A 57671-nucleotide genomic window follows, 5' to 3' on the forward strand; every position below is an offset into this window, starting at 1 on the left:
GCTGAGCAGGTCGAGGGGGGTGGTGGGGTGGTGGGGGGTGTGGGGGGTGGTGGTGAGGTGGTGGCGCCAGAGGGTTTCGGCGGCGTCGGGGTCGTGGTGGGTGAGGTGGGTGAGGAGCTGGTGGTGGGTGGTGTGTTGGTGGCGGAGGGTGGTGAGGTCGGGGGTGGGGGTGTCGGGGGTGGTGGCGTCGAGGATGTGGCGGATCATGCTGGTGAGCATGGTGAGGGTGTGGTTGGTGGGGGTGGGGGTGGTGAGTAGGAGGGTGTGGAAGTGGAGATGCTGGGTGTGGATGTCGTGGGGGTTGGGGGTGGGTTGGTTGAGGGTGTGGTCGGTGGTGGTGAGGTGGTGGGTGAGGGTGGTGAGGTGGGTGTCGGTGATGGTGGTGGCGAGCAGGCGGATGGTGGTGGTTTCGAGGTGGGTGTGGGCGGTGTGGATGTCGGCGAGGGTGGTGTGTTGGTGTTCGAGGATGAGGGCGGTGTAGCGGGCGGCGACGTCGCCGTTGGGGGTGTGGACGCGGGCGCCGCCGTGGGCGCCGCGGCGGACGCTGATGAGGGCTTCGGATTCGAGGACGCGGAAGGCTTCGCGCAGGGTGGGGCGGGAGACGCCGAACTGTTCCATGAGGACGGCTTCGGGGGGGAGGGCGTCGCCTTCGTGGAGTTCGCCGCGGACGATCTGGCGGCGCAGGTGGGCGGCGACGAGCTCCGCCGTCTTCGGCACGCGGACGTGCTGCCCGACGCGGTTCGCCGCGAGCAGCGCACCCGACAGGGCGCGGCCCGGGGTTCCCGGCGTCGCCGTGCCGTCCGGGCCCGCGGCCCGGGTGAGGCGCACCGGGTGCGGCGAGATCCGGGTGGTCGAGGTGCCGGCCGGTTGCGTTAACGTCATGATCTTGATCCCCCTGGAGGTGTGGCTGTCCGTCCCGGTTCACCCCAGGTTCCGGACCGCGACGGTGGATGTACGGCTCGTTGCCACTGCGACGAGTTGGCTACCAACCGTGCTTACAAAGTCGCATTGTGGCAGCGTGCCGGAACCCCCCAGGGGCGGGGGCGGTCGAGTACCACGCTGTAATACTCGATTTGTTACGTAGAGTAAATACGAATGCCCGGCATGCTAACCGCGTACCGAGCTGGTCGCTTCGCCGGAGACGGGTCGCGCCGACCTGGTGGGCGCCCGCTCGCGGCCGGGCTGACCAGGTACGACACGTCGTCGGTCAGCGCAGCGTGGTACGCGAGACCAGGAAGCGGGCCAGGACGCCCGGCCGGGCTCCGACGGCCCCGATCTCAGCGTCGACTACAGCCAGTAGACCTCCCACCGGCGGCGTGCGGGGTGACCGCCGCCGGTGGGCCGGACGCCAGGTCAGCCGGACGCCAGGTCAGCCGGTGGCGGGGGACGGGGTCGCGCCGCCGGTCGTCTCGACCGCCTCGAGGGTGACGGCGACCGCGTGCACGACGGACGCCACCCGGATCGCGTCCTGGATCACCTCGCGGGCCACGCCGCGGCCGCGCAGCTCGCGTTCGTGCGCGGTCAGGCAGCGGCCGCAGCCGTTGACCGCCGAGACGGCCAGCGACCACAGCTCGAAGTCGACCTTGTCGACGCCCGGGTTGGCGATCGCGTTCATCCGCAGGCCGGCACGCAACTTCGCGTACTCGTCGTCCTCCAGCAGGTGCAGCGTGCGGTAGTAGACGTTGTTCATCGCCATCAGCGCGGCGGCGGTGCGGGCGGCGTCGGCGGCGGTCGGGGTCAGGTGCTCGAGCGCCTCGGCCTCGAGTTCGACCAGGGTGGTGCGGCCGCGGCTGGCGATCGCCGACGCGAGCACCACGCCCCATAGCTGCTGCTCGGACAGCTGCGACTGGCTGGTCACCGAGCCGAGGTTCAGCCGCAGGTCCTTCGCGTGGTCGGGGAGAAGTTCGCGCAGCCGGGCGACGGCCATCAGGCCGCCACCTCGACCGGCGCCGGGGCCGCCGCCCCGAGCGTCTCCTCGCCCTTCTGCCAGTTGCAGGGGCACAGCTCGTCGGTCTGCAGGGCGTCGAGGACCCGCAGGACCTCGGCCGGGTTCCGACCGACGCTGCCGGCGGTGACCATGACGAACTGGATGACGTTGTCCGGGTCGACGATGAACGTCGCCCGCTGCGCCACCCCGTCGTCGCCGAGGACGCCGGCGGCGGCGGTCAGCTCCTTCTTGAGGTCGGCGAGCATCGGGAAGGGCAGGTTCGTCAGGTCCGGGTGGTTCTGCTTCCAGGCCAGGTGGACGTACTCGCTGTCCGTCGAGACGCCGAGGACCTGCGCGTCGCGGTCGGCGAACTCGTCGTTGATCCGGCCGAACGCGGCGATCTCGGTCGGGCAGACGAAGGTGAAGTCCTTCGGCCAGAAGAACACAACCCGCCACTGGCCGGGACGGCTGGTAGCGGTCTCGCGGACGAAGGCGGTGTCCGGGTCGCTGGAGACGACGCCGGTGAGGTCGTAGGTCGGGAAGGCATCACCGATGGTCAGCACGTGAGCTGCTCCTCTGCGCGAAGGGTCCGGGCTACGGGGTCCACTCTGCTGAGCGTCGACTCAGAAGAGAAATCGAAAGATTCGGCAAGTTTGATAGCCTCGACCTATGGCTTCCCCGCAGCCGACCCTCACCCAGCTGCGCGCGCTCGTCGCCGTCGCCGACCATCGCCACTTCGGCCGGGCGGCCGGCGCGCTGCACGTCAGCCAGCCGACGCTGTCCAGTTCCGTCGCCGCCCTGGAACGGACCCTCGGCGTCCAGCTCGTCGAGCGCACCACCCGCAGCGTGCTGCTCACCACGACCGGCGAGGAGATCGTCCGGCGGGCCCGTGGCGTGCTCGGCGCGGTGGACGACATCGGCGAGCTGGCGGTGCGTGCCCGTGAGCCGCTCGCTGGCGACATCAGCCTCGGCGTCATCCCGACCGTGGCGCCCTATCTGCTGCCGCGGCTGCTGCCCGCGCTGCGTGAGGGCCTGCCCGACACCCGGCTGCGGCTGCGCGAGGCGCAGACGGCGACGCTGCTCGCCGAGCTGCGCGGCGGCGGGCTCGACCTGGCGCTGCTCGCGCTGCCCAACGACGAGCCGGGCGTGGTCGAGATCCCGCTCTACGACGAGGAGTTCGTGCTGGTCACCCCGGACGAGCATCCGCTCGCCGGCGGCTGCGCCGTGCCGACCGCCGCGCTCGCCGGCCAGGACCTGCTGCTGCTGGAGGACGGGCACTGCTTCCGCGCGCAGGCGTTGGACGTCTGCCAGGAGGCGGGCGCCCGGGAGCGGTCGGCGCTGCGCGCGGCGAGCCTGTCGACGATCGTGCAGATGGTCGCCGGCGGTCTCGGGCTGACCCTGCTGCCCGCCGGCGCCGTCGGCGTCGAGGTCGGCGAGGGCCGTGGCCTCGCCGTCGCCACCTTCCGCCGCCCCGCCCCGCACCGCCGCATCGGTCTCGCCCACCGCGCGACCTCGGCCCGTCACACCGAGTGGAGCCTGCTCGCCGGCCAGATCCGGGCCGCCCTGCCCACTACCGACCTCGCTCTGAGCGCGGTCAGTACCGGCCCTGCAACCGGCGGTGGTCCCACGTCGTGATCTTCGTCGGGCGCACGCGGACCGCGATCCGCTTCGCGACGACGGTGGCTGGCCGAGAACGACGATCCGGCCGGAAACCGGGTCGGGCTGGTCGCGCCCGTGCGGGCTCCGCGGGCACAGCCGGTGATCGTGGTCCGGGATGTCGAGGCGTCGAGCCGCTGGTACCAGCGGCTGTGCGCCCGCCGCGGCGCAACCCGCCGCCGGGCAGGGCAACGGCCCGGCGCACCGCGAGATCTGGCTGCGTGATCCCGACGGCTACACCGTCGTCGCCAGCCCCGACGGGGAGGTGTTCGAACCGAGTATGGCGGAATAGTGCGCTAACCCGCGGCGGGTGAACGGCCGCGCCGACGGCCCGCGCGCGTGACGCAATGGATTCCGAGCGCGTTCGCCCGCGGATTCACCCGGTCTTTGTCGCGCCCACCCGTGTTGGTCATCACGTTTTATCGACGTGCGGCGGGAGAGGTGAGAGGCATCCGCGACCGGCCGCTCGCCGGGGTCCGGCCGGCGGGCGGGACCACGGTGACCGCGCGGGGAGGGCCGCGGTGTCCGCGTCGACGCAGGGTCGGGGCGCTGAGCTCAGGCAGGGTGGTGGCACATGATCGGGGCGAGGCACGGGTTGGATTCCCGAATGCGGGATACATGCCCGTCATGCACGCGTAACCGGTCGGCCGTAGCGTAGCCGGCCATGAGCGACGCACGAATCGTTGCGGTCGGCGTCGAGGAGGAGTTCCACATCCTCGATCTCACCACCCGTCAGCTCGTTCCGCGGGCAGAGGAAATTCTCGCCCGGCTGGACGGCGACTCGTTCTCCCCGGAACTGCTGAAATCCGTGGTGGAGACGAACAGTGCACCGACGGCCGATCTGCTGGCGCTGCGGGCGAACCTGCTCGACCTGCGCCGCCAGCTCGCCGAGGCGGCGGGGCAGCTCGGGCTCGGCCCGGCGGCGGCCGGCACCGTGCCGATCCTCGACATGGACGCGCTCGACGTGTCCCGCGATGACCGGTACCAGCAGATGACCGAGGACTACCAGATCGTCGCCCGCGAGCAGCTGATCTGCGGCGCCCAGGTGCACGTCGACGTCGCCGACCGGGACCTCGCGATGGCCGTGGTCGCCTGGACCGCGCCGTGGCTGCCGATGCTGCTGGCGCTGTCGGCCAGCTCGCCGTACTGGATGGGCGCGGACAGCGGCTACGCGAGCATGCGCACGCTGGTCTGGCAGCGCTGGCCCACCGCCGGCGTCGCCGGATCGTTTCGCACGGCGGCCGAATACGACCAGCTCATCGCCGATCTGATCAAGTCCGGTGTGATCAGCGACCCGGGCATGGTCTACTTCGACGTTCGCCCGTCGGCGCACCTGCCGACCGTCGAGCTGCGGATCTGCGACGCCTGCCCGGACGTCGACAACGTCATCCTCATCGCGGGCCTGTTCCGCGCGCTGGTCTGCCAGGCGATCGAGGAGATCGAGGCCGGCAAGCAGGCACCCCCGCCCCGTGCCGAGCTGCTGCGCGCCGCGACCTGGCGGGCCGCCCGTTCCGGCCTGGAAGGCGATCTCGTCGACATCCTCGGCGCGGGCCCGGTGCCTGCGCGGGCGATGCTGCGCCGGCTGCTGGAGGAGGTCCACCCCCAGCTGGAGCGCTTCGACGACTGGGAGCTCATCGACAACCTCGCCGAACAGGCGGCCAGCCGCGGCAGTTCCGCCCAGCGCCAGCGGCGCGCCTTCGCCCGGCGCGGCCTGCTCACCGACGTCGCCGACCTGATCCTCGCTGAGACCCGCGACGTCCCGCCGGCCGGCGCGGCGATCGGCGTGGCGCCCGCGGTGTCCGCCCCCGACCAGATCGCCCCGATCCTGCTGGAGCGCTACCAGCCCGCCGGCTTCGACGAGATCGTCGACGAGCGCGGCGCCGTGCGCCCCCAGTACCGGGCCGTGATGCGCACGCTGGAACGCCTCGGCCCCGAGACCCTCGACGAACGGGTCGGAGCCCGCAAGGCGGAGCAGGCGGACCGGGGGATCATGTTCAAGGTCGAGGGGGACGTGGCGAGCAAGCCGTTCCCGTTCGACATCGTCCCGCGCATCATCGCCGCCGATGACTGGCAGACGCTGTCCGTCGGCCTCGGGCAGCGGGTCCGCGCGCTGGAGGCGTTCCTGCACGACATCTACGGCGAGCGGGCCGCCGTCGCCGACGGCGTCGTCCCCGACTGGGTGGTCAGCGACGCGCCGGGCCTGCGTCACGGCGGGCGGGCCGTCGGCGAGGAGACGATCAGGATCACCACCGCCGGCATCGACCTGGTCCGCGGCGGTGACGGCGGCTGGCTGGTGTTGGAGGACAACCTGCGGGTCCCCTCCGGGGTGGCCTACGCGATCGAGGGCCGGCGCCTCGCCGAATCGGTGCTGCCCGAGCTCGGCCCGCCGTCCGGGATCCTGCGCCTGGACGGCGTGCCGGCGCTGCTGCACGACGCGCTGCTCGCCGCCGCCCCGCCCGCCGTCGCCGGCCGCGATCCGGTGGTCGCCGTGCTCACCGGCGGTCCGGGGGACTCGGCCTACTTCGAGCACGTCCTGCTCGCCGAGGAGATGGGTGTCCCGCTCGTCGAGCCCGCGTCGCTGATCGTCGACGACGAGGGTGTCCACCGCGTCGACGGCGGCCCCGGCGGGACGGGTGGGAAGCGTGGTCGGGTGGAGGTGCTGTACCGCCGGATCGACGAGGACGAGCTGTTCGGCGCGGCCGGCGCGGACGGGGCGCCGCTCGGTCCGGCGCTGCTGCGGGCGATCCGCGCGGGGCTCGTCACCGTCGCGAACGCGCCCGGCAACGGCGTCGGCGACGACAAGGTCGTCTACGCCTACGTGCCGCGGATGGTCACCTACTACCTGGGCGAGCAGCCGGTGCTCGACGACGTCCCGACCTACGTCTGCGGCGACCCGGAGCAGTGCCAGCACGTGCTCGACCATCTCGACGAGCTCGTCGTCAAGCCGGTCGACGGCTTCGGCGGCTCGGGCGTCGTCATCGGCCCGCACGCCGAGCCGTACCAGCTCACCGAGGTCCGCGAGCGGATCCTGGCCGACCCGCGCCACTGGATCGGCCAGGAGGTGGTCGCCCTGTCGACCCATCCCACCTGGCACGACAGCGAGCTCGTGCCCTGCGCGGTGGACCTGCGGGCGTTCGTCTACGCGGGGGCGGAGCCGGTCGTCGTGCCGGCGGCGCTGTCCCGGGTGGCCCCACCCGGCAGCCTGATCGTCAACTCCTCCCAGGGCGGCGGATCCAAGGACACCTGGATCCCACGGCGCTGACACGCGTGTGAAACGTCCGTCATCGAAGGTGGAGCACGCTCGTCCGCCGCCGTGGCGGGGCAGGAACGCCCGAAAGTGGGGATTGCGCCTGATCCAATCCGATCACGCCTGATCGTGACGACCGACGGGAGCGCACATGTGCGGGCTGAGTGGTGAGCTGAGGTTCGACGGCCGGACGGCGGACGTCGACGCGGTGGTCCGGATGACGGCCACAATGGTGCCGCGCGGCCCGGACGGCGTCGGCGTCTTCTCCGCCGGGCCGGTCGCGTTCGGTCACCGCAGGCTCAAGATCATTGACCTGTCGGAGCACGCCGCCCAGCCGATGGTCGACGCCGAGCTCGGCCTGACCACTGTGTTCAACGGCTGCATCTACAACTACCAGCAGCTGCGCGACGAGCTCGTCGCCGACGGCTACCGGTTCTTCTCCACCTCCGACACCGAGGTGATCGCCAAGGCCTACCACCGGTGGGGGACACGCTGCGTCGACCACTTCGCCGGCATGTTCGCCTTCGCCGTCGCCGAGCGCGACACCGGCCGGCTCGTGCTCGCCCGCGACCGCCTCGGCATCAAGCCGCTCTACCTCGCCGCCGACGCCGAGCGCCTGCGCTTCGCCTCCACCCTGCCGGCGCTGCTCGCCGGCGGGGGCATCAGCTCGGACCTCGACCTCGTCGCCCTGCACCATTACCTGTCGTTCCACTCGGTGGTGCCCGCACCGCACACCATCCTCGCCGGGGTGCGCAAGCTGCCCGCCGCGACCGTGCGGGTCGTGGAACCGGACGGCAGCCACACCGACGAGCTGTACTGGAGCCCCACGTTCACCCGCGACCCGGCGCACGATGGCTGGAGCGCCCGCGACTGGCAGGACGCGATCGCCGAGCGGCTGCGCATCGCGGTGCGCCGGCGGATGGTCGCCGACGTGCCGGTCGGTGTGCTGCTCTCCGGCGGGCTGGACTCCAGCCTCATCGTCGCACTGCTCGCCGAGGCCGGGCAGACGGGGCTGGCGACCTTCAGCGTCGGCTTCGAGGCGGCCGGCGGCGAGTCCGGCGACGAGTTCGCCTACTCGGACATCATCGCGCGGCACTTCGGTACCGACCACCACCAGATCCGGGTGCCGGGCTCCCGGCTGCTGCCCGCCGTCGACGCCGCCGTCGCCGCGATGAGCGAGCCGATGGTCAGCCACGACTGCGTCGCCTTCTACCTGCTCTCCCAGGAGGTGTCGCGCAGCGTCAAGGTCGTGCAGTCCGGCCAGGGCGCTGACGAGGTGTTCGCCGGCTACTCCTGGTACCCGCCGCTGGCGGACGTGCCCCGCGCCGGCGCCGTCGACGCCTACCTGCGGGTCTTCGCCGACCGGCCGCACCGCGACCTGCCGGCCATGATCGAGGCGCCCCATCTCGCCGAGGCCGACGCGTCCCGCGCGTTCGTCGCGGCGCACTTCGCCCGCCCCGGCGCCGAGACCTCGGTGGACGCGGCGCTGCGCATCGACTCGGCCGTCATGCTCATCGACGACCCGGTCAAGCGGGTCGACAACATGACAATGGCCGCGGGGCTCGAGGCGCGCACCCCGTTTCTCGACCACGAGCTCGTCGAACTGGCCGCGGCCTGCCCGCCGGAGCTCAAGCTCGCCTCCGGCGGCAAGGGTGTGCTCAAGGACGTCGGCCGCCCGCTCATGCCCGTCGACGTCATCGACCGGCCCAAGGGCTACTTCCCGGTGCCGGCGATCCGTCACCTGCACGGCCCGTTCCTCGACCGGGTCCGCGACGCGCTCACCGACCCGGCGGCGAAGTCCCGCGGACTGTTCCGTCCGGCCTGGATCGAGTCCATGCTGTCGGCACCGAACGACAACCGCACGACCCTCGGCGCGAACTCGCTGTGGCAGGCCGCGCTGCTGGAGATGTGGTTGCAGACCCACGGCGTCACCTGACGTGCGGCCGCCGCCCGACCCGCGGCGCCCGCCCCGGCAACCGATGGGAGCGAGATGTCCCCTTACGCCACCCCCACGGGCGATCGCGGCACCGGCCTCGCCCCCGGCCCCGGCCTTGCCCCCGGCCTGAACCCGGCCCTGCCCGTGGGTGGGGACCTGCCCGAGGAGTGGGTGAGGGCGGTGGGTGTGCGGGGGCCGGCCCTGGCGCCGGACGGGCGGCTTGCCTTCCTCGCCGATGGTCCGGACGGCCCCCGACTGTGGCTGCGCTCGGCTGACGGGAGCGGCCACGTCATCGAGACCGGCCCCGGCCACGTGCGTGCCGCCCTGTGGTCGCCCGACGGTGGGCTGCTCGCCGTCCAGGTCGCTCCCGGCGGCGGCGAACTCACCGAGGTCCGGCTCGTCGCCCCCGGCGTGGCGGCGACGTCCGAGGATGTACGCCTGCTCGCCGGCGGGGATGGATGCGCGGCCATGCTGGCCACCTGGTCGCCGGACGGGCGGGCCCTGTTCGTCACCGAGTCCGACCGGGCCGACCCCACCGGCGCGACGGTCGCGGTCCTCGTCGATCTGGACGGCCGACGGACCGTCCTCGCCGCGGGCACCGCCCTGCAGCTCTGCGACGTCGTGCCGTTCACCGACCCGCGCCCCGCCGGTGACCAGGCCGGTGACCAGGCCGGTGACCAGGCCGGTGACCAGGCCGGTGACCAGGCCGGTGACCTGGCCGGCGAGCCGGGCGTCGGCTACCGGCTGCTGCTGCGGGAAGGGCCGCGCGGCGTGCGCCGGGCCCTCGTCGTCGACGTCCAGCTCGCCGCGCCGTCGCACGGCGCCGCCGTGCATGCCTCGTGGGAGCTGCCCGGCGGTACCGCGACCACGCTGACCGGCCGGTTCACCACCGGCGGGCACCGCGCGCTGCTGGTCGGCGACCTCGGCCGCGAGCGTCCCGCGCTCCTCGACGTCCCCGTGGACGGCGCCGGCGGCGCGATCGTGCTCGCCGAGCGCCCGGACGCCGACGTCGAACGGTTCGTCCTGCTCCGCGGGGACGCCCCCGCCGGGCCGCGCCGGGCCGTCGTCGCGTGGAACGTGGCCGGACGCAGCGAACTCGACCTCGTCGACCTGACCGAAGGCCGATGCCGCGCCTTCCCGGCGCCACCCCGTGCCGTGGTGACCGCCCTGCTGGCCGGCCCGGGCGGCGACGGCGGCGGCCTGGTCGTCGCCGCCGAGGACGCCGACGCCCCCAGCGAGATCTGGACTCTCGACCTGCCCGCGGATCACCCGTCCGCGGTGGGGGAGGCGGCCTGGCGGTGCCTGGTGTCGCACGCGCCGCGGCGGCCGGCGGCGCTCGTCCGGCCGTTGCCGCACGTGGTCACGGCGCACGACGGGCTGCCGCTGACCGGCTGGTGGTACCGGCCGCCGGCCGCCCCGCCCGGCCCGCTGCCGACCCTGCTCTACCTGCACGGCGGCCCGGAGGCGCAGGAGCGCCCGACGTTCAGTCCGCTGATCCAGGCCCTGCTGGCCCGCGGGGTCGCCGTGTTCGCGCCGAACGTGCGCGGCTCGGCCGGCTTCGGCCGGTCCTTCGAGGAGGCCGACCACCTCGACCGGCGGGCCGACGGCATCGAGGACGTCGCGAGCTGTGTGCGTGGCCTGGTCGCCGGCGGGCTCGCCGACCCGGCGCGCATCGGCGTCGCCGGCCGCTCCTACGGCGGCTACCTGACGCTCGCCGCCCTCGTCCGCTTCCCGGAGCTGTTCCGGGTCGGCATGGACATCTGCGGCATGGTCGACCTGGAGACGTTCTACCGGGACACCGAGCCGTGGATCGCCGCGTCCGCCGTCACGAAGTACGGCGACCCGCACACCCGGCCCGACCTGCTGCGTGCGCTGAGCCCGCTGCACCGGATGGACGCGCTCGCCGCGCCGCTGCTCGTCGTGCACGGCGAGAACGACACCAACGTCCCGCTGGGCGAGGCCGAGCAGACCGTCGCCGCCGCCCGCGCCCGGGGCATCGACTGCCGTTACCTGCTCTTCCCGGACGAGGGCCACGAGGTGGCCGGGCTCGGCGGACGGTCGCGCTTCGTCCGCGCCGCCGTCGACTGGCTCGCCGGCCCCCTGCTCGCGCCGCCGCTGCCGCTTCCGCGGGACGCGGCGGGGGAGCCGGCGGCCGTCGCGTGAGCAGCCGGACGGAACATCACGAGATGGTACTGACACAATACGATCCGTGAAGATCGAGGAGTTGGAGGCGGACCGGACCTGGCTGGCGTTCGACCCGATGCGGCAGCTGCGCCCGCACCTGACGTCCACCGGGTTCATCCGTCTGGTGAACGAGGTCCAGCGGCCCGAGGGCTACCGCCTGGTCGCGTCGTGGGACGGGGAACTCGGGCGCGTCGTCGCCGCTCTCGGCTTCCGCCAGCTGACCTCGCTGGCCGAGGGGCGCCATATCGCCATCGACGACCTGACCACCCTCCTCGCGGCTCGCGGCCGCGGCCACGCCACCCGCCTGCTCGCCTGGGCCGAGCGGGAGGCCCGCCGCCTGAACTGCGAGAACATGCACCTCACCGTCGGCACTCACCGCCACGAGGCGCACCGTCTCGCCCTGCGCGCCGGCTACGCCATCTCCTCCTTCCAGCTCAGCCGCCGCCTGTAGGTCGCCGGGCCGGGGCCCGTGCGCGCAGGCGCCGTGGCCCGGCGTTCCCGCGGGAACGTGGGATCTCGGCCCTGCGGTGATCAGGCGCTTCTCTGGTGGCGCACGACGTCGAGGTTGCCCATAGGGACCCGATGGGCCGCTGGTGGCTGGTAGCTTGCGGCCATGTCCCGGGAGTCGGGTGGGCTGCGGGAACGCAGGAAGCAGCGCACGCGGGACGCGCTGTCCGCGGCGGCCATCGCGCTGTTCCTCGAGCGCGGGTTCGACGATGTCTCGGTCGCGGAGATCGCCGCGGCGGCGGAGGTGTCGAAGCCGACGCTGTTCACCTACTTCCCGAGCAAGGAAGACCTCGTCCTGCACCGCGTCGCGGACCATCAGGGAGAGCAGGCCCGGATGGTGCGCCGACGCGCGCCCGGCGAGTCGCCGCTGGCGGCGCTCGAACGTCACTTCGTCGAGGGTCTGGCGCGACGGGATCCGGTGACCGGCCTCAACGACCACCGGGAAGTCCTCGCCTTCCACGGGATGGTGTTCGCCACGCCGAGCCTGACCGGCCGGGTCGCCCAGTACGCCGCCCAGGACGAGGAGAGCCTCGCCGCGGCGCTCGCGGAGTCGGCGCCGGCGGCCGACACGGTCGTGTCGGCGCTCGCGGCGGGCCAGGTGGTGACCGCTCGGCGGATCCTGGCCCGGGAGAACTGGCGGCAGCTGACGGCGGGACGATCGGCGGCGGAGGTGTTCCCGCAGGCCGTTGATGCCGCGCGGCGGTCCTTCCGCTCGCTGCGCCAGGGTTTCGCCGAGTTCGCCTGAGGCGCCGGTCCGCCGCCGTCGGCCCGAGGCATGCGGTCGTGGCGACCAGGGCATGGGTAGTCTTGTCCCGGTCGGAACTTTTACCGGGTAAAGCTTGGAGGTTCGGTGGACGCCGGCGACGACGACACGGAGCTGGGGGCGGAGCGCCGGTACCTGCGGCGCAGCCAGCGCGCCCTGCGCGGCATGCGCGAGCAGGTCGAGCGGACGACGATCGCCGAGGGCGACCCGTTCGCGGACAAGGTGACCAACGCCTACCTGCGACTCGACCGGCAGCGCCGGCTCGCCACCTTCGCCGGCGACGACGGGTCGGCGCCACTGTTCTTCGCCCGCGTCGACCACGATCCGCACGCCGCGTCGCTGCCGGGGCAGCGCGTCTACCTGGGGCGCCGCCACGTCCGTGAGGCGGCAGGTGATGATCCGCTGGTGGTTGACTGGCGGGCCGAGGTAGCCCGCCCCTTCTACCGTGCCCACCCCGGCGACCCGATGGGCCTGGTCAACCGGCGCCGGTTCGGCCACGACGGCGGCGAGCTGACCGCCTTCGAGGACGAGCCGCTGACCCGGCCGGCGGCCGCGGACGCCGAGGCCGGTGGTTCCGGGGACCTGCTGCGGCGGGAGATCGAGCGTCCCCGGTCGGGACCGATGCGGGACATCGTCGCGACCATCCAGCCGGAACAGGACGAGATCGTCCGGGCCGACCTCGGCGTGAGCATCTGCGTCCAGGGCGCGCCGGGCACCGGGAAGACCGCCGTCGGCCTGCACCGTGCCGCCTACCTGCTCTACACCTACCGTGAGCAGCTGAAGCGGTCCGGAGTCCTGGTCGTCGGGCCGAACCGGGCGTTCCTCGGTTACATCGCCGCCGTGCTGCCCTCGCTCGGCGAGTTCACCGTCACCCAGACCAGCGTCGCCGACCTGCCGACGGCGGTCCCGGTGCGCGCGGTCGACCCGGACGAGCTCGCGGCGCTCAAGGGAGACGCGCGTATGGCCGACGTCCTGGCCCGGGCCCTGAGCGGCGGCGTCGGCGTGCCGACCGGCCCGGTGCGCGTCGCCACCCGGATGGGGCTCTGGACGATCGGCACCGACGAGGCCGCGGACATCCTCGCCGCGGTGCGGGGCGGCTCCCTGCGCTACGGCGCCGGGCGGGAGATGCTCGGCCGGCGCTTCGCCGCCGCGATCCGCCTGCGGGCGGAGGCGGGCGGCCACTCGTTCACCGACGGGGCGTTGGAGACGCTGGCCCGCAGCCGACCGATCCGCGACGCGGTGGCGGCGATCTGGCCGAAGAACACGGGCGCGGCCCTGCTGCACCGGCTGTACACCGATCCGGCGTTCCTGGAGGCGGCCGCCGACGGGCTGCTGGACGCGGACGAGCAGCGCCTGCTGCGCCAGCACGCGCCGGCCGGCACCGTGCGCACGGCCCGCTGGTCGCTGGCCGACGCCTACTGCGTCGACGAGGCGCAGGATCTGATCGAGCGGGTGCCCGCGTTCGGCCATGTGATCGTCGACGAGGCCCAGGACCTGTCCGCCCTGCAGTGCCGGGCGCTCGGCCGTCGGTGCGACGGCGGCTCCGTCACCGTCCTCGGTGACCTCGCCCAGGGCACCACCGCGTGGGCGTCGACGTCCTGGGCGCACACGCTGGAGCAGATGGGTAAGCCGACCGCCCACCTGGAGGTGCTGACCCGTGGCTACCGGGTGCCCGCGCAGATCCTGTCGTTCGCGAACCGGCTGCTCCCGCACATCGCGCCGGAGCTGTCCGCGGCGAGCTCCGCGCGCTCGGTGCCGGGGTCGCTGACGCTGGTGCGGGCCGAGCCGGGGCGGTGCGCCGGGCTGGTCCTCGACCACGCCCGCCGAACGCTGGGCGGCGAGGGGGTGACGGCGGTGATCGCCGCCGACGGCGACGTGGCCGCGCTGTCAACGGCCCTGGCCGACGCCGGCCTCCCGTTTGTCGAGCTGGGCGGGACGCAGGCCCCGGGGCGGGCGAGCCTGGTACCGGCCTCGCTCGCCAAGGGGCTGGAGTTCGACCACGTGGTGCTCGTCGAGCCGGCGGCCGTCATCGACGCCGAACACGATCCGACCGCCGGCCTGCGGCGGCTCTACGTCGCTCTCACCCGGGCGGTCACCTCCCTCGCCGTGATCCACACCGGCGAGCTCCCTGTCCACCTGCGGTCGCGGTCGAGCGACCGGACTGTGCCGTAGGTCGAGACTTGAGCCACACCGTGGCTGCTGGGTGGCCTGGGTGCGGGCGGCTCGGCCGGCAGAATCGGGGGAGTGCGCCTCGGCATCGCTCATCACTTCGGCTGGGCCGTGGCCGTCACGGCCTCGGCGGACCACCGAGTCGTCGACCGCCGGCGGATCGAGCTGATCGAGCCCGGTCTGCCCGCCGCGCCCATCCACCACGACGGCGGGCCGCACGCGCTGCATCGGACGGGTGAGCCGCTGACCGACGGCGCACTCGCCGACCTGGTGGCGACGGTTCGCGCGTCGGTGTCACGAACGGCGTCGAGCGCGCTGGAAGAGCTTGCGGTCGTGGTGGCCGCACCGATCGTGTCGATGTCGCTGCGGGCCTGGCCGGCCGACTTCCCCACGGACATCGCCCTCCAGCGGCGGGTGCCGTTCGAGAGCCGCGCCGACTCCGTGATGTACTGCCAGATCCTCGCCGAGCTCGCCGGCAACCGGGGCTGGGCCGTGCATCACTACTCCGCGAAGGACGTGGAACGGGAGGCGACGCGCCTGCTCGGCGACCGGGCGACGGGCGTGCTGCACGGCCCGCGATCCCTGCTGGGGCCTCCCTGGTCCAAGGACCACCGAACAGCCCTCGCGGCCACCGGCGTCGCCGGGTGATCTGCTTTCGGATCGCACGCGGGACCGGGCTGTGCCTTCGTGACCCCGTAGGCCGACGTCACTCCGTAGGCCGACGTCAGTCGCGTCCACTTCATGCCGGGACATGTGTGCGGGCCATGACGGCTGGGCCCGTAAGGGGTCCAGCGGAGAATAGGTCGTGGTGGGTAGGGAGATTCGTTTGACGGCCGTTACGAAAAGAACGGTCCACCCTCTCGCTGGAGTTGGAAACGGCGGCCCGATGGTGCGGTGAAAAAAGGTCTTCCGGTCACGTCGGAAAAGAGTCCGGGACCAAAAACCTGTCGCCGGCCGACCGTGAGCTGCGTGTCGGCCAGGACTCCGGTATCTTTACGCCACGTAAAGCCCGTCTCGCGTTCTCCGGCGCGCGTTCGGCGTTGGTGGCCCGGCTGCTGGTGCTGGCGTGATCAGGAAATCCGGCGGCGTGCCGGTCGGGGAACGTGAGGTGGGGCCCTGTCGTGGTCGGGCTTTCCGTTCCGGAGGTCTCGTGCGTACCCGCCGTCCTGCTTTGCCGGTGATGCTGACCGTGGTCGCGATAACGCTTCTGGGGGCCGCGGCGTGCTCGTCGGGGGAGTCATCCGCCGACACGGGTTCGTGCACGGCTCCCGGCGTCGACCCGAGCCGGATCAACCTCGGCGTGATCTTTCCGGACACCGGAGCGGAGTCGTCGTTCTTCGCCGGGGTGCGGGCCGGGATCGACGCGCGGCTCGGCGCCGCGAACGCCGCCGGTGGCGTGCACGGCAGGAAGATCACCTACGAGTGGCGGGACGACCAGTCCGACCGCCGGCGCAACAGCATCGCCGCCGACTCCCTCGTCGGCGGCCGGAACGTGTTCGGCGTCATCGAGACGACCTTCGGGTCGCCGGGCGGCGCCGACGCCCTCAGCCGGGCGAACATGCCGGTCACCGGCGTCGCGATCGAGCCGGACTGGCTGACACACCGGAACATGTTCTCCTTCGCGTACACGGCCAGCGACCCCGTCGACACCCATGGACGGTTCGTGCGCTCGCGCGGCGGCACGCGTGCGGTGATCGTGCACACCGACCTGTCCGCGGGTGCCTCGTTCACCGCGGGACAGTACGCGCGCAGCCTGCGGGCGGCGGGCGTACAGGTCGTCGACGACCTCTCCTACACGGCGGGCGCCGACACACCGGAGTCGTTCGCCGCGCGGGTCGCCGCCAGCGACCCGGACGCCATCGTCAGCGTCATGAACCAGGCGGACTTCATCCAGATCCTGCGGGCGCTGCGCGCCGCCGGCCATGATCCGAAGGTCATCCTCGCCATCTCCGGGTACGACCAGCAGCTGCTGCGGAAGTCCGGACCGGCGATGGCGGGGGTGTCGGTGCCCCTGTTCTACCGGCCCTTCGAGGCCGGTGGCCCGGCGATCGGCCGCTACCTGGACGCGATGCGTCACTTCGCGCCGCAGGTCCTGGAACCCAGGCAGGACACGGCCATGCTCTCCTACATCTCGGCCGACATGTTCGTCCGCGGACTGGAGCTGGCCGGTCCGTGCCCGAGCGGGCAGCGGGTCATCGACGCCCTGCACGCGGTCACGCGTTACGACGCGGACGGTCTCATCGCGCCGATCAACATCCGCGACGGCTATGCGAAGCCCACGACCTGCTACGACTACGTCCAGGTCAACAGTGCGGGCACGGCCTTCGGCCCGGGCGAGACACGCCTGTGCGGCGCCGCGCTCACGCCCTGACGGCGGTGCCGCCGCGCCACGCGCGCGCCGCGTGCCCCACGGCCGGGGTCCGGCCCGGTCGGGGACGCGTTCGCCCGCCGGGCCGGGCCGGGGCGGCTCAGGAGATGCCGAGCAGTTCCACCTCGAAGAGCAGCTCGGAGTTCGGCGGGATGACGGGCGGGAAGCCGCCGGCGCCGTAGCCGTAGTCCGAGGTGATGGTGAGCACGGCCTTCTGACCGAGGGAGAGCTGGGGAACGCCCTCGTCCCAGCCCCGGATCACCCGGCCGACGCCGATCTCGGTGGTGAACGGGGTTCCCCGGTCCCGCGACGAGTCGAAGACCTTGCCGCTGCGCAGGGTGCCGACGTAGTGGATCGTCACCGTGTCGCCCTTCTTCGGGAAGGTCTTCCCATCACCCGGGGAAAGGGTCTCGATCGATACACCCATGTGCCAAGCCTCTCGTCGTGGACGGCTCCGGACCGGTCCCGGCCGGCGACCCTCGCCGGCCCGACCTCACCCGCTCGGGCGGGCCACCGCCGTTCGTGGCGTATCGGTCTCGATCCGGAGATGCGCCAGCGAGTATGCCAGTTCTCGCCACGCCTCTCCCCGGCCGCCGACCGCGATCGCCCGCGTTGGTCACCGAACGACCGCTGGTGCGGGTAACCCCCGAGCGGACTGGCCAGGCAGCTCCGTCGTCGGCGCGTGGCCGCCGATCTACCGTCTGATCAGACGCGTCGCAGGGCGCGCGGAGAGCCGTCGCCGCCCGGGGGAGGGCGCGGCGGCGTGAGCGAGGACGTGAGGAAGCGGGCCGTGAGGAAGCGGGCGATGGTGAGCACGGTGCATCGGGGCGGTGGCCTGGCCGCGGCCGGCGGGTCACCCGGCGGGGTGTGGGGCGTACTGCGGGCGACCTACGCGGGGCCGGCGTGGACGAGCACGGCGTTCACGGCGCTGACCGCCGTCCTGGCCGTGCCGGCCTTCCTGACGGTGCTCATCCTCACCGTGGTGGGGGTGCCGCTGCTGCTGGTGGCGCTGGCCGGGGTGCCGCTGATCTGGGCGGGGCTGCTCACGGCGCGCCTGTCCACCCGGGTCGACGCGTGGCGGTTCGAGACGATGCTGGGCTGGCAGCTGCCGCTGCGGCCCACGCCGACCCGGGGCCCGGACGGCAGGTACGGCCGGTTCGGCCGGTTCGGCGGGGAGCTGCGCCGGCTCAGCGTCGGCGGGAGCTGGCTGAACGTCGTCTACACGCTGGTCGTGGCGCCGGTGTTCGGCTGGCTCGGCGGCTGGCTGCTGTTCGTCGCCTGGGGCGGAGGGCTCGCGTTCCTGCTGTTTCCCGCCTACGGCTTCACGCTCAGCGCCGGCGAGCGGATCTTCGGGAGGGACCTCGGCTACGGCGGATCGGTGGCGCTGCACGTCGGGCTCGGCGTCGCCGCGCTGCTCGCCGCGCCGTGGCTGGCCCGGGGGCTGGCGTTCGCCCACCACCGGGTGGCCCGCTGGCTGCTGTCACCGCGCGGCGAGGAACTGCTGGCCCAGCGGGTCGAGGACCTGGAGTCCAGCCGGGCCGGGATGGTCGCCGCGGCCGCCGCCGAGCGCCGGCGCATCGAACGGGACCTGCACGACGGCGCCCAGCAGCGCCTCGTCGCCGTCGCGATGACCCTCGGCCGGGCGCAGACCCGCTTCGAGCGCGACCCGGACGGTGCCGCCGGCCTGGTCGCCGAGGCGCACGCGGAGACCAAGCGGGCGCTGGCCGAGCTGCGGGATCTGGCCCGCGGCATCCATCCCTCCGTGCTCACCGACCGCGGTCTGGACGCCGCCCTGTCCGGGCTCGCCGCCCGCTGCCCGGTGCCGGTCACCGTCGACGTCGACGATGGGCAGGGGCGCGACCAGGACGCCGACGCCGTCGCCTACTTCTTCGTCGCCGAGGCACTGACCAACATCGCCCGGCACGCGACGGCCACGCGGGCCCGGATCGTCGTGCGCCGCGGCGGCGGCCGGCTCGTCGTCGAGGTCGCCGACGACGGCCGCGGCGGTGCCCGTGAGGACCGCGGCAGCGGGCTGGCCGGCCTGCGTGACCGGGCCCGTGCCGTCGACGGGACCTTCACCCTGTCCAGCCCGGCCGGGCTCGGCACCACCCTGCGTCTGGAGATGCCGTGCGCGTCATGATCGCCGAGGACTCGGTGCTGCTGCGGGAGGGGCTCACCCGACTGCTGGAGGATCTCGGCACGACCGTCACCGCCGCGGTCGGCGACGCCGAGGGCCTGCTGCGCGCGGTCGCCGCCGCGCCGCCGGACGTGTGCGTCGTCGATGTGCGCCTGCCGCCCACCTTCGTCGACGAGGGCGTGCGTGCCGCGCTGGTGCTGCGCCGGCAGTGGCCGGACGTCGGCGTGCTCGTGCTGTCCCAGTACGTCGAGGAGCGCTACGCGGTCGACCTCATCACCGGGCAGGCCAGCCGCGGCGTCGGCTACCTGCTCAAGGACCGGGTCTCCGACGTGGCGGACTTCCACGCCGCGCTCGGCCGGGTCGCCGCCGGCGGCACCGCGCTCGACCCGGAGGTCATCACCCAGCTGCTCGTCCGCTCGCGGCGGCGCGATCCGCTGGAGCGCCTCACCCGGCGGGAGGGCGAGGTGCTGCGGCTGATGGCCGAGGGCCGGTCGAACGCCGCGATCGCCGCCTCACTCGTCGTCACCGAGCGGGCCGTCGAGAAGCACGTCACCAGCATCTTCACCAAGCTTGATCTTCCGGTCGCCGAGGACGACCACCGCCGCGTACTCGCCGTCCTGCGCTTCCTCGACTCGACCGACGCCACCGCTGACCGCCCGGCGGCCGCGCCGGACACCACGAGGGGACCCCACGATGTCTGATTCCCTGCCGCCTGGTTCTCTGCCGCCTGGTTCTCTGGCGCCGGGTCCCACGCCGTCGGACGCCGGCGCCCGCGGTGCCGTCGCCGTCGACCTGCCGCCGGGACTCCCACCGGTCGGCCCGCCGCCGCGCCGTGGGAGGGTGCTCGCCCTGGCCGCGGGTGGCGTGTGCGCCCTCGGGCTCACCGTGTTCGCCGGGCTCGGCGTGATCGACGGCACCACCGGGCGCGAACATGTGGTCCAACACCGCGAGTTCGCGGCCTCGGTGACCCACGTCGTCGTGCGGGCCCCGAGCGGCGATGTCCATCTGCACACGCGGGACCCGGACATGGAACCACCGGGCTCCGCGGCCGGCGCGGGGGTGTCGATGGTCGCCCGGCTGTCCGGTCTGGTGGACCAGCCCCGCCTCGACACCCGCGTCGACGGCGACACGGTCCGCATCGCCGCCGACTGCCACCAGGTCTGGGACTGCTCGGTCGACTACGACCTCACCCTGCCCCCCGGCGCCAGCGCCGACGTCCGCGTCTCCTCCGGCGACCTGATCGCCGACGACCTCACCGGCGACGCCGTGCTGGCCACGTCCTCCGGTGACGTCCTGGTGCACCGTCCCGGCGGACGGCTCGACGCGTCCACGGGCTCGGGCGACATCAGCGTCGGCGACGCACGGTCGCGCCGGCTGCGCGCCTCCACCTCCTCCGGCGACGTCCGGATCCATCAGCTCGTGCCACCGGACGACCTGGACGCGCACACCTCCTCCGGGGATGTGTGGGTGACGCTGCCGCGGGGAAACGAGCTGTACGCCACCGACGCGTCCACAGACTCGGGACGTCGGGAGGTGGAGATCCGCCAGGACCCGGCCGCGAGCCGGCGGATACGGGCGACGACCTCCTCCGGTGATGTTGTCATCACCTACCGGGACGACTCCTGAGTGGCCGTGCCGGCCAGCGCGTCCCTCAGCGGAACCAGCCGCGGCGGCGGCCGAGGTGTTCGAGCTGCTGGTTCAGCAGGCCGGCGAGCGATCGGCGGTCGAGGTCGTGGTGGGCGAGTCGGAAGCGGCTGAGTTCGTCGCCGCCGGCGGACAGCAGGCCGCCGCGGCGGTCGGCCTCCAGCACGACGTCGGTGCCGGCGCCGTCGACGAGGAACGTCACCTCGAGCTCGCGGATCCGCCGGGCGTACTCGCCGGACGGCTTCAGCTCGATCTCCTGGTAGAACGGCAGCTCGGAGCCGCCGAGGTGGCCCTTCTCGACGTCGGCGGAGTGGAAGTGGAAGCCGAGGTCGCCGAGCGCGGCCAGGACCGCCTCCTGGATCGGCAGCGGGTGCACGGCCACCGGGTCGAGGTCGCCCGGGTCGACCGCCCCGGGGATCGCGAGCTTCGTGCGCACCCCGATCTTCATCCCGCGCAGGTGCCAGCCGCCGACGTCGGTGATCGGCGTCTGCCAGGGCACCGCCAGCCCGAAACGATCACTGATCTGCTGCCCGGCGCGGATGGTGAATCCACCGCCGATCTGCTGGCTGCCGAAGGTGACCTGTTCGTACCAGGTCTCGTCACCCCGCTCGACCTCCACGGTCGCCTCCAGCGCGACGAGCACCTTCTCGATCTGCTGGTCGACCTTGCCGCCGGTGATCGTCGTCGTGCCGGTGACGACGGCGCCCGGCTGTGTCTCCGGCCGGTCGAGCACGGTCTCGACCTCGGCGCCGCCTACGCCGAGGCGCGACATGAAGCGCTTCATCCCCATCGGGCGTTTGTTCCTTCCCCGGTTGTCTGGTCAGCCGTCTGTGCAGGTCCCGGGGCGTGCGCCCCAGGGTGGCGACCGCGTGGGCGGGATGTCCCGCCGGCAGCGGGATGTCCCGTCCCGCCGCGGTCGTCCCGACCACGCTCGCACACCGCCGCGGCGGCCGTCCGGCCACCCGGCCCGACGGCCGGCGCGCCGGCGACACGCCCTCGGTCCGGACGGACGGGACGGTCCGTGACGAAGGCGGCGGACAGCGACGGGGTGGGGCATTCGCCTGCGGGGCGAACCGGTACCATTCCGCATCGTGACCTGCATCGTCGGGGTACAGCAGGACGGCCGGGTCGTGATCGGTGGGGACAGCGCCGGTGTAGCCGGTTGGTCCATCACTGTGCGTGCGGATACCAAGGTTTTCCGCAACGGTGAGTTCATCATGGGGTTCACCGACTCGTTCCGGATGGGCCAGCTGCTCCGCTACAGCCTCGTACCACCCGTTCCGCAGGACTGGGACCTCGATCGCTTCATGGCGACCGAGTTCATCGCCGTGGTCCGCGACTGCCTGCGCGACGGGGGCTTCGCCCGCAACGAGTCCGGCAACGAGAGCGGCGGGCTGTTCCTGGTCGGCATCCGCGGCCATCTGTACCGGATCGACTCGGACTACCAGATCGGGCGCAGCGTCGACGAGTACTACGCGGTCGGCAGTGGCGACGAGTACGCCTGCGGCTCGCTGTACAGCACCCGCGGCCTCGATCCGCAACACCGGGTGCGGCAGGCCCTGGAAGCGGCGTCGCACCACTCGACGGGGGTGTGCGCGCCGTTCCACATCATCTCCTCCGACGAGGTCTACGCCCCCGACGGCACGGTGCGCGCCCCCTGATCCCACGCCGAGCCACGCGGGACGTCCCGCGAGGCTCGGCGTGGGCTCGGCATGGGATCGGTGTGGCGTCAGGCCTTCCGGCCCGTCTTCCAGGGGATCCCGGCGCCGCGCAGGGTCTCGCCGGCCACGGCGGTGAAGGCGGCCCTGCCCGCCACGGGGGTGAACCGGTCCGACGCGGTGGTCAGCGCGGCGTACTCGTCGTTGGTCAGCGCGATCTCGGCGGCCGCCGCGTTGCTCTCGACCTGGGCGACGCCCGAGGCCCCCGGAATCGCCACCACCTGCGGATGGTGGATGGCCCAGGCCAGGGCGATCTGTGCGGGCGTGGCGCCGTGCCCGGCCGCGACGTCGCGCAGCACGTCGAGCAGCGGCGTGGCGCGGACGAGGTTGTCCGGCAGGAACAGCGGGTTGACGGAGCGCACACGGCCGCTGGGCCGATGGGTGGCGTCGTAGCGCCCGGACAGCAGGCCCTGCCCCAGCGGGCTGTAGGCGATGACGATCCGGGACTCCCGCGCGGCGAAGTCGAGCAGCGCGGCGCCGCGGCGCGGCCGGGCCAGGCTGTACTCCACCTGGTTGGACAGCACCGGCGCGCCCAGCGCCGCGTCCGCCGCCTGCCAGCGGGCCAGCGGGTAGTTGCTCACCCCGACGTCGCCGACGAGCCCGACCGCCCGTAGCGCCCGCATGCCGGGCATCGTCGCGCCGTCACGGATCGCCGGGTTCGGCTGGTGGACCTGGTAGAGATCCAGATGGCGCAGGCCGAGGCGGTGGGCGCTGGCGACCGCGCGCTGCTCGACGACCGGGCCGACGGGCAGCACCGGCATGATCTTCGTCGCGACGTACGCGTCCCGGGCCGCGTCCGGGTCGGCGGCGAGCGCCGCGCCGAGGATCCGCTCGCTGCGACCCAGGCCGTAGACCTCGGCGGTGTCGAACAGGGTGATCCCCAGCTCCAGGGCGCGGCGGACGACGAGCGCGGCGCCCGTGCCGGCGTAGTCGTTGCCGTATCCCCACTCCCGGGAGCCGAACTGCCAGGTACCCAGCCCGATCTTGGAGATCCGCTTGGTGCTTGTGGTGACACTGTGGTCGACGTAGCGCATTGGTCCAGTCAACGACACATTGCCCGCCGGCCGCGAGAGGAGATGTCACGCTGGTGGGCGTGTGCGGGTGACGGTGCCGTACATGTCCCAGGTCCGACAGCGTCCAGGGAGCGGCGCGTGCGGCCGGACCGGTGGGTAGCTGCTAGTTTGCCCGCAGCCCGGTTCGCGGGGCGAGTTGAGGGGAGTGCCTTGGCCACCCAGTTCAGTCGTGGGCAGAAGGCGCAGCTGTCCGCGCTCACGCAGGGGACCGACCTCTACGTCGGCATCCAGATCAGCGCGCCCGGCGAGTGGGACATCTCCTGCTTCGGCCTCGACGGCGACGACCGTCTCTCCGACGACCGCTACTTCGTCTTCTTCAACCAGCCGGCCTCCCCGGAGCAGTCGATCCGGATCGTCGGCCCGCAGGGCGGGGACACCCAGGGCTTCCAGGTCGCGCTCGACCGGGTGCCGACCACGATCGGCCGGTTGTCGTTCTGCGCCGCGCTCGACGGCGCCGGCAGCGCGTCGGCGATCAGCGGGGGCTACCTGCGGATCGTGGTCGGTGGTGCGGAGGTGCTGCGGTACGCCTTCACCGGCGCCGACTTCACCAGCGAGCGCGCGGTCATGATCGCTGACGTCTACCGCAAGGGCGTGTGGCGGGTCGCCGCGGTCGGCCAGGGGTTCCAGGGCGGCCTCGCCGAGCTGATCCGCTCCTACGGCGGCGAGGTCGCCGCCGAGGAGCCCCCGCCGCCCGCGCCCGCCCCGGCGCAGCCGTTCCACGACCAGCGCAAGGCCGCTCCGCCGGCCACCCCACCGGCCGCTCCGCCCCCGCTTCCCGGGGGCGCCCCCGCCCCGGGCTACGGCGCCGGTCAGCCGGCCCCCGGCTACGGCGCGCCCGGCGCGGGTCAGCCGGCCCCGGGCTATGGAGCTCCCGCCGCGGGGCAACCGGCGCCCGGTTACGGCGGCCCGCCCGCGGGCCAGCCCGCCTACGCCGGGGCCCCGGGCATGGGTCCGGGCGGCGGTCATCCGGGACGGGGGGCTCCGCCCGGCGCGGGCATGCCGGCGGCGGCCTTCGGCGGCCCCGAACCGCTGCCGTCGCAGGTCCAGCCCACTGCGCCGGGGGCGATGAACAGCCTCGCCCCGTATCGCGAGGTGGCCACGGCCGGCCGCTGGACGCAGCAGAACGGCAAGCTGGTGAAGGTCACCCTCGGTGAGGACGCCCTGGCCCTGCGCGGGTCGATGGTCGCCTACCAGGGCAACGTCGAGTTCGACTACAAGGGCTCCGGGCTGCGCGGCCTCATCGAGGGCAAGCTGACCGGCCAGAGCGTCAAGCTCATGACCTGCAAGGGTTCCGGCGAGGTGTTCCTCGCCCACGACGCCTCGGACCTGCACATCGTGGAGCTCGGGAACTCGTCGATCTGCATCAACGCGAACAACCTGCTGGCGATGGACGCCACCGTGCGCACCGAGGTCCGGCGCATCGAGAGCCCCGGCATCCCCGGCGGCGGGCTGTTCCACTTCGAGGTGTCCGGGCCGGGCTCGGTGGTCGTGATGACCAAGGGCTCGCCGATGACGCTGCCCGTGCAGGGACCGACGTTCGCGGACATGAACGCGCTGGTCGCCTGGACGACGGGGATGCGGGTCAGCGTGTCCACCCAGGTGCGGATCTCCCGGCAGATCTACGCCGGCAGCAGCGGCGAGGCGCTGGCGCTGCAGTTCATGGGGTTCGCCGGCCACTTCGTCGTCGTCCAGCCCTACGAGGTCTGAGGAGGATCGCGTGCAGGGCAGCCTGATCCAGCACTACGGGCCGACGCCCGTCATGGAGCGGATGAGCAGGCACGGCTCCAAGATCGTCAAAGTGGTCATGAACCCCGGGCAGGACCTGTTCGCCCGGACCGGCTCCATGATCGCCTACGAGGGCCTGATCGACTTCAACCCGCAGCCGCCGCAGCTGGGTCGGATGGCCTCCTCCTGGGCCACCGGCGAGGGCGTGCCGCTCATGACCGCCACCGGCCAGGGCCTGCTCTACCTCGCCGACTACGGCAAGGAGGTCATCGTCGCGCAGCTCGCCGGCGAGGGCCTGTCCGTCAACGGCAAGAACATCCTGGCCTTCGACGCCCAGCTCGACTGGAAGATCGAGCGGGTGCGCGGAGTGACGATGCTGTCCGGGATGGGGATGTTCAACGTGGTGCTGCGCGGTCACGGCTGGGTGGCGCTCACGGCGAAGGGCAGTCCGATCGTGCTCGACACCCGCGAGGCGCCGACGTACGTCGACACCGACGCGCTCGTCGCCTACACCGACGGGCTGCGGGTCGAGCCGCGGCGCACGGCCCGCCTGGGCGGGCTGATCGGCCGTGGCTCCGGCGAGGCGTTCCAGCTCGGGTTCTCCGGGCAGGGTTTCGTCGTCGTCCAGCCGAGCGAGGACGAGCGCCCCAACCTGTCGCTGCGGGGCTGAGCCGACGATGACGAACGACGGTCCGGGGGAGTCGGGGAGGATGTGGCCATGACGCACGGCGGAGCGTACGGACATCCGGGTGGTCCCGGCGGCGGCTACCCCGGTGGTCCGGGCGGCCCCGGCTACCCGCCGCCCGGGCCCGGCTACCCGGGTGGTCCTGGCGGCGGCTACCCACCCGCGCCCGGTGGATATCCGGGCGGTGGATACCCGCCGGCTCCCGGCGGCGCGCCGGGCTACCCGGGCGCCGCGCCCGGCTATCCGCCGCCCCCGCCGCCCCCGCCCGGCGGCGGCTATCCGGGTGGCCCGGGTGTGCCGCCGGGGGCTCCGGGCGCTCCCGGGGCCGGCGGGCCGGCCGGCGGGATCCGCAGCAGCCTGCTGGACAACCCCGAGCGCCCCTCCGAGGAGCCGTTCAGCCTGCAGAACGGCAAGATGCTGCGGGCGGCGCTCGGCCGCGGGATGCGCGAGTTCTACGCCCGCAAGGGCGCGATGGTCGCCTACCAGGGCGGCGTCAACTTCGACGGCCACTGGGAGGGCTGGGGCAGCCAGTTCCGCAGCTTCTTCAGCGGCGGCGAGGGCCTCAACCTCATGCAGGTCTCCGGTTCCGGCACGGTCTTCCTCGCCAACCAGGCGCAGGACATCCACCTGCTCGATCTCGACGGCTACGACGGGCTGACCGTCGACGGCAAGAACGTGCTGGCGTTCAACTCCGACCTGAACTGGGACCTGGTCCGCGTCGACAGCCAGGTCGGCATCGCCGGCGTCGGCTCCTACCAGGTCGAGCTGCGCGGCACCGGCCGCGTCGCGGTATGCACCTCCGGCGCGCCGCTGGTCATGCGGGTGACCCACCAGAACTACTACTTCGCGGACGCGGACGCGGTCGTCGGCTGGTCGTCGAGCCTGCAGGTGTCGATGCAGGCGGCGGTGACGTCGTCGTCGGTGTGGCGCCCGCGCGGCAACACCGGGGAGAGCTGGCAGATGCAGTTCTCCGGCGACGGCTACGTGATCGTGCAGCCCTGCGAGCTGCTACCGCCGTACAACGCGCTGGCCGGCGCCGGCGCGGCCGGCCATTTCGGCTTCGGCGACCAGGGTTTCGGCGGCAACCAGCTCGGCGGGCACGGCGGCCAGCAGCAGGGCGGTGGCTTCGGCAACCTCGGCGGCGGCCTCGGCGGCCTGTTCGGCAACCGCTGAACCGACGTCCGTGGCGGACTTCCCACGGGTGGGGAAGCGCGTGCGGGGGACAGCGGCGCCGTGTCGCGAGCTCGGCGTGGCGTGTCTGGTTCGTCCCCCTGGTCGCGACACATGCCTCCGTGGCGCGGCCAGAACGCTGCTCCAGCCCGCCGTCATCGCCTTTTCGGTAGCGCGTCGGCCGGGCGTGTGCGGTTGATGACGTTCCTGGCGACACCGAACGGGTTCGCGAACCTGCCGGCTGTCGTCCCGGAGCGGGTCGGTCGGCTGTCCGGAGAACGCGTCAGGTCGAGGTTCTGGCGGGTGTCCGCGCGGCGGGGGCGCGGGACGGCGCTGGCCCGGGAGAGCAGGATGACGCCGCCGACGACCAGCGTCGCCGCGACGGCGAGGCCGAGCGCCCCGCCCGGGTCGCTCGGCCAGGGCACGCCGAACACGAGGACACCCAGCAGGTAGGCGGCGGTCGGGTTGGTAATGGTCATCGCGGTGACGACAGCGGCGAGCGGACCCACCGCGTAGGCCATCTGGCCCAGGCACAGGCTCGTCAGTGTGACCCCGCACAGGGCATACGGAAACCACTGCGCGACTGTTGCGTGGAACCCGTTCGCGAGGGTCACATCAGTCGTCTGTTTGAGCAGCAGCGCGCTCAGCGCGACGAACAGACCGGCCGCCGTGCCGAACTGCGCCGCCCGCACCGGGGGTCGGCGGCCGAACGACGAGCCCACGAGCAGCGCCGCCAGCACCACGATCACCGCCACCGCCAGTGGCAGTCGATGCTCGTTCAGTGGCGCCTGTGCGGGCAGGCGGGCCTGGACACTGAGCAGCAGCGCGAGTCCGGCGCAGATCGCCAGGACCGCGCACCAGGCCGCCCGGGCCATCCGCAGCCTGGTCCGAACGAGCCCCAGCGGCAGGGCGAACACCAGCTGGGTGACCATGAGCGGCTGCACCTCGGCGAGTGAACCGGCGTGCAGCGCCAGCGCCTGCAGGACGAAACCGGCGGCGTTCACCAGCCATCCCAGCAGCCACAGCGGTTCCCGGGCGAGGTCGAGCAGGTGGCCCGGGCCGGGCACCGCGACATGGTGATCGTCGCGTTCGGCGAAGCGGCTGCGGGCGGCGGCCCGCTGCTGCAGCGCCGCCGAGGACGCCAGCAAGAAGGAGGCGAGCAGGGCGAGCGGGATGAACGACGACACGGTCGGGACGGTCGCTCAGGGGGCGCCGCCGCGGCCGGCGCCTACCGGCGGCGGCTCGTCCTGCGGCGGCTCGTCCCGCGGCGGGATGGGTTCGTCGGAGGATCGCGTCGCGGCGGCGGTCGCGGGCGCCGGCGGTGATTCGTCCGTACCAGGCATGTCGCACACGATGGCGCGGAAGGTACCGGCGCCGCCAGACCCGCGGGGGTGTCTCGGGCCACCCGTTGGCACCTACATCGCCCGATCCGGCTAGCTAGGAGCGTGTGACTACTTCGGGCTCTGGACGGGCGGTTGATCCGTAGCTTGGCACTTGCCCGCGTGATTCCGACGACGCGGGACCGTTCGGACCACAGCGCCCTCCTTTCGAGCCGGCGGGGGCGGGTCCACGGTGACCTGCGCGGGGGGAAGGACGGCGATGCTGACGCCGGCAACGATTCTGCTGGGACTCCTGATCGCCCTCGCGGTGGTCGAGGCGCGCTCGCGCCGCCGGGCCGGTCCGTACCGGGCCCCGGACGACCGTGATCCATCCGAAGGGACGGCCGCGGGGCACACGGCCGATCCCGATCTCGAGCCCACGACCCACGACACGCCGCACGCCTCGATCACCACCACCATCACCATCCGCTCCGACGCCCACGCCCACGCTGACACCCACGCCGACGCCCACGACCAGGCCGACGCCGACGCCGACCGCCAGGCCAGCGCCGAGACCCAGCCAGGCATCGTGATGCAGCCCGGCTTCACGAGTCACGATCACCCGGCCGCCCACGCCGACGCGCCGGCAGTGGCGGGCGGCCCGGCGCTGCCGCGTGCCACGGCCGTCAGCGCACCGACGTCGCCCGGCCCGGCCGCCGACGGTCCCTGCGCGGCCGGCGACGCGGCGGGTGCGCGGATCGTGGAGCACGACGAGAAGGGCGTGACGGCCGAGAGCGCTCCGACCGTGCCCCTGTCCCGGCCGGCGACCCGCGCACAGCCGGCCGCGGCCGCCCCCCAGCCGATGCCACTGGTCCAGTCCCTGCCGCCGGTCCAGCCGGTCCAGCCGGTCCAGCCGGTCCAGGCAGTCCAGCCGGTCCCAGCCCAGCCGGGGCAGGTGGGCGGGCCGGCGCAGCCTCGGCTGCCGCGTCCTCGGGGGCCACTGCCCGCGCCGGTGCCGCGTCCCTCCCGGTCGCACGGGCTGCCGCCGAGCGGGTGGATCCCGCGCCAGCCGGGGGCGCTGCCCGCCGTGCCAGGGGCGGCCTTCATCCCGCGCTCGGCCCGTACCCGGCGGCCGGTCTGCCCGCGGCCGACCCTCGCGCCGCGTTGGCGTCAGGCCGGCCCGCCGGCCGCACCGGTCACCGGCAACGACGGGAGCTGAATCCCCGCGGGGCGGTGCATCGCGCCGCCCCGCGGGAGCGCGGCGCGGCCACCGCCCGGCTGGTGTGCTTCAGCGGCGCCGGCTTCAGCGACCAGCTGACCGCGGCCGCCGCCGCGTCACGGGACGTCCTCCTCGTCGGCGCGGCCGACCTCTACGCCGACGCCTGACGCCGGGCGGCCCGGGCCGTCGGGGCCGTTCGCCGCACTGAACAGGCGCTCGCGTTCGGCGGCGACGATCTCGCGGGCGAGGTCGGCCTCGGAGACGTCGAACGCCTCGGGGGCGCTCGACGCGGTGGCGCTCTCCCGCGCGAAGTCGTCGAACAGGGCCCGCTTGCGCGCCAGGATCTCGCCGATCCGCTGGTCGACGCCCTGGTCGGACAGCAGCCGGTGCACCTGGACGGACTCGACCTGGCCCATCCGGTGCGCCCGGGCGATCGCCTGCCACTCGATGGTCGGCTTGAGCTGCGGTTCGCACAGGATGACGACGGACGCGGCCTGGATGTTGAGCCCGACCCCGCCGGCGACGATCTGCGCGACCAGCACGGCGCCGTGCCCGGCCGCGGCGAACTCGTCCACGACCTGCTGGCGCCGCGCCGCCGGCACGGAACCGGTGAGCGGGCCGAACACCGGCCCCGGCAGCACGCGTGCCACCAGGTCGAGCACGCCACGGAAGTGGGAGAAGACGAGCACCCGCCGACCGTTGGCCTCGGCCTCGGCGACGATCTCGACCAGCCGGGCGACCTTCTGCGAGTGCTCCCCGGCCGTCATCGCGGCCTGCCGCATGGCCATGAACGCGCCGGCGTCGACCGCGGCCCGGTAGGCGGCCCGGTCCGCGCCCGACATCGGCAGCACCTCGTCGACCTCGACGAGCTCGGGCAGCTCGGTGAGTACGTCCTCCTGGTTGCGTCGCAGGTAGGCCGGTGCGACCTGGCGGCGGAACAGCCGGGGGGACAGGCCACTGGTGTCGACGACGAGTCCGGGCTGCACGTAGCGGACGAGCGCGGCGAAGTCGTCGAGCCGGTTCTCCAGCGGGGTGCCGGTGAGCAGCAGCGCCCGCTCGGCCCGGTCGAGGACGGCGGCCGCCGCGCCAGACCGCTTCGTCTGCGGGTTCTTGATGTAGTGCGCCTCGTCGACGACCACACAGCCGAGCTCCACGCCGTCGAGATGGGGGGAGAGCCAGCCGAGCGTCTCGTAGGTGGTGACGGCGACCCCGCCGCCGCGCCGCCAGTCGCCGACCGCGGAGGACCGGCCCGGGCCGTGCAGCCGGTGGGGACGCAGCGTCGACTTCGCGGCGATCTCCCGGACCCAGTTGGTGACCACCGCGGCGGGGCAGACGACCAGGCCGTGATGGTGGCCCTGGGAGCGCAGGTGGGCGAGCACGGCGAGGGCTTCGACGGTCTTGCCCAGCCCCATCTCGTCACCGAGGATGACCCGGCGCTGGACCAGCGCGAACCGGGCGCCGAAGCTCTGGTAGCCGCGCAGCGTGCCGACGGTGAGGTGCTCGGTGTTGAGGGACAGGGCACGGACGGCCTCGACGATCTCCTCGGGCAGGTCGCCGTGCGTCCGCGCCTCGTCCTCGGGTGCGAAGCCGAGCTCGGCGAGCATGCCGAAGTAGTCCGCGGGCCGGTGCAGGAAGTCGTCCCACGGGTCGGCGGAGGGCGCGGTGCTGGTCGGGGCGGTGCTGGTCGGGGCGGTGCTGGTCGGGGCGACGGTGGCGGCGCGGGCCAGGACGGCGTGTACGCCGGCGAGGAGGTCCGCCGCGCTCAGGTGCGCGACCGGGAACACGACCAGCTGGGCGGGGTGGCGTTCGAGGGCGTCCGCGAGTCCGGTGAGTTCCCGGGCGCGGTCCAGGTCCCAGGTGGCGCCCCGCAGCCGGCGGGTCGCGTCCCAGGCGCCGAGCCGGCGCAGGAGCTCGGTGGTCGCCTCGGTGCGGTGGCGGATGTCGATGCGGACGGGCATCTCGTCGTAGGTCGTCTGCCACAGTGTCTGGGCCGCGCCGCGCAGCCGCGTCGCCAGCGTCGGACCGATGCCCGGGACGTGCTCCAGCCGGGCGCCATGCTCGATCACCTGCTGGACGACGGTGATGCCCGCCTCGGTCAGCGGGGTGATGCTCAGCCGGTCGCGGGTCGCCTCGCGCAGCCGGGCGACGGGCATCGCGGTGAGCACGCGGCGCGTCTCGGCCCGCCGGATCCGCTCGCCGGCCCGGGCGGCGGCGGCCCGGTAGCCGGCCTCGTCGCCGAGGGCCCGCGCGATCACGGCGTTCGCCCGGGCCAGCCCGGCCACCTCGATGCCGTCGACGAGCCTGGCGCGCTGACCCGGCGCCACGGCGAGGGCGAGGTGCCGGGCGAGGCCGACGTCGTCGGCGAGGGCGTCCGCGCCACCGATGCCCCGCGTGCCGTCCTGGTCCGGCGTCAGCTCGGCGAGGATGGCCGCCAGTCCGTGCTCGATGCCCCAGGCCTCGTACTGGTCGAGGAACGCGGCGGCCTGCTCGCCCGCGTCGCGTCGCGCCCGGCCGGAGACGAGCCGGCGCGCGCCGAGCACGGCGCGGGCCTGGTGGACGGCGTCGGGGATCTCCCCGGTCAGCTGGTCCAGGTAGTGCGCGGCCCGGTCGGTGAGGTCGGGGACGCGGGCCGCCCGCGCGAGGGCGCCCAGCCGGGCGTCGTCCTCGCCGCGCAGCGGCAGCACCTGCCAGGCCGGTGTGCCGTCCCGCGGGACCTCGACGACGGCGCGGCGCAGCTCGCCAGCGGCGGCCGACACCTGCTCGGTGATGCGCGCGCGCCGGGCCAGCAGGGCGCTCGCCTGCTCCGCCCAGCCGCCGACCCGCGCGATGGTCTGGGCGAGCTGGTGTCTTTCCGTTCTGTTCATCTGGTCCGTACGCCCCCGGCTCGTCGCGGCGAACACTATCTTTTCCGGCCGGCCGAGGTCTTTGCGGCTTCGATGGCGGGCTGGAGGGGTGCGGTCGGCCGTTTCCGATAGCGTGGACGTTTCGCCGATCGGGGAGGACTTCGTGCTGCTGGAGGAGCTCAAGCCGGGGCTGCGCGTCGACGGGCTGATTCCCGCCGAGGTGGTCACGGTGATCTACGCGCAGTGGCACGGGGCCAGCGCGTTGGAGCTCACCTACAAGCGTTCCGACGGTGCTCTCGGCCAGCAGGTGGTCTTCCGCCGGGACGAGGCGGGACTGTCCGTCGCCCGGGTGGGCGGGCGCGCCTTCGACGCGAGCGCGCCGGATTTCAAGCTGGCCGCCGAGGCGCAGCGCATCACCCTGGCGGGCCTGTTCGACCCGATGCTGGCGGTGGCCACCAGTGACGTGCAGCCGTTGCCGCACCAGATCCGCGCCGTGTACGGCGAACTGCTGCCGCGTACGCCGCTGCGATATCTGCTTGCCGACGACCCCGGCGCGGGTAAGACGATCATGGCTGGCCTGTATGTCAAGGAACTGATCCTGCGCGAGGATGTCACGCGCTGCCTGGTCGTCACTCCGGGCGGACTGGTGGAGCAGTGGCAGGACGAGCTGTTCCTGCGGTTCGGCCTGCGTTTCGACCTGCTGACGACGCAGCTGGTGGACGCCGACGCCCACGTCAACGTCTTCACGCGCCACCCGCTGCTGATCGCGCGGATGGATCAGCTCGCCCGCAGCGAGCCGTTGAAAGCCCAGCTCAGGGAGTCGGAATGGGATCTGGTCGTCGTCGACGAGGCCCATCGGATGGGTGCGCACTACTTCGGCGGCAAGCTGACGAAGACGAAGCGTTTCCAGCTCGGTGAGCTCCTCGGCGACATCACCCGGCATCTGCTGCTGATGACCGCCACCCCGCATTCGGGCAAGGAGGAGGATTTCCAGCTCTTTCTGACCCTGCTCGACCGGGACCGTTTCGAGGGCCGCGGGCGCCGGGCGGCCGACACGTCCGGAATCATGCGCCGCATGGTCAAGGAGGATCTGCGCACGTTCGACGGGCGCGCGCTGTTCCCCGAACGGATCGCCGAGACCGTCCCGTACGAGCTGACCGCGCTCGAATACGACCTGTACGAGCAGGTCACCGCCTACGTCCGGGAGGGCATGAACCGGGCGGAGCGGATCGGCGGCACCCGGCGGACCACCGTCGGCTTCGCGCTCACGGTGCTGCAGCGCCGGCTGGCGTCCAGCCCGGACGCGATCCACCGCTCCCTCGTCCGCCGCGCGGAGCGCCTCGAACGCCGCCGCCGAGACATCCTCGCGGGCCGGTACGCCGAGCGGGAGCTCACCGTCGACCTCGACGCCCTGGACGGCGGTGAGTACAGCGCCGAGGAGACCGAGCGGCTGGAGGACGGGCTGCTCGACGCGGCCACCGCCGCCGAGACGGTCGAGGAGCTCGGAGCCGAGCTCACCGAGCTCGGCGTGCTGATCGAGGCCGCCGGGCGGTTGCGGGAGAGCGGCACCGACCGCAAGTGGACGGAGCTGAGCCAGATCCTGCGCGGCCACGTCCTCGCACCCGACGCCCACGGCCGGCCCCGCAAGCTGATCATTTTCACCGAGCATCGCGACACCCTCGACTATCTGACGGCCCGCATCGGCGCGGTGCTGGGCCGGCCTGGCGCGGTCCGCGCGATCCACGGCGGGGTACGCCGCGCGGAGCGCCGCCAGATCACCGAGGAGTTCACCAAGAACCCCGACTGCCAGATCCTCGTCGCCACCGACGCCGCCGGTGAGGGTCTGAACCTGCAGGCCGCGCATCTGATGGTCAACTACGACCTGCCGTGGAACCCGAACCGCATCGAGCAGCGCTTCGGCCGCATCCACCGCATCGGCCAGCACGAGGTGTGCCGGCTGTGGAACCTGCTGGCGACCAACACCCGCGAGGGCGAGGTGTTCACCCGGCTGCTGGCGAAGGTCGACGAGATGCGCCGGGCCTACGGCGGGCGGGTCTTCGACGTGCTCGGCGAGGCCTTCACCGAGACGCCGCTGCGCGACCTGCTCATGGAGGCCATCCAGTACGGCGAACGCGCCGACGTGCGGGCCAGGATGCACCAGGTCATCGACCGCAACGTCGGCGACGGCCTGCGCGAGCTGCTGCGCGAGCGGGCGCTGGCCACCTCGAGCCCCGCCGGCGCCGACCTCGACGCGCTGCGCGCCGCGATGGACGCCGCCCACGCCCGCCGCCTGCAGCCGCACTACATCGAGCTCGCCTTCCGGGCCGCGTTCGGCCGCCTCGGCGGTCGGATCGTCCGACGTGAGTCGGGCCGGTTCGAGATCGGATCGGTCCCGCCACCCGTCCGCGCCGGCCGGCACGGCCCGATCGCGACCAGGTACGACCGGGTCGCCTTCGACGTCGGCAGGGTCGAACCCGACGGGCTGGTCCGCGCCGACCTGCTCGCACCCGGGCACCCGCTGCACGACGCCGTTCTCGCGGAGGCCGTCCGCCAGTTCGGCGGCGCGCTCAACCACGGCACCGTCCTGGCCTCGACGACGCTGCGCGAGCCGCACCTGCTGGTCGGCGTGATCGAGGAGGTCGCCGACGCCACCGGCACCAGCGTCGCCCGCCGCTTCAGCTACGCCCACGTCGACAGCGCCGGCACCGTCACCCCGGCCGGGCCCGCGCCCTACCTGGACTGCGTCGCCGTTCCCGACGGGCCGGCGCGCGCCGCCGTGCGCGCGCTGCCCTGGCTCGCCGACGCCGAGGACCGGGCCGTCAGCTGGATCATCACCCATCAGCTGCCCGGCTACCTCGCCGAGGTCCGCCCGCACCGGGCCGCGGAGCTCGCCCGCACCCGCGAGCTGGTGACGCGCCGGCTGGAGGACGAGCGGGACCGCCTGCTCATGGACGCCCGGCTCGCCGCGGAGCGCGAGCGAGCGGGGGAACGGCCCCGCGAGTCCGCGGAGAGCCTGCACCGCAAGGCCGTCGACCTCGACGGCCGGCTGCGCGCCCGCCTCGAGCGGCTCGACCGGCAGGCCCTGATGTCGACCCGGCCGCCGCTCGTGCTCGCCGCCGCCCTCGTCCTGCCCGCCGCCGGCCTCGCCGCCGAGCTGCCAGCGGCGGCCTCCCTCGACGCCCGAAGCTCCCGCGAGGTCGAACGCCGTGGCGTCGATCTGGTGATGGCCCGCGAGCGGGACCTCGGCCGCGTACCCGTCGAGCAGCCACCCAACAACGTCGGCTTCGACATCCTGTCGACCGACGCCGGCGGCGGGACCGTCCGGATCGAGGTCAAGGGCCGCGTCGCCGGCGCCCGGGACTTCTTCGTCACCCACAACGAGGTGATGACGGGCCGCAATGCCGCGCCGCGCTACCGGCTGGCGCTGGTGAAGGTCGACCCCCGCGGCCCGCGGTATGACGAGGTCCGCTATCTCGACAATCCGTTCGCGGGTGCCGAGCTCGGCGACTTCGACGCCACCGGAATTCGCGGCGACTGGGCGCGAACCTGGGCCAAGGGACGCGCGCCCTTCTGACGAAAGCCCCGCACGGATCTCGCCGAAACCACGTGTGCCGGTTTCTTCCCGGCCCCTGACGGGCGGAATCGGATGGTGGTCCGCGCGGGAGGCTACCGCGCGATGCCGATCGTCTCGCCGACGCTCGCCGGGTCCTCGACGGCGTGCAGCATGTAGTGGGCCACGTCGGCGCGGGAGACCGAGGTGCCGCGGGGCAGGTTGCGCCCGTGGGCCGTGCGGTAGCTCGCGGTCAGCGGGCCGTTGGTCAGGCGCGGCGGGCGGACGATCGTCCACTCCTGGCCGCTCGCGCGCAGCGAGTCCTCCATGCGGGCCAGATCCGCGTAGTGCCCGCGGAGCACGGCCTTGATCGTCGGCCCCATGACGTGGCGCATGGCGAAGCTGTCACCGGGGTCGTGCCGCGGCGGGCGCGGACGCGCCGGGGAGGCGATCGTGCCCAGCGGCGCGGCGCTGACGACGACGATCCGCCGCACGCCGGTCGCCCGCATCGCCGCCAGGATCGTCTCCGTGCCGTGGGCCGCCACGTCGGTGTCCTGCCGACTGTGCCCACCGAGGGCGGACAGGACCGCGTCCGCCCCGGCCACCGCCGGGATGAGCACCTCCGGGTCGTCGCTCGCCAGGTCGGCGGCGACCACCTGGCCGGGCGACGGTGTGACCGCCTCCGGCCGGCGGGCCACGGCCGTCACCTCGTGCCCCGCCGCGAGCGCCTGCCCAAGCAGCAGCCGGCCGATACCACCGGTCGCCGCGACTATCGTCAGCTTCACGTGCCTGCTCCTCTCCTCGGCCAGGCAGGCCGGCCGCGCCGGATCCGCCTGGTCCTGTCCGTCAGCCCGGCCCGCTCCCCGTCGGATGGTCCGGCTCGCCGCCGGGTCGCACCGGTCCGCCGTGTCAGGTCGGACGGTCGCCCGTCGTCATTCGGTATGACGGAAGCGGGAGGACGAACATGACCGACACGGCGCTCGAGGTGTTCGAGGCGCAGCGTCCGCGCCTGCGGGCGGTCGCCTACCGCCTGCTCGGCTCGTTCAGCGCGGCCGACGACGCGGTGCAGGATGCCTGGCTGCGCCTGAACCGGACCGACCTCGACGAGGTGACGAACCTGCCGGGCTGGCTGACGACCGTCGTCGCCCGGCTCTGCCTCGACCAGCTGCGCGCGCGTCGCGCCCGCCACGAGGAGCCGGCCGGGGTCCACCTGCCGGAGCCGCGGGTGACCCCGCTGGGCAGCGCCGATCCCGAGCAGGAGGCCCTGCTCGCCGACGCCGTCGGCCTCGCCCTGGTCGCCGTGCTGGGCACGCTGAGCCCGGCCGAGCGGCTCGCCTTCGTCCTGCACGACCTGTTCGACGTGCCGTTCACCGAGGTCGCGACGATCGTCGGGCGCTCGCCCGGGGCCGTGACCCAGCTGGCCAGCCGCGCCCGCCGCCGGCTGCGCGCCCTGGAGCTGGGCGCGGGCGGCGAACCCCGCGCGGCCGGCGATCCGCCGCCCGCGAGCGTGGCGCCCGCGAGCGTGGGCACGTCGAGCGCGGATGACGAGCCGGGCCGCGGGGTGGACCCCGTCGCCCAGCGCCGCCTCGTCGAGGCGTTCCGCGCCGCGGCCCGCGACGGGGACCTGGACCGTCTGCTCGCGGTGCTCGATCCCGACGTCGAGCTGCGTGCCGACACCGGCCCGGTCGCGTCCCGCCGGATGCGGGGCGCCCAGGCTGTCGGCGCGCGGGTGTCGACGTTCGCGCCGATGGCGCCCCACGGGCGGGTGGCGCTGGTCAACGGCCTGCCCGGCATCATCGTCGTCCCGTCGGGCGGGCCCGTCGTCGCCGTTCTGGGCTTCACGGTCCGCGCCGGTCGGATCGCGGCCATCGAGGTCCACACCGACCCCGACCGGCTGCGCCACCTCGACCCGAACACGTCTGTCTGGTGATGCGCGGCGAGCAGGGTCGTCCGGTCCGCGGCCGACGATGGTCGCCCGAGACCGGTCCCGCGGGTGCGGCCGTGCGGCGGATCACCACACCCCCTCGCCGTCCATGGGAACTGGTGGACACCCGCGCGCACGCCCGCAGTGGGACGGGGCGCCTCCGCCGTGGGGAGGTTCATGCCGGCCTCTGGAGCGGGATAGCCGGCGAGGTCGGTGGACTGGTGGCGCCGGCCGCGCCGGGATGCGCCGTGGTGGTCAGCAGCTCGGCGCCAAGGATCTCAATCTGTACTTCGATCGCCCGTCGGACGGCCGGCAAGGAGGATAGGTGATCGAGGTCCGCCACCAGGACACCGGCGGCTTCGGACCGGATGACGGCGTCGAGCAGCACCGTGAGGCCCGGCCGAATGATCCGCCCCGGCGGCATGCGGCGGTCCACAAAGATCTCGGCCAGGGTCAGGCCCTCGGCGCTGGCGTGCTGGGTGAGCTGGTCGTGTAGGCGTTCGATTTCGGCCTCGTCGGCGTGCTCGGAGCTGATGTAGCCGTAGACGGTTCGAGGCATGGGTGTCCCTCCTTCACGGTGCGTTGGGGCAGGCGGGACCGGTGGAGGGTCTCTTCGACGCCCACATGGGGCGCCGCCTGGCACCTCCGGTCCCGCGTCTATGGGAGGCCGAGGACTCGGCCGCAGTGCCTACGCCGACGTCTCGATGGCGGGCGCGGCGAAGAAGGCCGTGAGGCGGTCGCGGATGACTTCGGCCAGACGCTCCGGCGGGCGGGTGCCGCAGTCGACGCGCAGGACGTCGAAGCGCTCGGTGGCCTGGCGGTAGAAGTGGGCTTCGGCGTGGCTGGAGCCCGGGGCAAGCTGGAAGCGGTTGTGGGCGCCCCGCTTTACCAGGCGGCGGGCGATGATGTCCGGGTCGGCCTCGAGGATGACGCACAGGTCGGGCCGGGTGGCCTCGGCGTTCAGCGCCCAGAGGAAGGCCGGGTCCAGGCCGTCGAAGCGCTGCATGACGAGCCCCGACGGGACGTAGCGGTCGGAGATGACGGCCTTTCCGAGCTCCAGGTGCGGCCGGATTTCGGTTTCGACGTGGTGGTAACGGTCCGCCGCGTACAGGCAGGCCAGCGCGTGTCCGGTGACGGTCTCGGTCAGCTGGCGGCCAGCACGCCGATGGGGCCGGTCGAGGGTTCGGCGGTGATGTGGACGTCCTCGCCGGCGGCCACGAGTAGCTGGGCGAGGTGGTGCACGAGGGTGGACTTTCCCGCCCCGCTCGGTCCGTCGATGCTGATAAACAGCCCCCGGCGGTGATCAGAAAAGGGTCGCAGAGTCATCGTCGCCTCCAGGCGGAAGGCCCCGGAGTTCGTCCAGGGACAAGGGGCGGCCGTCCGGGCTCTTCGCCAGAAACGCAAACAGACGAGCCGTGACGAGGGCGTCGTAGGTGGCGCGGTGGGGCCGGAGCTGCGAGTCCAGGCCGTTGGCCAGGTTGAAGGCCTCCACCAACGAGCCGAGCCGGTAGCTGACGCGCTCGGGCCGCAGTCGCCGGGCGAGCTTCAGCGTGTCGAAGACTTCCTGTGGTTCCCAGCCTGGGAGCGTGCGCCGCAGGACGGCCAGGTCGACGTGTGCGTTGTGGGCCACGACGGCGATCTCTTCGAGGCGGGCGCGGATCTCCTTCTCTACGTCGGCCACAACCGGCGCGGCGGCCACGGCCGCATTGGTGATGCCGTGGATGCGCCGGGCGAAGCTGGTGATCGGGCGCTCCGGGCGCAGGAGCCAAGCGGTCGGCTCCCCGATCACGCCGGCGGTGATGGGCACGACCGCCAGCTCCACCAGGTCCGGCGGCTGCTGACCGTTGCCCTCGACGTCGACGACGGCGTAGTCCAGGTTCGTCCAGTCGGTCATGAGGCGGCGCGCTCCGTCCATCCGATGTCGGCGCGGCCGTGGCGCCGGCCGAGGTGAGGATGGCGCACGTCGTGGATCTGGAAGGCGAGAGCGTGCTGAAGGAAGTAGCGCGGCTGCTCGTGAGGGAGGCCGGCAACCACGGCGGCGCGGTCGGTGATGTCCAGGACCTCCAGCCCGTCGCCGTCCGGGACGGAGCTGGCCAGGGCTGTGAGCTGCTCGGCCGTGGGGACCTGGTGGGCCTCACTGCACCGCCGGATCTGTCCCACCGGGCAGATGTCGCACAGCTCGCGGACGCCGTAGTGCCCGTTGTAGTCGGGTAGTCCGTGGACGTAGGACACCGCGCAGGAGGTCTTGCGAAACAGCTGGGCCCGATCGGCGAGGGCTTCCAGTACCCGCCGCTCCAACGTCTCGGGCACCACCTTGCGCCGGGCGGTGCCGGCGTACGGCTCCGGGAGGCCGGCGGCCTGGTAGTAGGCCGCGATCTCGTCCCGGTAGAAGAGGCCGGTGAAGACGGTGGCGTCGGCGTGCCGGGACAGCTCCGCCGCCCGGGATAGGTGCTCGTCCGTGTCGTTGAGGCCGGGCACCAGCGGGCGCCAGTAGAAGATCGTGCGGTAGCGGCGAGGCCGGACAGCGGTTGCCAGACGCAGCGAGGCCGCCGCGACCTCGGACGGGTAGGGCTCGATGCGCCGGTCCTCGATGCCGGAGTAGGTGAAAAGCAGCGTCATCTTGACGGAGCCCAGCCGGTTCAGGCGCTCGCAGTCCTCGGCCCGCAACTGGTGGCGGGTGATCACCAGGACCCGCGCGTCCAGCAGCACCTTGACGACGCTGTCCGGGCGCTCGACGTCCACCTGGACGACAAGGCGCTCGCCCGGCTGAACGAGATCTTCCCGGGCTACCGGACGGCCCCCGAGCACTTCGCCTGGTAGCGAAGACCGCCCTCTGCGTGCAGCCACCGTGCCCTGCGGTGTCCCACGGTGGCGCCACCAGCGCCGGACGCCGGCAAGGCTAGCTCGCTGTGAAGTCGGACGTGGCGAGCGCCGGCTCCTGTCCGAGTCGCTGCGTCCGCGGGGCGCGCCGATCGACCGTGCTACCCGCGCAGTCGTGGCGGGATCAGCGCAGGGTGGAGGCGGTCCACGGCTCGCAGGTGTCCGCGCTGACCTGTCTGGTGTCCCACTTGCAGCCCCGCCAGCGAAGGGCGACGATCCCCGGCTGGGGGCCGGCGATGGAGTCCGACCGTTCGACCGGGGCGCAGTCGCCGGCGAGCGCGACCCGACCGGCGTGCGCGGCCCCCTGGGCATCCGTGTAGCGGTACTCGGCGTAGGTGCTCCAGTCGTCGTTGCAGAGGAGATCCTTGACCGTGAAGGAGTTGCGGCCCTTCGCGGGGTTCGCGGTTCCCGCGTTGAACCAGACCACACCTGCGTAGTTGCCGGCGGCGTGGTAGACGATCTGGCTGGTCGTGCCGCCATTCGGATCGGGCTGCGGGGCCGGTTGCGGCGCCGGGGCGGGTTGCGGCGCCGGGGCGGTCGTAGGCTTGGTGCGCGGGCGCGGGGGAGAGGTTTGGGCACGCTGGTCCGGCCCGGAGCCCGCGGTGCCGCCCGCCGGGCCGCCGCCGCTACGGGCTGCCCCCGACGGTTCCGCGCTGCCACCGGTCGGCCGGTCACCGGTGCCGGGTTGCGCCGGCGACGCATCGGTGAAGGGCGCAGTCGGTGCACCGGTGGCCGGATTCGTGCTCCCGGTCCGGTCGCCGCTCCCAGTCGGGTCGGCGGAGCCAGCCGGCTGCCGCGAGGTGGCTGCGAGGGTCGCGTGCGGTGCCGGCGCACCGTCGGTGGCCAGGGCTTCTCCGGACCCGCCGCCCAGGCCGACCAGTAACACCGTCACGGCGAAAACGACCAGCAGGACCGCCGCCGCCACTGCGACCAGCACGGCCCGCCGGCGACGGCCCCGCCGGCTGTCAGGCTGGCCGCCCGCTTCCACCGGCGGACCCGCAGGGCCGTCTCCCGGCGCTGGCGGAGTCTCGCCCGGCGCCGCCACACTCGCGGCCGAGGGCTCCGCCGGCGGCTGCGCCTCCTCGACCTGCTCCGCTTTCTCCGCCTTCGCCTGCGGTGCTGCCTGGTCCGGCTTCGCCTGCGGTTCTCCCGGATCGGGCTTCGCCGGCGGTTCCGTCAGGTCTGGGGGTGGCGCCGATGCCACGGGGGCGGTCCGGGCGTCCGACAGGAACCCCGCGTCCTCGGCGAGCTGGCGGACGGCTGCTTCGGCACCGGACAGCCCGGCGATCTTCTCGCCGGCCAGTTCGCCGATCAGGTCGATCGCGCCCGGCCGCGCGTCGGGGTCCCGTGCCAGCGCGCGCCGCAGCAGCGGTTCGAGGTTCCTCGGCAGGTCACCGAGGTCGGGCTCGACGCTTAGCCGGCGCAGCGCCGACGCGATCGGCGTGTCCGTCTGCGGCCCGGCGAACAGCCGACGCCCCGTCGCAGCGAAGGCCACGCAGAGCCCCCAGGCGAACACGTCCGCGGGCGCGCCGACGCGCTCGCCGAGAAGCTGCTCGGGCGCCATCCAGGCCACTGTTCCGAGGATCTCACCGGTGCGGGTGTAGGCCGTCTCGTCCAGCGCCCGGGCGATGCCGAAGTCGATGACCTTCAGACCGTCCCAGGCGAGCAGGATGTTCGCCGGCTTCAGGTCACGGTGGACGAGCTCGACCTCGTGGACGGCGGCGAGCGCACTCGCGAGGCCCGCGGCGAAGGCGACCAGCCGAGGGCCGCTGAGGCAGCCCCGTTCCGCGATGGCCCGGGCGAGGCTGACGCCGTCGACGTACTCGATGGCCATCCACGGCCGGTCGGCGTCGAGGTCGGCCGCGAGCACCTCGGCCACGTACCGGCCGCGCACCCGACGGGCGGCGGCGATCTCCCGACGAAAGCGTTCCCGGAAGTCCGCATCCGCGGCCAGGTCGGGTCGGATGATCTTGATGGCTGCCGGCCGGTCGTCCGTGCCGAAGGCGAGATAGACGGCACCCATGCCGCCGGCGCCGAGCCGCCCGTGTAGCCGGTACGTGCCGACCGCCCGCGGATCGCCCTCTGCCAGCGGCGCCAGCACGCCCCCCGCCTCCCGTCGAACTGTGGTGCCTCAGGCCATGATCCCACGATCCGGTCGTTCACGGTATCGACTCTGCCACCCAGTGCGCAGGACCAGCCCTACCTCGCGGCGCCGGTGCTGGTGCCGGAATGCTGACGGGTCGATCAACCCGTCGCGGGCAGCGGCGACGCGGCGCTTCCAGGCCGGCGTGGGTGGAGACGATCGCCACGGGCCGGATGTGGGGGCGCCTGCCCGAGCCGTGACGTGATCGGCACGCCGGACGCGAAGGATCGGAAGGCCTTGCTGGGAGCTGGGCGCGACCGTGGCCGCGAGGCCCGTGTCTGGCATCGAGTGTCCGACTCCGACTCCGACTCCGACTCCGACTCCGACTCCGGCTCCGGCTCTGCGACGAGGCGACGAGGCGACGAGGCGACGAGGCGACGAGGCGCGTAGCATTGTCGCATGCTGTTTCGAGTGCCGGAGGTCGACACGGCCGACGAGCGGGTGCTGACCGAACTCGACCAATTCCGTGGAGAGCTGCGCCACCAGGTCGCCGAACCGCGGCGGTGGCTGGGGCAGCTGCGGCGCAGCCTGATCGCGGGCGCGATCAGGGGGTCGAACACGATCGAGGGCTACACCGTCGACGTGGCGGATGCCGAGGCGGTCGCGGCCGGCGAGGAGATGCCGACGGCACACGACGCGCATACCCGTGCCGCGGTCACCGGTTATGCGGACGCGTTGACCTATGTACTTCAGGCCGCCCGATTCGAGGTTTTCGGATTTCACCCGATGCTGCTGTCAGCACTGCACTTCATGATGCTTCGCGGGGATCTCGACCGGTCACCGGGCCGGTACCGGCTTGGGTCGATCTGGGTGTCCGGCGCGCCCGACAATCCACCGGTCTACACCGGGCCCGACGCCGAGCGCGTGCCCGAGCTCATGGACGAGTTGTGCGGCTGGCTCCAAGGCGGTGACCTGGATGCCCCCGTCGTCGTCCGGGCCGCCATGGCACATCTGAACCTTGTCAGCATCCATCCCTGGCGTGACGGGAACGGACGGATGGCTCGCTGCCTGCACACCCTGGTGCTCGCCCGGCATCTCATCCTCGCGCCGGAGTTCTCCAGCATCGAGGAGTGGCTCGGATCGTCCCCCCACAACACCGCCATGTACTACGCCGCGCTGGGCGAGGCCCAGGGTGGAAGCTTCCAGCCAGAACGCGACGCGCACGGCTGGCTGCGCTTCTGCCTGCGTGCCCACCACCTGCAGGCCCAGCTGGTCCAGCGCCGCCTCGACATCGCGGCCGAAGTCTGGCAAGCGTTGGCTGGCCAGGCCGCAGCAGCCGGGCTCGGCGAGCGCACCATCGCCGCCCTGTACGCGGCGACCCGGCCGGAGGGGGTGCGTCGCACCACGTACATGCGCGACGAGGGCCTGACCCGCGACCAGGCGATCCGCGACCTGCAGGGACTCAAGGCCGCCGGCCTGATCGAGGAGGTCGGCCACGGCCGCACTCAGCGCTACCTCGCCGCGGGCCCCACCGCCCAAGCCGCACGCTCCGTCCGCGCCGCCCTCGCCGCCCAGCCCCTCCGCGACCCTTACGGCACCGCCTGACACGCCCGGAACCGACCGCGCCACTGACGGGTCTCGCCGACAGCGGCACCGAACCCGCCTCGCCGAACGCCGAGTCGCGGACCCCGGGGCCGAAGACGTCGCTGGCCCGAACCGCCGCGGCGCGGACCCGGCCGGACCGGTGGGCGTCGAGCAGCTCGGCCCACATGGTGGCGCGCACCGCGCCCCTCCGGGTGGTCGTCTCAACCGGGCCGGGGCTTTGTTTCCCCTTACCCGTTGACCTACCTGAACGTGCATACCTACAATTTTCTTGGCCAATGTAACTAGTTACATTGGCGGTAAGACTTGGCTGCGTCGCAGGTTGCATCGCTGTCACCGATCCGGGCGAGCCGTGCGTTCGGCCGTCGGCCATGGGTTCCCGTCGTCGCTGGGTGCGTGGACCAGACGTTGCCGACCCCCGCCCCCGCCGGTTGTCCCTCTCCTCCGCTCACCCGAATGGCCGAGGAAGGAAGGATCAGCATGATCCCGAAAGTGGTCGTCATCGGTGCGGGCGTCTACGGTGCGGCGGTGACGGCCTCGCTGACGCGGCGAGGCGCCAGCGTCGTTCTCGTGGACGCTGGTGCACCGGCGGGTGGTACCTCCGGTTCGACGTTCTCGTGGACCAACTCCTCCACCAAGCACCCGCGCTCCTATCATGATCTCGGCGTCGCGGGGATGGAAGCCCACCAGCGACTGGCGGCGCGGGTGCCCGGCAGCGACTGGTACCACGAGGGCGGCAACCTCCAGTGGGCCGACGACGACGACGAGCGCGCGCGCCTGCGGAGGAAGGTCGGCGGTGTCCTCGACTACGGATACGAGGCGCGCTGGCTGAGCCGGGCCGAGGTACTGCGTCTCGAGCCGGACATCGCCCCCGGAGAACTTCCCGCGGACGGGATCGCCTACTTTCCGCGCGAGGGGTGGATCGAGCCGGCCCGCCTGATCGGCTACCTGCTCTCCAGCGCGGTATCCCGAGGGGCCGAGCTGGTGGCTGGCGATGCGGTCATCGGCATGGTCACCACGGCCGCAACGGTGCGTGCGGTCCGACTCGCCTCGGGACGGCAGCTCTCCGCGGACGCCGTCGTGAACTGCGCGGGGCCGCGAGCCGGCGCGATCGCCGGCCTGGCCGGCCTGGCCCTGCCGATGCGCAACACCCGTGGCGTGCTCGTCCACACGTCCCCGGTCGCGGTTTCGGTGTCCCGGGTCGTGCACGCGCCGCGCGTCCATCTCCGTCCGGATGGGGCCGGACGTCTGCTGCTGCATACCCACGAGATCGACGGCGCCGTGCGTGTGTCGGGCGCTGGAGAGATCAGTGTCGACCCGTCAGCGGTCGAGACCATCCTGGCGGCGGGCCGCGCTCTCTACCCGGGGACCCGGGCCGCGACGGTGGAAAGCATCCGTGTCGGTGAACGGCCCATTCCCGGGGACGGCCTCCCGGTGCTGGGACGCGTGGTCGAACTACCCAACTTCCACTTCGCCGTCTCGCACAGCGGCGCGACCCTGAGCGTCCACGCGGGTGACCTGGTCGCCGCCGAGGTGCTTGGGGAGGACCGGGACGATGCCCTGGCCGCGTTCCGGTTCGAGCGGTTCCGCCCGGCGAGCCGACAGGGGGAGCAACGGTGAGCACAGTCGTCCTGCACGGCGGCGATCTGGTCGATGGCCGGGGCGGAGACACACGACGTCGCGTTGACATCATCGTTGAGGGAGACACCGTCCGCGAGATCATTCCCTCGCGTCCCACCGAGGCTTACGGCACCGCCGACGAGATCGTCGACGGTGCCGGAATGCTGGTGATTCCCGGTCTCATCAACAACCACACCCACGGCACCGCGTACGGACCGCTGTTCCCCAGCGGGCATGTGGCCCTGCCACGCGAGCAGGTGCTGGCCAATCTCGACCGACACCTGCTGGAGGGGACGACGACGGTGCTCTGCGTGGACGGCTTCGTCACCGCGGCGGATCTCGCCAGCACCGACGAAGCGCACCCGGTCAACATCGGGCTGGCCTCCTGCAACACCCCGGCATGTCTGAGGGCGGCGACAGTCGCGGACGGCAGCGGTCTCACTGAGGCGAACCAGAGGTTCACCGCGCGTCGGGCCGTCGGCGCCGGTGCGGTCGCGCTCGGCGAGATCGGGGCAGGGCACACCCTCGGCGGGGGCGGGGCGAGTTACCTGTACATCCCAGCCGAGGTCGAGAGACGCACCGGAGTGACGATCACTGCGCGGCAGGCGAACGGGCTGAAGATCGCGGTGCTGGGTCGGCACATCGCGTCGTCAGCGTTCGACCGGGACGCCGTCGAGCAGGCACTCGCGGCCGCGGGCCTGACCGGCAGGCTGTCGGTGGCGGAGGTGCGCGAACTCGTCTCATCCATTGTGCTGCCCGCGTTCGACGTCGCTCTGCGCGGGCTCGCCGAGGCGGCCGAGCAGGCCCGCGCGCTGGGTGTCCCGGTCCTGGTGCACAATGCGGCCGCCTCGATGACCCAGGTCGCCGCCATCGCGAGGACGGACGTGACCCTGATCGCCGGGCATTCCAACCATTCGAGCTTTGAGCTCCGCGAGGCTCTGGTCCACGCCGAACGACTCAAGGAGGCAGGCGCGATCGTGGATGTCTCCACGCTCGACACGTTCGGCGCCCGCCGCCTCACGACAGGCCCGGAGCTGCTCTACGCGCTGCTCTGCGCAGGACTGGTCGACACGATCTCCACCGACTACGCGGGTGGACACCACGACCCGATCCTGCTGGCGATCGACCAGTCCGTCCGCGCGGGTGCCGTGAGTCTCCCGGCCGCGATCGCGATGGCGACCGCCAACGTCGCCGACGCCATCGAGGGTCTGGCTCCTCGGCGTGGCCGTGTCGTGCCGGGAGCGATCGCCGACCTGGTGGTGACGGATCCCGCGCGGCTGCACTCGGTAGATACGGTCATGATCGGCGGCGAGGTCGTTGTCCGAGCCGGCCGGCGCGTCACGCGCTGACCAGCGGCCCCCCGAAACCGGCGGAGGAACCATGGCGAAGCGGGTCACCATCGGCGACGTCGCCGCGCGCGCCGGCGTGTCCACCGCCACAGTCTCCCGCGTCCTCAACGGCGGAGTCGCCACGGAGGCGACGGCCACCAGAGTGTGGGATGCGGTCACCCGTCTCGAATACACCCCCAACGCGTTGACCAGGGGCATCTTCGCCGGCCGCTCCAACGCACTCGGCGTTGTCATCCGTGACCTGAGCAGCCCCTTCTATCTCGGCCTCCTGCGCGGCATCGACGACGTGGCCGCCGCCAATGACAGCCTCGTCATGGTCGCCAACACCTTCCGGAACGTCGATCACGAGGTCGACCTCGTTCGGATGATGGACGAGCATCGGGTGCGCGGGCTTGTCACGACGACCGACGAGAGGACCGACAGCCGCACCCGACACATGGCCGAGAACGGTACGCCCTGTGTGATCGTGGCGCGCACCGCGCAGGATCCGCCGTCCGGTCTGCACTCGGTCAGTCTGGATCACGTCGGGGCCGGTCGTCTGATGGCCATGCACCTGATCGAGTGCGGGCGGTCGTCCATCGGTGTCGTCACCTCCGGGGGCCGCCCGTCCCAGATCGAGCGCGTCGCGGGGCTGCGGCAGGCTTTCACGCAACGAGGTCGGTCCCTGGCCGAGGAGGCGGTGACCGTCGCGACCACGGAGGAGGAGGTCGACCGGGCCGTCGGCACTCTCCTCGCGCGCGCGGACGATCGACGCAGGCCGCTGGACGCGCTCGCCTGCACGGCCGGCCGCCTGACCGTCGCCGTCCATACGGCCCTGACCGCGCGAGGGATCACTATCCCCGACGACATCGCCTTCCTGACGATGGATGACTTCTCCTGGGCCCCCGCGCTCGGCATCAGCGTGATCACTCAGCCCTCCTACCAGATGGGCCGACGGGCAGCCGAACTCGTCGTGGACCCCCCCGCCGAGCCGGTCAGCATCGTCTTCGAACCCGCACTGGTCGCCCGCAGATCCTGCGGCGAACGAGCCAACGTGTGACCCGCACGAGAAGCCCTGGCCTACACCTGAGGTGGAAACGTCTGGCTGCGTGAACACCTCACGGGGCGGGAACAGACCCCGGCGAACGCGGCGTGTCAGCGCCGCGCTCGCCGGGTGGTGAACGGTCCCGCGGCCCCGGTCGATGCGCGTGCGGTGGCGGGCTCCGGTCAGCGCGTGTCGGCCGGCCGGTAGCCTGCGATGATCTTCGAGAAGTCGAACGAGTTCTGTTCGACATACGTGCACTTCGCCAGGTCGTTGCCGTTGAAATCACTGCACTCCGGCAGGAGACCCTGGTTGCGGTCGCGGGTCGCGTCCCAGCCGGAGAGCGCGCCGAGGTTGTGCTCCCGGGCGAAATCGGCCAGCTGGCGCATGTTCTCCAGCGTGAAGACCTTGCCGTTGATATGCCGGCCGAACATCGGGCAGGCCCCGATGCGCCGCCAGACCTTCTGGTCGTTCCACGCCGGCCAGGCGGCGGCGATCTGGGTGAACATGCCGTTCAGCGCGATGACGCAGCACTGGTAGGCGTCCGGGGGCGAGGTCTGCCCGAACTCCATCAGCATTCCGGTGATCAGCGACGGCTGGACGCCGGCACCGGCGAGCAGGTGCAACAGTCGCACCCCGCCGTCGTTGAAGCCCTCCAGGGAGCCGGGGGCACCGTCGGCGGGCAGCGTGTAGGAGATCTTCAGGCCGGGACGGGACTGCACCACCTGGGAGATCGCGGCGACGTGTCGCTCCAGGCCCGGCGTGTTGTGAATGAAGGCGCCCTCGAAGTCGAAGTCGATGTGGCTGACCTGGTAGTTCGAAAGGATGGCCTCGTAGGTCGCGACGATCCTGGAAATGTTGGTCTCGACCTCCTCCAGGGGTACGTTGGAGGCTCCTCCGAAGGAAAGGACAACGGTTCCCCCCTGCGCCCTGAACGCGGCGAAGTCCTCCTTTCCGAAGGCGCTTGTCGTGGCATCTCCATAGTCCTTGTAGCCGCCCCAGTAGACTTTTCTGTCCCCGCCGGGCTGGGCGACGAGGAAGCCGGTGAAGAAGCTGTCGACTCCGGAGTCGCGGCCGTACTCGGAGACCTTCGGGTTGGGCCACGCGGTGTAGTCGACGAAGGGTGCCCGGGGCGCGTCCCAGGTTCCTCCGTCCGGCAGCGGCTGGGTGGTGGAGGCGCTGACCTCGTCGGACCGTTCGGACACGTTGCCGGAGATGTCGATCGCCCGCACCGACAGCAGATACTCGGTGGAGGCGCTCAGGCCGGACACCCTGCCCTCGGGGCCCGGCACCGTGACGCTGCGGGGTTCGCCCGCCGCGGTCCGGTAGAAGATCTCGTAGCGGGCCACGGCGATGTTGTCGGAGGACGGCTCCCAGACCAGGTGCAGGCTGTGCGGCGCCCAGGCGTCGGCGCGCAGCTTCTCGGGAACGGTCGGCGGTTCGTCGTCCACGGGCGGATTCGCGTCCTGCCCGTTGACGGTGAACCGCTCCGGCAACAGGGCCGGATCGGACCCGGCGCCGGAGCCACCGTTCTGCACGGACAGGACGAATTCCTGGGACATCCGGGCCCGGATGACTTTCCGCTCGGCCACAAGACGTCCGGTGACGCTGGTCACCGGATGGTTGGCGGGGCTCCAGACGAGGCCGTAGTTGTTGAGGATCTGCAGCGGCTGTGGCAGGAAAAGAGCGATCTCCGGATCGACCACGTCCTCGTCGGTGTAGTTGGTGACGACGACCCGAAAGTTTGCCCAGTATTCGTTCCCGCCGAGCCATTCTGCGGCGGCGATGACCAGGTTGGGAGAATCTGTCACGGCATCTCCATGGGGGATCTCTGTCGGCTCTCGACCGTGCGGATGCTAATACGGCGAGTGGAGGTGGCCGCCGTGCCGGTGCGGACCGGCGAGTCCTCCCACCCCACTCCTCGCGCGCCGCGCGGAAGATCTGTCCGTGGGCGCGGATCGTGGATATCCCCATGACGCGGTATGGCATCCGCGATGCCCGGATCAATCGTCTTCCCCCGTAGAGGGATGGTAAGGACAACTGGTGGGAGATTCGGCGCGGTAGGAGCTGGGCGACACGCCGACGCGGCCGAGATCGTGGACGCGGGCGGGGCCCCCACCCCGCCGAGCACACCGGACGGTCATAGCCGGCGGACGTGACGGAGCCGACCGGCCGAATGGCGCGCGGGGGAGCGTCACGCGACTATCGCCAGGTGCCGCTCGACACTGTGACGTGATCGGGAGATGTCGTCCCGGGCCCCGGTCGGGGGGAGCGCCGATGTGTCGGCGGCGGGCTTGGACAGCCGGACCGGCTGGGTGGGGCGGGCAGCCGAACCGACCCTGGATCCACGGGGCGCGGCGGGTCGGGAGCGCCCCTTCCGGCCGGACATCGAGGGCCTGCGCGCGGTCGCGGTGCTGCTCGTCGTCCTCGACCATGCGGCGCTGGGTGTTCGGGGTGGCTTTGTCGGTGTCGACGTCTTCTTCGTGATCTCCGGTTTCCTCATCACCCGGTACCTGCTGCGGGAACGGGCGACAACCGGGCGGATCTCGTGTGCGCGTTTCTACGCCCGCCGGGCGCGCCGCATCATGCCCGCGGCCGCGCTGGTCATCGTCGCGACGACGGCCGCCTCGTGGGCCTGGCTGTCGCCGCTGCGGCTGCGGGAGAGCGCACGCGAGGGGATCTGGGCGGCGCTGTCGCTCATCAACCTTGTGCTCGCCCGGGACGGGACCGACTACCTCCGGGCCAGCGGCCCGCCGTCCGTGTTCCAGCACTACTGGTCGCTGGCGGTGGAGGAACAGCTCTACCTCGTCTGGCCGGTCCTGATCACCCTTGCTGCCGGGCTCGCCGGTGCCCGTTCCCGCGGCGGGCGGCGGGCGGGGGACGAGGCCGGTCGGGTCAGGCCGCGGGGCGCGGACCGCGCGGTGGTCATCGCCCTGCTCGCCGTCGCCGGCGGCTCGTTCGCGCTCAGTGTGATCGTGACGGCCCGGTCGGCGCCCTGGGCGTACTTCGGCGGGCACACCCGGATCTGGGAGCCCGCGGTCGGCGCACTGGTCGCGACCGGGACGGCGAGTTTCGGGCGGCTGCGCCCCGCGGTGGCGTCGCCGCTGAGCTGGCTGGGCCTGGCCGGGATCCTCACCGCCGCGTTCCTGCTGGATCGGGGCGTGCCGTTCCCGGGCGTCGCCGCGGTGCTGCCCGTGCTCGCGACGGCCTGCGTCCTGGCCGGCGGCTGCGCCGCGCCGGCGCTCGGTGCCGAACTGCTGCTGGGCCGGGCACCGCTGCGACTCCTCGGCCGGCTCAGCTACTCCTGGTACCTCTGGCACTGGCCGATGCTGCAGATCTGGGCGCAGGCGACCGGCCGTCCGCTGGCCCTCGGCCAACGGGCGGCGGCCGCCCTGGCCTCGCTGCTGCTGGCCGTGGTCACCTATCGCCTGGTGGAGAGGCCGGCCCGGTCCCGGCCCGTACTGGTCCGCCGCCCCCTGCTCGGGCTCGGGCTCGGCGCGTCGTGCGCGGCGGCGGTCTGCGTGAGCTCGATCCTGGCCGTGGCCCTGGTCTCGGTGCCGGGCGGCACCGCCGCGGGGCCGGCGCGCCCGCTGGGGGACCCGGCGTCCGCCGCGCACGTGCACGATCCGGCGGCGGCCGAGAGCGTGCTGCGGGCCGACCTGGCCAGGGCGTCGGCGGAATCCCGCTTCACTGGCGTCACGGCAAGCCCGCTCACCCCGCTGCTCGCGCGTGCGCTGCGGGTAGACCGTCTGCCGCCTGACCTCACACCCTCCCTGGGCACCGCGCAGGACGACCGCCAGGCGAACCGGTGTCTCGCGATGTTCGCGCAGACCGCGCCGGCCGGCTGCGTCGTCGGGGACCCGGCGGGGCGGACGACCGTCGTGCTGTTCGGCGACTCGCACGCCAGCCAGTGGTCCGCGCCGCTGGACACCATCGGAAGGGAACGGCACTGGCGGGTCCTGCTGTTCGCCAAGGCCGACTGCCCGCCCGCGCCGTACCGGGACTACATCGAGGACACTCTCGGCCGGCCGTACACCGAGTGCGACACCTGGCGGGCCGACGTCCTGCGGACGATCGCCCGGCTGCGGCCGAACCTGGTCGTGGTCGGCTCGCAGGCCCGCGACCGCCTGGCCGGCCGGGGCCCGGGCGTGCTGGCCGGGCTGGTGCGCGACCTGCGCGCGACGGGCGCCGCGGTCGTCTTCCTCCGGGACACCCCGTTCCCCGGGTTCAACGTGCTCGACTGCCTGGCGCGGCACCCGGCGAGGATCTCGGCGTGCGCGGTGTCGATCGCCGCGTCGAGGCTGGCCTCGTCGGCGCGCCAGATCGACAACCGCGGGGCTCGCGAGGGCGGCGCGCTGCTCGTCGACCCGGCCGGTTGGCTGTGCACCGCCGACGGCTGCCCGCTGGTCGTCGGGAACGTGCTCGTCTACCGCGACTGGAGCCATCTCTCGGACACGTACGCGAGGCTGCTCGCCCCCTACCTCGGCCCGGCGTTGGCCGCCGCGCTGCACGCCGGCCCGAGCGGGCCGGCGCGCGCGCCGGTCGGGTTGTGGCCGGCGGCCGAGCCGGGCCACCGGGAATGGAGGATCCTCGTCGGCGACCTGGCCCGTGGTCCTGCTTGACCTGGAGCGCGCTCGAAGGTGGAGACTCGGGGGTGCCGGTGCTCCACCCGTCTGTCTTATCGAGAGGACCCCGCCGACGATGCAGTTCACCCAGCTCGGCCGTTCCGGTCTGTCCGTCTCGCGGCTGTGCCTCGGCACGATGAACTTCGGTCCGCTGACCAGCGAGGCCGACTCCCACGCGATCATGGACGCGGCGCACGGGTACGGCATCAACTTCTTCGACACGGCCAACGCCTACGGCCTGCACTCGGCCGGCGTGTCGGGCCAGGGCGAGGGGAAGGGCTACACCGAGTCGATCATCGGCCGCTGGTTCGCGCAGGGCGGCGGGCGCCGGGAGCGCACGGTGCTGGCGACGAAGGTCTACAGCCCGATGGGGGAGTGGCCCAACGAGGGCAGGCTGTCGGCACTCAACATCCGCCGTGCCCTGGACGCGAGCCTGACCCGCCTGCAGACCGACCACATCGATCTCTACCAGTTCCACCACGTCGACCGCGCCACCCCATGGGACGAGATCTGGCAGGCCATCGACGTCGCCGTCACGGCCGGCAAGATCCTCTACGTCGGCAGCAGCAACTTCGCCGGCTGGCACATCGCCGCCGCGCAGGCCGCCGCCGCCCAGCGCGGCACGTTCGGCCTGGTCAGCGAGCAGCCGATCTACAACCTGCTCACCCGCGAGATCGAGCTGGAGGTGCTGCCCGCCGCGCGGCACTACGGCGTGGGCCTGCTGCCGTGGTCTCCGCTGCACAGCGGTCTGCTCGGCGGCGTCCTGCGCAAGGAGCGCGAGGGCAGGCGGCGGGTCGAGGGCCGCGCCGCGCAGGCCCTGGAGGCCCATCGCACCCAGATCGGGGCCTTCGAGGACTTCGCCGCCGAGCTCGGCCAGGAGCCCGGCGACGTCGCGCTCGCCTGGCTGCTGCACCAGCCGGCCGTCACCGCGCCGATCGTCGGCCCGCGCATCTCCCAGCAGCTGGACGATGCCGTCCGGGCCCTCGATGTCACCCTGGACGACAAGGCGCTCGCCCGGCTGGACGAGATCTTCCCCGGCTACCGGACGGCACCCGAGCACTTCGCCTGGTAGCGAAGGCCGCCTCATACGGCGACCGCCGGCCGGACCGTGCGGCGCGGCTGGACCGGCCGGCGGCTCCCCCCTCGGCGGGTGACCGTCGGCCGGCCTACCAGGCGCGGCCGCGGGGCAGGTCGGGCAGGTGCGGCGCGGACAGGTGCAGGACCTCGTAGGTCTCGGTGGCCTCCGCGTCCACTGACGCGCCGTCGCGCCACAGGACGAACCGGACGAGCTGCCAGTGCCGGGGATCGAGCGCGAGCACCGCGGTGTGCACGTCCTCGTGGCGGGCCAGGTTCGTGAGGCGCTCGATCTCCGCCGCCACCCGGCTCGTCTGGTCGTCGTCCTCGCCGCCGTCGGTCGGGTGGGTCAGGCGGGCCTGGTTGGCGGGCAGCGCGGCGACCAGGCGGGACGCGGCCCTCGGGGTGGCGGTGCGGGCCGGGCCGGCCACGGCGGCCACGCCCATCCAGTGGTGGACCGCCGGGCGCCCGAAGTCGCGGATGATGTTCTGGAAGCCGGCCCCGCCGACGAGGAACCGTCCCATCGCACCGATGTCCGTCCACAGGTAGAACGGAGCGTACTGGTTGACGGACGCACCGGCGACGCCACGTTCCTGGATGAGGTACGCCTTGAGCCCCAGGCCAGCGCGGTCGTCGAGGGCGGATCCGGACCCGGCCACCCGCCGCCGGATGATCTCCATGTTGTAGTCGGCGGGCAGGGTGATCTCGTACTGCTTCGCGTACATCGACGGTCGTCCTCTCGGTCGTGCCGTGGGATGGACCTGCTCGCCGGGCGGGCTATCCGGACTGCGGGGTGCGGGAAGCCGTGGACAGCAGGCCGAGCGCGCCGTCGACGGCCTCGGTGAACGCGGCGGGGGAGTTCTGCGCGCGGGCCAGGACGTAGCCGCCCTGCAGGACCGCGACGATGGTGGACGCCGTCGCCGACGGATCGAGCGCCGCGTCCAGCTCGCCGCGATCACGCCCCTCGGTGAGGACCGCGGCGAGGCGGGTGCGCAGCCAGGTGAAGGTCTCCTCGACGGGCCGGCGCAGCGCCGGGTCGGCCATCACGTCCGGATCCTGGGTGAGCCGGCCGATCGGGCAGCCGCGCAGCACGTCGCGCTCGCGGCGCAGGTAGGCGGTGATGCGTTCGACGGCCGTGCCGGGCGCGGCGAACTGCCTCTCGGCCTCGGCGCGCAGCTCGCCCGCGGTGCGGGTGATCGCGGCCAGCGCCAGCTCCGGCTTGCCGCTGAAGTGGTGGTACATGCTGCCCTGCCCGGCCCCCGCACGCTGCTGGATGGCCCGGGGGCTCGTGCCGACATAGCCACGCTCCCACAACAGTTCGCGCGTGCTTTCGACAAGACGATCCACCGTGCTCACCTGAATAGTGTACCTACTGGTATGTACAGCGGCGGCGGGGCGTGGGGTGCGAGCGGATCGTCTACCACCCCGCCACCGACACGGTGCAACGATTCCCGGTCGCCGCCTCGCCCCCCGGGGCGTGTTCTCTCTGGAACGAGCACCTTCTCCCTGGTGGACAACTGATCGCGTGGCCTGATCGGCACTGAAACGTCGGGTGGGCTCACGGCGCCAGGCCGAGGCAATAGCATCAGGCCCGATGCCGACCCTGCTGATCGTCCACCACACCCCGTCACCGTCCATGCAGGCGATGTTGGAGGCCGTGCTCGCTGGTGCCAGGGACGAGGCGATCGAGGGCGTGGAGGTCGTGGTACGCCCGGCCCTGGCGGCCACCGCAGTTGATGTGCTGGCCGCCGACGGCTACCTGCTCGGGACGCCGGCCAACATCGGCTACATGTCAGGGGCTCTGAAGCACTTCTTCGACCAGATCTACTACCCCGTGCTCGAGGCCACCGTCGGCCGGCCGTACGCCCTGTACGTCCACGGTGGTTCCGACACCACGGGCGCGGTCCGGAGCGTGGAGACGATCGCCACCGGTCTGAAGTGGAAGCGGTTGCATGAGCCGGTGACGGTGCTCGGCACCCTGGACGCGAATGATCGAGAGGCGTGCTGGGAGCTGGGGGCTACCGTGGCCGCGAGCCTGATTCTGTAGCGGGCGGGTCGCATGGCTGCCGTGCGCACCGGATTCGCTGTCCATCGTGGAACATGACATGTCTGTGACCAGGGGGATCCACTTCGGTGTGCGCCGACCTGATCCGCTCGATCTCCCGCGACTCTCGATGCTGCGAGTACACGGTCTGCGCCGCCCGCAGCTACGACGCCGTCTTCACATAACGTACATAAGGGTCATGCTTCGACAGGTCAAACCACGCCCGTCACCTCGATGAGTGCGCGCCCATTAACCAAAACCCCAGCTCACACCTCGCAATAAGCAAGATCATCAAACCTTGACGCAAGTCGGGTCGTCACGGAAGTGGATGAGATATTCAACTTTGCTGACAATAGTGTCCCGGTGGGTTACTGTTACCCCTTGGTTCGTGGTGTACACGCATGTCACTTAACCAAGTGGGAGCTGGGGGTACGGTGAAGATCGTCTCCTTCTTGAACAGTAAGGGCGGTGTGGGGAAGACCACGTTGGCGGCAAACCTCGGGACGGCCGCAGCGTTGTCGGGGAAGAAGGTGCTGCTCATAGACCTCGACCCGCAAGCCAGTCTGACCTACAGCTTCTTTTCGCCGGACGGCTGGCAGCCAGAGATGTCCGATAGTCCGACCATCCGGCGCTGGCTCGAACATTCCGCAGCCGGAACGCTGGGCGCCGATCTCGCCCGGCTCGTGCTGCAGCCAACCACGGTGCGTGCCGACGTCGCGAAAAAGCGCGGCGAGCTCGGTCTCATCCCGGCGGATGGAGGTCTGGTCGATCTGGAGCTGACTCTCGCAGCCGAGGCCGGCTGCAAGAACTGCGCCAGCGGGCGTGCCGAGGTCTACGTCGAGGTGCACAGTCGTCTCGGTGCCTGCCTGCGATCCGGGCCGATATCGCGCTATGATCTTGTTGTCCTGGACTGCTCACCCGCATTTGGAATGCTTACCCGGGCAGCGGTCATCGCGAGCGACTTCATTCTGGTTCCCACCCGTCCCGACCACCTGTCCACCTACGGTATTTCCGCGCTCGTGCACCGGGTGCAAGAGCTGAAGCGGGAGTACAACTGGCAACTGGACGCTTCCGCTGGAACAGTCAAGTCGGCTGGCAAGGCTCGAGCGGAATTTCTCGGCGTTGTGTTCACCATGGCACAGAGCCGCAACCTGAAACTCATCTCAGTCAGCGACGAGCCGGTGCGGCGAGTGGAGTCGCTAAGTCTGCGGTCGTTCGAGACAAAGATCAGCGAGAACAAGACGACCTTTGGCGAGGCCAGCGCACAGCGTCGGCCGGCCGTCCTCGGCTCTGGTGCGCGCCGCGGCGCAGCTCGCGAGTTGCAGCATCTTTCGCAGGAATTCATGGCAAGCCTGTGGGGAAAACGTGCCTGACGCCCTAGGTACCGTGACCGTTGTACTTGAGCGCCTGACCGCCTTCCTACGCTCGCTGAGCCCAGCGCAGTGCGCGGATCTGGCCGACGGCAGGGCGCGTCTCGCGCTGGAGGTTGGGAGGGCAGAACCACTAGGTCCGCCGGCACCGGTACCGACCGAACCGCCGCCAGTGGTTCCGGACCGGGCGCCAGAGCCGGGTACGAGGCCGGAGCTGGACACGACGTTTGAGCCGGCTA

Annotated in this window: 47 protein-coding genes; 29 read left to right on the top strand and 18 right to left on the bottom strand. The window is 72.6% G+C overall.

Features of this window, described 5'->3' with window-relative positions:
• From AC6EXY_RS18880 to AC6EXY_RS18890, 3 genes are all read right to left on the bottom strand, one after another.
• The coding region (locus AC6EXY_RS18880) for a FadR/GntR family transcriptional regulator (protein ID WP_499817678.1) at positions 1–882 on the bottom strand (882 nt) is incomplete at its 3' end.
• A gap of 487 nt (positions 883–1369) precedes the next feature.
• On the bottom strand, positions 1370–1927 hold the full coding sequence (ahpD, locus tag AC6EXY_RS18885) for an alkylhydroperoxidase, AhpD family (protein ID WP_499817677.1): 558 nt from the start codon (positions 1925–1927) through the stop codon (positions 1370–1372).
• The gene (locus tag AC6EXY_RS18890; RefSeq protein ID WP_101836446.1) at positions 1927–2490 is read right to left on the bottom strand and encodes a peroxiredoxin; all 564 of its coding nucleotides are present in this window, start codon (positions 2488–2490) and stop codon (positions 1927–1929) included. Before AC6EXY_RS18890 ends, ahpD begins: the two co-directional genes overlap by 1 nt.
• 106 nt (positions 2491–2596) lie before the next feature.
• Here AC6EXY_RS18890 and AC6EXY_RS18895 point away from each other — a divergent pair, with 106 nt between their 5' ends.
• The 10 genes from AC6EXY_RS18895 to AC6EXY_RS18940 all read left to right on the top strand — a co-directional run bounded on the left by AC6EXY_RS18895 (position 2597) and on the right by AC6EXY_RS18940 (position 16760).
• Complete coding sequence (locus tag AC6EXY_RS18895; protein WP_499817676.1) at positions 2597–3562, top strand: LysR substrate-binding domain-containing protein; 966 nt, start codon at positions 2597–2599, stop codon at positions 3560–3562.
• Between the two features lie 139 nt (positions 3563–3701).
• A complete protein-coding gene (locus AC6EXY_RS18900; protein WP_499817675.1) occupies positions 3702–3875 on the top strand; it encodes a hypothetical protein in 174 nt (57 codons plus the stop codon).
• A 372-nt stretch (positions 3876–4247) separates the two neighbouring features.
• Positions 4248–6845, top strand: coding sequence for a carboxylate--amine ligase/circularly permuted type 2 ATP-grasp protein (locus tag AC6EXY_RS18905; RefSeq protein WP_101836444.1), 2598 nt, complete (start codon positions 4248–4250; stop codon positions 6843–6845).
• Between the two features lie 136 nt (positions 6846–6981).
• Positions 6982–8766 (top strand): N-acetylglutaminylglutamine amidotransferase, encoded by a 1785-nt coding sequence (locus AC6EXY_RS18910; protein WP_101836443.1) that lies wholly within the window; start codon positions 6982–6984, stop codon positions 8764–8766.
• Between the two features lie 54 nt (positions 8767–8820).
• Positions 8821–10929 (top strand): S9 family peptidase, encoded by a 2109-nt coding sequence (locus tag AC6EXY_RS18915; RefSeq protein WP_499817674.1) that lies wholly within the window; start codon positions 8821–8823, stop codon positions 10927–10929.
• Between the two features lie 46 nt (positions 10930–10975).
• Entirely contained in the window at positions 10976–11401 is a 426-nt protein-coding gene (locus tag AC6EXY_RS18920; RefSeq protein ID WP_101836441.1) for a GNAT family N-acetyltransferase, read from the top strand.
• Positions 11402–11563: 162 nt separating this feature from the next.
• Positions 11564–12202 carry a TetR/AcrR family transcriptional regulator gene (locus AC6EXY_RS18925; RefSeq protein ID WP_101836440.1) on the top strand — a complete coding sequence of 213 codons (639 nt, stop codon included), beginning with the start codon at positions 11564–11566 and terminating at the stop codon, positions 12200–12202.
• A gap of 105 nt (positions 12203–12307) precedes the next feature.
• Entirely contained in the window at positions 12308–14392 is a 2085-nt protein-coding gene (locus AC6EXY_RS18930; protein WP_243408182.1) for a HelD family protein, read from the top strand.
• Positions 14393–14464: 72 nt separating this feature from the next.
• Positions 14465–15037, top strand: a complete 573-nt coding sequence (locus tag AC6EXY_RS18935; protein ID WP_499817673.1) for a hypothetical protein — start codon at positions 14465–14467, stop codon at positions 15035–15037.
• 532 nt (positions 15038–15569) lie between these two features.
• On the top strand, positions 15570–16760 hold the full coding sequence (locus AC6EXY_RS18940) for an ABC transporter substrate-binding protein (protein WP_101836449.1): 1191 nt from the start codon (positions 15570–15572) through the stop codon (positions 16758–16760).
• Between the two features lie 97 nt (positions 16761–16857).
• Here AC6EXY_RS18940 and AC6EXY_RS18945 read toward each other — a convergent pair whose 3' ends face one another.
• The gene (locus AC6EXY_RS18945; protein ID WP_101836438.1) at positions 16858–17184 is read right to left on the bottom strand and encodes an FKBP-type peptidyl-prolyl cis-trans isomerase; all 327 of its coding nucleotides are present in this window, start codon (positions 17182–17184) and stop codon (positions 16858–16860) included.
• 363 nt (positions 17185–17547) lie between these two features.
• Here AC6EXY_RS18945 and AC6EXY_RS18950 point away from each other — a divergent pair, with 363 nt between their 5' ends.
• Genes AC6EXY_RS18950 through AC6EXY_RS18960 form a run of 3 tightly spaced genes read left to right on the top strand, consistent with a single transcriptional unit; the run spans position 17548 to position 20520 of the window.
• On the top strand, positions 17548–18897 hold the full coding sequence (locus tag AC6EXY_RS18950; protein WP_243408181.1) for a sensor histidine kinase: 1350 nt from the start codon (positions 17548–17550) through the stop codon (positions 18895–18897).
• On the top strand, positions 18885–19595 hold the full coding sequence (locus AC6EXY_RS18955; protein WP_101836436.1) for a response regulator: 711 nt from the start codon (positions 18885–18887) through the stop codon (positions 19593–19595). Before AC6EXY_RS18950 ends, AC6EXY_RS18955 begins: the two co-directional genes overlap by 13 nt.
• On the top strand, positions 19588–20520 hold the full coding sequence (locus AC6EXY_RS18960) for a DUF4097 family beta strand repeat-containing protein (protein WP_499817671.1): 933 nt from the start codon (positions 19588–19590) through the stop codon (positions 20518–20520). Before AC6EXY_RS18955 ends, AC6EXY_RS18960 begins: the two co-directional genes overlap by 8 nt.
• A 25-nt stretch (positions 20521–20545) precedes the next feature.
• Here AC6EXY_RS18960 and AC6EXY_RS18965 read toward each other — a convergent pair whose 3' ends face one another.
• A complete protein-coding gene (locus AC6EXY_RS18965; protein ID WP_101836434.1) occupies positions 20546–21328 on the bottom strand; it encodes a sporulation protein in 783 nt (260 codons plus the stop codon).
• Positions 21329–21629: 301 nt separating this feature from the next.
• On the opposite strand from AC6EXY_RS18965, the gene AC6EXY_RS18970 reads away from it, so the two are divergent.
• Positions 21630–22199 carry an Ntn hydrolase family protein gene (locus AC6EXY_RS18970; protein ID WP_101836433.1) on the top strand — a complete coding sequence of 190 codons (570 nt, stop codon included), beginning with the start codon at positions 21630–21632 and terminating at the stop codon, positions 22197–22199.
• A gap of 68 nt (positions 22200–22267) precedes the next feature.
• Here AC6EXY_RS18970 and AC6EXY_RS18975 read toward each other — a convergent pair whose 3' ends face one another.
• Positions 22268–23302 carry an aldo/keto reductase gene (locus AC6EXY_RS18975; RefSeq protein WP_341477289.1) on the bottom strand — a complete coding sequence of 345 codons (1035 nt, stop codon included), beginning with the start codon at positions 23300–23302 and terminating at the stop codon, positions 22268–22270.
• Positions 23303–23479: 177 nt separating this feature from the next.
• On the opposite strand from AC6EXY_RS18975, the gene AC6EXY_RS18980 reads away from it, so the two are divergent.
• From AC6EXY_RS18980 to AC6EXY_RS18990, 3 genes are read left to right on the top strand one after another with little or no spacing between them, the layout of a single operon-like run.
• Positions 23480–25036: a TerD family protein gene (locus AC6EXY_RS18980; protein WP_499817670.1), complete on the top strand. Its 1557-nt coding sequence runs from the start codon at positions 23480–23482 to the stop codon at positions 25034–25036.
• A gap of 10 nt (positions 25037–25046) precedes the next feature.
• Complete coding sequence (locus AC6EXY_RS18985; protein ID WP_101834674.1) at positions 25047–25724, top strand: AIM24 family protein; 678 nt, start codon at positions 25047–25049, stop codon at positions 25722–25724.
• A 48-nt stretch (positions 25725–25772) separates the two neighbouring features.
• Positions 25773–26912, top strand: a complete 1140-nt coding sequence (locus AC6EXY_RS18990; protein WP_499817669.1) for an AIM24 family protein — start codon at positions 25773–25775, stop codon at positions 26910–26912.
• Between the two features lie 152 nt (positions 26913–27064).
• On the opposite strand, the gene AC6EXY_RS18995 is transcribed toward AC6EXY_RS18990, so the two are convergent.
• Positions 27065–28096, bottom strand: a complete 1032-nt coding sequence (locus AC6EXY_RS18995) for a DMT family transporter (protein ID WP_499817668.1) — start codon at positions 28094–28096, stop codon at positions 27065–27067.
• A gap of 412 nt (positions 28097–28508) precedes the next feature.
• On the opposite strand from AC6EXY_RS18995, the gene AC6EXY_RS19000 reads away from it, so the two are divergent.
• The gene (locus tag AC6EXY_RS19000; RefSeq protein WP_499817667.1) at positions 28509–29447 is read left to right on the top strand and encodes a hypothetical protein; all 939 of its coding nucleotides are present in this window, start codon (positions 28509–28511) and stop codon (positions 29445–29447) included.
• Between the two features lie 14 nt (positions 29448–29461).
• Positions 29462–29614: a hypothetical protein gene (locus AC6EXY_RS19005; protein WP_165818617.1), complete on the top strand. Its 153-nt coding sequence runs from the start codon at positions 29462–29464 to the stop codon at positions 29612–29614.
• Here AC6EXY_RS19005 and AC6EXY_RS19010 read toward each other — a convergent pair.
• Positions 29564–32311 carry an SNF2-related protein gene (locus AC6EXY_RS19010; protein ID WP_499817666.1) on the bottom strand — a complete coding sequence of 916 codons (2748 nt, stop codon included), beginning with the start codon at positions 32309–32311 and terminating at the stop codon, positions 29564–29566. The two genes, AC6EXY_RS19005 and AC6EXY_RS19010, sit on opposite strands and share 51 nt — an antisense overlap.
• Before the next feature lie 112 nt (positions 32312–32423).
• Here AC6EXY_RS19010 and AC6EXY_RS19015 point away from each other — a divergent pair, with 112 nt between their 5' ends.
• On the top strand, positions 32424–35864 hold the full coding sequence (locus AC6EXY_RS19015; protein WP_243408008.1) for a DUF8742 domain-containing protein: 3441 nt from the start codon (positions 32424–32426) through the stop codon (positions 35862–35864).
• A gap of 92 nt (positions 35865–35956) precedes the next feature.
• Here AC6EXY_RS19015 and AC6EXY_RS19020 read toward each other — a convergent pair whose 3' ends face one another.
• Positions 35957–36625: an NAD(P)-dependent oxidoreductase gene (locus AC6EXY_RS19020; protein WP_101834682.1), complete on the bottom strand. Its 669-nt coding sequence runs from the start codon at positions 36623–36625 to the stop codon at positions 35957–35959.
• A 179-nt stretch (positions 36626–36804) separates the two neighbouring features.
• Between AC6EXY_RS19020 and AC6EXY_RS19025 the strand changes: the two genes are divergently transcribed.
• Positions 36805–37770, top strand: a complete 966-nt coding sequence (locus AC6EXY_RS19025; protein WP_101834684.1) for a sigma-70 family RNA polymerase sigma factor — start codon at positions 36805–36807, stop codon at positions 37768–37770.
• A gap of 169 nt (positions 37771–37939) precedes the next feature.
• On the opposite strand, the gene AC6EXY_RS19030 is transcribed toward AC6EXY_RS19025, so the two are convergent.
• The 6 genes from AC6EXY_RS19030 to AC6EXY_RS19055 all read right to left on the bottom strand — a co-directional run bounded on the left by AC6EXY_RS19030 (position 37940) and on the right by AC6EXY_RS19055 (position 42745).
• A complete protein-coding gene (locus AC6EXY_RS19030) occupies positions 37940–38323 on the bottom strand; it encodes a recombinase family protein (RefSeq protein WP_115538026.1) in 384 nt (127 codons plus the stop codon).
• Positions 38324–38452: 129 nt separating this feature from the next.
• Positions 38453–38911, bottom strand: coding sequence for a dTMP kinase (locus AC6EXY_RS19035; RefSeq protein ID WP_499842382.1), 459 nt, complete (start codon positions 38909–38911; stop codon positions 38453–38455).
• Entirely contained in the window at positions 38908–39090 is a 183-nt protein-coding gene (locus AC6EXY_RS19040) for a dTMP kinase (RefSeq protein ID WP_499817665.1), read from the bottom strand. Before AC6EXY_RS19040 ends, AC6EXY_RS19035 begins: the two co-directional genes overlap by 4 nt.
• Positions 39068–39658 carry a 3'-5' exonuclease gene (locus tag AC6EXY_RS19045; RefSeq protein WP_499817664.1) on the bottom strand — a complete coding sequence of 197 codons (591 nt, stop codon included), beginning with the start codon at positions 39656–39658 and terminating at the stop codon, positions 39068–39070. Before AC6EXY_RS19045 ends, AC6EXY_RS19040 begins: the two co-directional genes overlap by 23 nt.
• A complete protein-coding gene (locus AC6EXY_RS19050; protein ID WP_499817663.1) occupies positions 39655–40506 on the bottom strand; it encodes a radical SAM protein in 852 nt (283 codons plus the stop codon). Before AC6EXY_RS19050 ends, AC6EXY_RS19045 begins: the two co-directional genes overlap by 4 nt.
• A gap of 262 nt (positions 40507–40768) precedes the next feature.
• The gene (locus AC6EXY_RS19055; RefSeq protein WP_499817662.1) at positions 40769–42745 is read right to left on the bottom strand and encodes a serine/threonine-protein kinase; all 1977 of its coding nucleotides are present in this window, start codon (positions 42743–42745) and stop codon (positions 40769–40771) included.
• Positions 42746–43186: 441 nt separating this feature from the next.
• Here AC6EXY_RS19055 and AC6EXY_RS19060 point away from each other — a divergent pair, with 441 nt between their 5' ends.
• The 4 genes from AC6EXY_RS19060 to AC6EXY_RS19075 all read left to right on the top strand — a co-directional run bounded on the left by AC6EXY_RS19060 (position 43187) and on the right by AC6EXY_RS19075 (position 48337).
• Entirely contained in the window at positions 43187–44332 is a 1146-nt protein-coding gene (locus AC6EXY_RS19060) for a Fic family protein (RefSeq protein WP_499817661.1), read from the top strand.
• Between the two features lie 477 nt (positions 44333–44809).
• The gene (locus AC6EXY_RS19065) at positions 44810–45949 is read left to right on the top strand and encodes an NAD(P)/FAD-dependent oxidoreductase (protein ID WP_499817660.1); all 1140 of its coding nucleotides are present in this window, start codon (positions 44810–44812) and stop codon (positions 45947–45949) included.
• Positions 45946–47298, top strand: a complete 1353-nt coding sequence (locus AC6EXY_RS19070; RefSeq protein WP_499817659.1) for an amidohydrolase family protein — start codon at positions 45946–45948, stop codon at positions 47296–47298. The genes AC6EXY_RS19065 and AC6EXY_RS19070 overlap by 4 nt, the downstream gene beginning before the upstream one ends.
• A gap of 31 nt (positions 47299–47329) precedes the next feature.
• Entirely contained in the window at positions 47330–48337 is a 1008-nt protein-coding gene (locus AC6EXY_RS19075; RefSeq protein WP_101834697.1) for a LacI family DNA-binding transcriptional regulator, read from the top strand.
• Positions 48338–48504: 167 nt separating this feature from the next.
• Here AC6EXY_RS19075 and AC6EXY_RS19080 read toward each other — a convergent pair whose 3' ends face one another.
• Positions 48505–50130 (bottom strand): chitinase, encoded by a 1626-nt coding sequence (locus AC6EXY_RS19080; RefSeq protein WP_101834699.1) that lies wholly within the window; start codon positions 50128–50130, stop codon positions 48505–48507.
• A gap of 468 nt (positions 50131–50598) precedes the next feature.
• Here AC6EXY_RS19080 and AC6EXY_RS19085 point away from each other — a divergent pair, with 468 nt between their 5' ends.
• On the top strand, positions 50599–52941 hold the full coding sequence (locus tag AC6EXY_RS19085) for an acyltransferase family protein (protein ID WP_499817658.1): 2343 nt from the start codon (positions 50599–50601) through the stop codon (positions 52939–52941).
• Between the two features lie 79 nt (positions 52942–53020).
• Positions 53021–54016: an aldo/keto reductase gene (locus AC6EXY_RS19090; protein WP_499817657.1), complete on the top strand. Its 996-nt coding sequence runs from the start codon at positions 53021–53023 to the stop codon at positions 54014–54016.
• Positions 54017–54110: 94 nt separating this feature from the next.
• Here the strand turns inward: AC6EXY_RS19090 and AC6EXY_RS19095 are convergent, their stop codons facing one another.
• Positions 54111–54743: a DUF4865 family protein gene (locus AC6EXY_RS19095; protein WP_499817656.1), complete on the bottom strand. Its 633-nt coding sequence runs from the start codon at positions 54741–54743 to the stop codon at positions 54111–54113.
• Positions 54744–54795: 52 nt separating this feature from the next.
• Positions 54796–55365: a TetR/AcrR family transcriptional regulator gene (locus AC6EXY_RS19100; protein WP_499817655.1), complete on the bottom strand. Its 570-nt coding sequence runs from the start codon at positions 55363–55365 to the stop codon at positions 54796–54798.
• A 247-nt stretch (positions 55366–55612) separates the two neighbouring features.
• On the opposite strand from AC6EXY_RS19100, the gene AC6EXY_RS19105 reads away from it, so the two are divergent.
• Entirely contained in the window at positions 55613–56065 is a 453-nt protein-coding gene (locus AC6EXY_RS19105; protein WP_499817654.1) for a flavodoxin family protein, read from the top strand.
• Between the two features lie 431 nt (positions 56066–56496).
• A complete protein-coding gene (locus AC6EXY_RS19110; protein WP_499817653.1) occupies positions 56497–57435 on the top strand; it encodes a ParA family protein in 939 nt (312 codons plus the stop codon).
• Positions 57436–57671 lie beyond the last annotated feature (236 nt).

Source organism: Frankia sp. RB5 (assembly GCF_059816245.1).

Bases quoted from the DNA above. Each gene is read 5' to 3' on its own strand.
- AC6EXY_RS19025 (WP_101834684.1), top strand. From the start codon at position 36,805: ATGACCGACACGGCGCTCGAGGTGTTCGAGGCGCAGCGTCCGCGCCTG.
- AC6EXY_RS19030 (WP_115538026.1), bottom strand. From the start codon at position 38,323: ATGCCTCGAACCGTCTACGGCTACATCAGCTCCGAGCACGCCGACGAG.
- AC6EXY_RS18990 (WP_499817669.1), top strand. From the start codon at position 25,773: ATGACGCACGGCGGAGCGTACGGACATCCGGGTGGTCCCGGCGGCGGC.
- AC6EXY_RS19105 (WP_499817654.1), top strand. From the start codon at position 55,613: ATGCCGACCCTGCTGATCGTCCACCACACCCCGTCACCGTCCATGCAG.
- AC6EXY_RS18910 (WP_101836443.1), top strand. From the start codon at position 6,982: ATGTGCGGGCTGAGTGGTGAGCTGAGGTTCGACGGCCGGACGGCGGAC.
- AC6EXY_RS19000 (WP_499817667.1), top strand. From the start codon at position 28,509: ATGCTGACGCCGGCAACGATTCTGCTGGGACTCCTGATCGCCCTCGCG.
- AC6EXY_RS18960 (WP_499817671.1), top strand. From the start codon at position 19,588: ATGTCTGATTCCCTGCCGCCTGGTTCTCTGCCGCCTGGTTCTCTGGCG.
- AC6EXY_RS18895 (WP_499817676.1), top strand. From the start codon at position 2,597: ATGGCTTCCCCGCAGCCGACCCTCACCCAGCTGCGCGCGCTCGTCGCC.
- AC6EXY_RS18945 (WP_101836438.1), bottom strand. From the start codon at position 17,184: ATGGGTGTATCGATCGAGACCCTTTCCCCGGGTGATGGGAAGACCTTC.
- AC6EXY_RS19090 (WP_499817657.1), top strand. From the start codon at position 53,021: ATGCAGTTCACCCAGCTCGGCCGTTCCGGTCTGTCCGTCTCGCGGCTG.
- AC6EXY_RS19065 (WP_499817660.1), top strand. From the start codon at position 44,810: ATGATCCCGAAAGTGGTCGTCATCGGTGCGGGCGTCTACGGTGCGGCG.
- AC6EXY_RS19010 (WP_499817666.1), bottom strand. From the start codon at position 32,311: ATGAACAGAACGGAAAGACACCAGCTCGCCCAGACCATCGCGCGGGTC.
- AC6EXY_RS18965 (WP_101836434.1), bottom strand. From the start codon at position 21,328: ATGGGGATGAAGCGCTTCATGTCGCGCCTCGGCGTAGGCGGCGCCGAG.
- AC6EXY_RS18900 (WP_499817675.1), top strand. From the start codon at position 3,702: ATGTCGAGGCGTCGAGCCGCTGGTACCAGCGGCTGTGCGCCCGCCGCG.
- AC6EXY_RS18925 (WP_101836440.1), top strand. From the start codon at position 11,564: ATGTCCCGGGAGTCGGGTGGGCTGCGGGAACGCAGGAAGCAGCGCACG.
- ahpD (WP_499817677.1), bottom strand. From the start codon at position 1,927: ATGGCCGTCGCCCGGCTGCGCGAACTTCTCCCCGACCACGCGAAGGAC.
- AC6EXY_RS19075 (WP_101834697.1), top strand. From the start codon at position 47,330: ATGGCGAAGCGGGTCACCATCGGCGACGTCGCCGCGCGCGCCGGCGTG.
- AC6EXY_RS18915 (WP_499817674.1), top strand. From the start codon at position 8,821: ATGTCCCCTTACGCCACCCCCACGGGCGATCGCGGCACCGGCCTCGCC.
- AC6EXY_RS19095 (WP_499817656.1), bottom strand. From the start codon at position 54,743: ATGTACGCGAAGCAGTACGAGATCACCCTGCCCGCCGACTACAACATG.
- AC6EXY_RS18940 (WP_101836449.1), top strand. From the start codon at position 15,570: ATGCTGACCGTGGTCGCGATAACGCTTCTGGGGGCCGCGGCGTGCTCG.
- AC6EXY_RS19060 (WP_499817661.1), top strand. From the start codon at position 43,187: ATGCTGTTTCGAGTGCCGGAGGTCGACACGGCCGACGAGCGGGTGCTG.
- AC6EXY_RS18905 (WP_101836444.1), top strand. From the start codon at position 4,248: ATGAGCGACGCACGAATCGTTGCGGTCGGCGTCGAGGAGGAGTTCCAC.
- AC6EXY_RS19040 (WP_499817665.1), bottom strand. From the start codon at position 39,090: ATGACTCTGCGACCCTTTTCTGATCACCGCCGGGGGCTGTTTATCAGC.
- AC6EXY_RS19045 (WP_499817664.1), bottom strand. From the start codon at position 39,658: ATGACCGACTGGACGAACCTGGACTACGCCGTCGTCGACGTCGAGGGC.